Below are 55,878 nucleotides of genomic sequence, written 5' to 3'. Positions count from 1 at the left end.
CAGGGCCGGCAGCACCGGCGTGCCCAGGTCTTTCAGCATCAGATTGCCCGACGCCGGCACGGCGGCCGTCTCGGCCGAACGCATGTAGTCATAGCGGTCGGCCGCCAGGCTGCCGCTCTGTTCCTTGTTGCGCACGATGACAGGGCGCAGGAAGATCATCAGATTGGTTTTCTTGCGCTCGCGCGTCTGGTACTTGAACAGGTTGCCAATCAGGGGAATGTCGCCCAGGCCGCGCACTTTTTCCGCGTTGTCGCCCGTGCTGTCCTCGATCAGGCCACCGAGCACGATGATCTGGCCATCGTCGGCCAGCACATTGTTTTCGATCACGCGATTGTTGATGGTGATGCCGCTGACGGCCGTCGACGTGGATTTGTCCACGCTCGACGTCTCGTGATAGATGCCCAGCTTGATGGTGCCGCCTTCGGAAATCTGCGGACGCACCTTCAGGGTCAGGCCCACTTCCTTGCGGTCGATGGTCTGGAACGGATTCGTGTTGGTGCCGGCCGTGCTGGTGTACTGGCCCGTCAGGATAGGCACGTTCTGGCCCACCTTGATGGTCGCCAGCTCGTTGTCCAGGGTGATCAGGTTCGGCGTCGACAGGATGTTCGCGTTGCCGTCCGATTCCAGCGCATGCGCCACGGCACCCAGGCCCAGCGCGCCGTTGATCTGCTTGAAGATACCCAGGGTCAGGCCGCCAGTCGGCAGCACCTTGCCGCCGCCCAGCGCCAGCTTGGCGATATTGTTGTCGGTGCCGCCGGCGAACGACTGCAGCGCGCCCACGCGGTAGCTGCTGCGGCTGTCGCCGGAAAGCCCCAGCCACTGCACGCCGAACTCGGACGCCTTGGCCGACGTCACTTCGACGATCAGCGCCTCGATATAGACCTGCGCGCGGCGCACGTCGAGCTGGTCGATCACGGCGCGCAGGTTGCGGTAGACAGCTTCGTTGCACGTCAGGATCAGGGTGTTGGTGGAAGCGTCGGCCTGGATGAAGCCGGCCGCGCCACCCGAGGACAGCTGCTGCGGCCCGTTGCTCAGCGAAGCACCGCCCGAGGTGCCGCTTTGCGTATTGCCGCCCAGGCCAGTGCTGTTCATGCCGCCGCCCTGGTTATTCTGGTTATTCGTATTCAGGCTGTTATTGGTCGGCTGCTGCGCCGAGGCGGCCGTGCCGTCCGACGTTACCACCGAGCGCAGGGTTTGCGCCAGCTTGGTGGCGTCCGCATTCTTCAGGTACACCACGTGCACGTTGCCCAGCTGCGTGGTGGGCTGGTCCAGCTTCGAGATCAGCGACTTGGCCAGGTTGGCGCGCGCCGCCGACGGCGCGCGCAGCACCAGCGAATTGGTGCGCGGGTCGGCCAGCACAGACACCTTGCCCGCGTCGGCCCCTGCAGCGCCGCCCGCATTCCCGCCTTCCATCAGTTTGTTCACCATCGAGGCCAGGTCGGAAGCGATGGCATAGCGCACGGGGATCACGTCCAGGTCCGTCGAGGCGGGCACGTCGAGCGCGGCGATGATCTTCGCCAGGCGCTTGAGGTTATCCGCGTAATCGGTGATCACCAGCGAGTTGTTGCCCGGGTTGGCGTTAATCGTGTTGTTCGGCGAGATCAAAGGGCGCAGCACGGCCAGCAGGTTGGCCGACGATTCGTAGTTCAGGTAGAACACCTGCGTGGCGATCTGGTCGCCCTTCACCTGGCTGGCGCCGTTGCCCACTTGGGTCGGCACGGATTGCAGTTTGGCGTCCGCTTCCGGCACCACTTTCGCATAGCCGTCGCCGGAGACCACCGCATAGCCCTGCAGGCGCAAGGCCGAGGCCAGAAGCGCGAAGGCCTGCGTCTTGCTGATCGATTTTTCGGACACCAGGGTGATCGTGCCCTTGACGCGCGGGTCGATGACGAAATTGATGTTGGTGTAATGGCCCACCGCCTTGATCACGGACTCGATGTCGGCGCCGACGAAATTGAGCGCCGCTTCATCGCCGGGCGCGGCCCAGACGGGTGCCGGCATGCCGGCCACGGAACAGCACAGCAAGGCAGCGGCCGACAGGCGACGCAGCGAGAAGGTGGATTTATTTGGGCTCACGGATGGTTTTTTCATTGTCTGAACTCTAAGGCGATGATATTTTTTTCGCTATTGCTACGGCGCTGTCCCAGCAAATTCAACAAACTCGCCAAGGTCTCTTCATATCCTGCTGCGGCCTGGGCCTGGCCGGAAAACTGCATGCGCCCCTGTTGCAGGCTGCCGCTGCCGTCGAGCAGCAGCGGTCCCTTGATGGAGCGCAAGGTCAACGTCGCCTGCTGCCCCTGCCAATCGAAATCGAGCTCGTAACTGCCCAGCGGACGCAAGGACGACAGGCGCGAGGCCATGTCCGTCATCTGCAAGGTAGTGCGCCCGACGGCGGAAAACTGCTGTTGTTCCAGTGCCAGTTGCAGGGTGCTCCACGACAGGCGCATGCTGCCCGTCGGCGCCACAGTATTTAATGGTGCGCCCAGGCCGCCCAGGCCATCGGCCGGCAGCAGCAGGGCCGCCGGGCTGACCTGCCAGTGCGACCACGAGCCGCGCAGGTTCACCGCCTGCGACAGCGCCTGCGCATTCTGTAGTTCCACGTCGACCGATCCCCACAGCACCGAGGGCGAAATGCGCCAGCTGAAGCGCCCCGGCAGCAGCGGCGTCACGGCGCCATTCGCGCTGGCCGCCCCGCCGATAAAGGCCGAGCCGCGCCACAGGGTACCTTGCGCGTCGCCCAAGGTCAAACGTCCGCCCGTCTGCTTTTCCACGATACTGGCGACCCAGCCGGCGGGGAAAAACACCAGCAGGGTGACGCAGACGCTGACGAGGATGGCCAGCAGCCAGCCAAGCAAGCGCCTCATCGCGCCGCGCCCGGGCTCTGGTGCAGGGTCAGGCTGGCATCGACCAGTCCCGCATTGCCCTGCGCCGTGATCTTCGCTTCCTGCACCGCCACGCGGCCTTCGCGGCGCAAGCCGTCCAGCCACAGCATGACGCTGGCGAACGGCACGCCGTTCAGCTGCACGCGCGCGTACTCTCCCGTCAGCGACAGCGATTGCGGCGCCAGGCCGTGCGCCTTCAGCGAGGCGTCAATACTGTCACGGCTCATGCTTGCCACCTGCACGGGCGCCTGGCGCGCCAGGTCACCCGCTTCACGCGCCAGCGCCTGCAGCTGGGCCGCGTTCTGGCGCAGCTCGGGCAAGCTCTTTTGCAAGGCGATGCGCCCCGTCCAGGCCGGCTCGAAGAATACGGCGTAGACGAGGGCCAGCCCCGCCACCACGCCGCCGATGCTCAAGAGCTTGCGCTCCTGCTGCGTGCGCTCGGCCCAGAAGGCCTGCACGGCCTGCTGTTGCCCCGCCCACGCGGCGCGCGCCTTGTTGACTGCTGCACTCATGTTTTTGCTCCCGTGGCCGGCGTGATCTTCCACACGCCCGGCGCCGTTTCATTCAAGGCCAGCTTGCGCGCAGCCAGGCCGTCGCGCACCTGCGCCTGGGCGCTGGCGTCGACCATGTCCGGTTTCAGCCTGACGATCAGGCTGCGCTCGCGGTATTCCAGCGACGCCACCACGCCGCGCCCGGCCAGGCCGCCCAGCGCCTCGCCCAGCGCCGCGCTCATGCTCGTAAAATCATCCATGCTGGCCTGGCCGCCCTGCAGGCGGGCAGCGGCGATATTGCGCCGCATCTGCTCCGCTTCCAGCCCATACACGGGTGCTTCGTTCGGATACGCGGCCTTGAAGGTTTGCTGCATCGAGGTGCGCACGGTGGCGGCCTCGCGCTTCAGCCGCATCCATTCGATATTCATGCCCGCCAGGTTGACGATCACGGCCAGCAGCGCCAGACGGATGGGCCAGCGCCAGCGGCGCCATTCGGTGGCCGAGCCCGTCGCCGTGCCCAGCGCGGCGGCCAGGTCCAGTCCCGCACTCTTGGCGCCGGCGATCCAGTGCGCCCAATGATCCGGCTCCAGCGTCACGCCCTCCATGCCGACGGCCAGCTGTTGATATTGCGCAAGCTCGGCCTGCGCCACGTAGACCGTCAGGGGCACGTCGCCGGCAAACGCGCGCGTCGTCAGCAGCGCCTGCTGCAGCAGGAAAGGCAAGACCAGGCCCAGGCCCTCTTGCGGCGCCTGGCGCAAGGCCAGTTCCAGGCCGTCACCGGCCGCGTGCAAGGATGCCGTCACACTGCCCGGTTGCAGGGGCAGGCACAGCTGCGACGGCAGCAACGTCACCTTGCGCGCGCCCTGCGCCAGCAAAGCTTTCACGAGTACCTCGGCCCAGGCGCGCTGCGCCACGGCCACCGTGCGCATGCCGGCAGCATCGGGTGCGCCGGCGGCCAGCAGGCAATCCTGGGTGTCGCCGAGGATGTGTTCTTCCACCAGGCCCGGCAAGGCCGCGCGCAGGCGGGCGCCGGCCAGCGGCGGCGTTTTCAGGCGCAGCAGGGTCACGTCGGCCGCCGCCAGCAGCAGCACCACCTGCTTCGCGCCAGCGATCAGCTGGCCCAGGCTGCCCAGCGGCGCGCTACCCTGCTGCAGCAGGGCGCCGCCATCGCCGGCCAGCACGAAGGAGCAGGCAGGCGCGCTGTCGGTGGACGCCTTGGCCGGGTGACGGATATACAATATTGTCAAAGTGACTCGCTTTCAGCTGTTAATTTTCCCGCAACCAGACCAGACGGGTGGTGCGCTGCGGATCCGTTTTTCGATTGACGAGCGCCACGGCATCCAGGGCGGCACGGTCCAGCCGCACGCGGATGACGGTGAGGAAGTAGCGGCTCTTCACATCGAGTTCCACGCCTTCAATCAGTTCAGCATTAATATTATTCTGGAAATTTAACTTATCGACAAACTTTTTACGCGGATTGCTCAAAGTCAGGGCACTGGCCTCGGACAGCGACATCATCGTCACGGCCGCCAGCACTTCGGCCGGCGCCGTATTCACGTTGATCCCCGTGATCTCCGGCAAGATGATGACGACATCGCGCAGCTGCTCGATCATCTGCGGCGTATAGCCGGGCACGGCCAGCAAATCCTCGACCTGCGTGAAGGCCACCGGTTCGCTGCCGCCACCCGAGGCGGGCGCGGCCGCAGGCGTCTTGCCATCGGCGCCACTGTCAGCGGCGCGTGGTTTCGGCTTCGCGCGCAGCACGGCATCGGCAGTGGCTTGCGCCAGGCCGCTATCGAGCTTCATGTTGGCCAACAGGCGCTGGTAGGCCAGCACCTGTTTCGGATTGATGCTGCCCGTGGCGTCGACCAGGTTGGTAATATTAAACCGCGCCTGCGCGTCGAGTGCGCGGCCCGAGACGGTGGCGTCGAATTTTTCCGTGTCGACCTTTTCGCGGTCCACGTAATCGTCGAGCCGCGCTTCCTCGATGGGCGTGGCCCAGACGCCGTCCAGCGCCGTCAGCATGGGATTGTCCTGGCGCAGCCAGAAGCGGGCAAAGTCGACCATGCCGCGCATGGCCCACTGCGTCTGCAGGCGCAGGCGCTGGTTTTCCATCGAACGCACCTGCACCTGCTGCTGCCAGAACAGGCTGGCGACGACGGTAATGGCCAGCGCCGTCAGCAGCAAGGCCGTGATGACGGCCACGCCGCGCTGGCGCGCGGGGAACTTGACGCGCTTCATCCCGGCCCCAATAAAAAGACTTTGGACAGGCCCGCGTCCTGGCCCGGCATCTGCAGGGTCACTTCCAGGCCAGGCACTTGCGTGGAGATGGTGGCGCCCGCCGTCAGCACGTTCCAGGCGCCATTGCTCCAGCCGCGCATGACCATGCTGTCGACGCCTTGCATCAGGGCCACGTCGGCGCTGGAGGTATCCGTATCGTCACGCGCCGCCTGCCACAGGGTGTCGAGCACGGCCAGGTCGCGCGTGCCGTTCGACTCGCGCCGCGTCAGCACGCCGCCGCGCAGGCGGTAAGTGACCACTTGCAACTGCTGCGGTTCCTGTTCCGATGCGGCCAGGCGCACCAGGGTCAGGCGGTCATTTTCCGCCGACAGGTTCAGGCGGCCATTCAGCAGGGTATTGCTCTGGCCGGCGCCGGCCAGATGGTCGCAATCGCTTTGCATCTGGGCAAACGCCAGTTGCATGCCGCGCGCCTGCTCCAGCTGGCTGGTCAACACTTCGCGCGAACGCATGATGCTGTCCAGGCCGCGCCAGCCCAGCACGGCGACCATGGCCAGGATGCCGATCGCCACGAGCAGCTCGATCAGGGTGAAACCGCCAGCAGGGACAGTGCGGCGCGCCATCAGTCGTTAAAGGAAAGTAACACCAGGCGCACGATGCGCCGGGCCGGGTATTGCGCGTCGTACACGTTCACGCGCACTTGCCGGATGCGGGGATTCGGCGTGGCCACCACTTCTTCCTCGCAGATCAGTTTTAAGTCCCCCTGCGGGCAGTCGACCGTCCGCTTGCCCGTCTGCGGAAAGGTTTTTGCCAGGCGCAGCCGTACCAGGTGGTTTTCCGCCGACCAGGTGGCCATCATGGCGCTGCGCAAGCCATCGCTGTTCTGCGTCAGGCTGCCCACGGCGCGCAGCGAGGCGCCCAGGGCCGTGCCGACGATGACCAGGGCCACCAATACTTCCAGCAAAGTAAAGCCGGACTGCGAGCCGCGCTGGCGGCGGTGAGGTGAGAGCCGCATCATTGTTCGACCGTGAAGTGGCCGATGCCGTCGGCACGGATGGCCACGCTGCGCTCGCCGCTGGCCAGGGTCAGCACGAAAGGCTTGTCGACCGGTTCGCGGCCGAAGATGATGCGCAGCGGCTGGGCCACGCTGTTCGAAGGCTGCACGCTGAGCAGCATGGGCGTGTTGGCAAACGCCCGCTCGCGCAGCAAATCATCCTGCGTCACGGGTTGCCACAGCTTTTCATTGAGGACCAGGAAACGGTATTGATTTTCGTCAGCCTCGAACGCCACCTGCCGGCTGCGCACGATGGCTTCATCGCGCGCCAGTTGCAGCAGCAGCGCGATGCGCTCGGCTTCCTTCTGCAGGGCTTGCTGGCCATTCGGCATGGCGTTCAGCGAGACCAGGCCCAGGGTGACGCCGATGATGACCATCACCACCAGCAATTCGATCAGCGTGAAGCCGCTGGCGCGTGGCCGGGGCGGTGCGCGACCGGTGGTCATGGCAGGCATGCAATGAAAAACTTACAGTTCCCAGGAGCCGATATCGGCATCGTCGCCGCTACCGCCAGGCTGGCCGTCGGCGCCCAGCGAGATCAGGTCGACTTCGCCTTTCACGCCCGGCGACAGGAACTGGTACGGATTGCCCCATGGATCCTTCGGCATTTTTTCCAGGTAACCGCCCGCTTTCCAGCCATTCGCGGCCGGTCCTGTGGTCGGTTTTTCGATCAGCGCCTGCAAGCCCTGCTCGGTGGTCGGGTAGCGCTGGTTATCCAGGCGATACAGTTTCAAGGCTTGCATCACGGTAGCGATGTCGACTTTCGCCGCCGCCACTTTCGACTCGCCCGTGCGGGCAATCAGCTTGGGTACCACCAGCGAGGCGAGAATGCCCATGATCACCACCACGACCATGATTTCGATCAAAGTGAAGCCACGCGCGCGGCGCTGGCGTGTCGGATGGTTTGCTGCGTTTTGCATAAGAAAGAGAGAAGAAGGTGAGTAATGAGTGCAGAGTATAAAGCGGAAATATGACAAAGCCTGTCATATAGGGAAAAATTTCTGCGGCGGAGGTCAGGCCGGCAAGACCACTACACCACAAACGGCGCAGCCGGGGTCGCGCGCGACGCGCATGCTGCTCCATTCCATGTGCAAGCCATCAAGCAGCAACAGCCGTCCCGCCAGTGATTCCCCAACGCCCATGATGAGTTTCAGCGCCTCGGCCGCCTGCATGGCGCCCACCACGCCCACCAGCGGCGCAAACACTCCCATGGTCGAGCACGCCTCGTCCGTGAACTGCTGCTCCTGCGGAAACAGGCAGGAATAACACGGCTGGCTAGCCGTGCGTGGGTCGAAGACGCTCACTTGCCCATCGAAACGGATCACCGCGCCCGACACCAGCGGCACTCTGCCCGCCACGCAGGCGCGGTTGACGGCGTGGCGCGTGGCGAAGTTGTCGGTGCAATCGAGCACCACCGTGGCGGAGCAGACCAGTTCGGCCAGGCGCGCGCCATCGAGGCGCTCCTGCAAGGCGACGATGTCGATCTCGGGATTGATGCCGGTCAAGGTCTCGCGCGCCGACAGCACTTTCGGCTGACCCACGCGGGCCGTCGTGTGGGCGATCTGGCGCTGCAGATTGGTCAGATCGACCGTGTCGTCATCGACCAGGGTCAGCTTGCCGACGCCGCTGGCGGCCAGGTACAGGGCCGCCGGCGAGCCCAGCCCGCCCGCGCCGATCACCAGCACATGCGCATCGAGCAAGGCTTGCTGGCCTTCGATGCCGATCTCGTCTAACAGGATGTGGCGCGAATAGCGCAGCAGTTGATTGTCGTTCACGGGGTCAGACCCGCTGGGGGGATGCGCCCCAATGGGGCACATCCCGATCGCGAAGCGACCGACCCCAGCACTTGCATTGGGTTAAGCATCACGGTTTCTGCACAGGGATTTTCTTGTCATCGGCCTTGATGTCGGAAGCAATTTCCGGCTTGGCGCTGATCTTCTCGCCCTTGGCTTCGACCTTGGCCAGCTGCACCGGCAAGCCCTGGAAATGGTTCAAGGCTTGCTGCAGCTGGAAATCGTCCTTGGCGCCGTATTCGAGCGGCTTGCGCTTTTTCGCCGTGGCGATCAGGCGCTGCTCTTCTTCCAGTTGATCCTGCATGCCTTCCATGGTCGGCTTGGCCGCTTCCGGCTTGCCATCGTTGCTGCTCAGGTGTTTTTCCAGGTCCGCCTCGCGCACCCGCAGGCTGTTCCAGCCATCGCCCTCGGCCGTTTCATCGACCAACAAATCGGGCACGATGCCGCGCGCCTGGATGGCCCGGCCTTTCGGCGTGTAGTAGCGGGCCGTCGTCAGCTTGACGGCCGTGTCGGCCGTGATCTGGCGCAAGGTTTGCACGGAACCCTTGCCGAACGTCTGCGTGCCGATGATGGTGGCGCGCTGGTAATCCTGCAAGGCGCCGGCGACGATTTCCGAGGCGGACGCGGAGCCGGCATTGACCAGCACCACCAGCGGCACGGTTTTCAGCGCGGCTGGCAGCTTGGCCAGCGGGTCGGCCTTGGCGCCCGGCGGCGCATAAAATTCGCGGCGGCCGTAAAACACCTGTTTCGATTCCGGCAACTGGCCTTTGGTGGAAACGATCACGGAGTTACCCGGAAGGAAGGCTGTCGCCACGCCGATGGCGCCCGGCACGACGCCACCGGGATCGTTGCGCAAGTCCAGCACCAGGCCCTTGAGCTTGGGGTCTTGCGCATACAGCGCGTTGATCTTTTTGACCATGTCATCGACGGTCGGTTCCTGGAATTGGGCGATGCGCAGCCAGGCATAGCCGGGCGCGACCATCTTGGCCTTCACGCTTTGCACGCGGATTTCCTCGCGCACGATGGGGAAGACCAGCGGCTTGCTGTCGCCCTTGCGCGACATCGTCAGCACCAGCTTGCTGCCAGGCTGGCCGCGCATCTTCTTGATGACCTCTTCCAGCTGCAAGCCTTTCAGCGGGATATTGTCGAGACGGGTGATCAGGTCACCGGCCAGGATACCGGCCTTGGCGGCCGGGCTGTCCTCGATGGGCGAGACGACTTTCACATAGCCGTCTTCCATGCTCACTTCGATGCCGATGCCGACAAACTTGCCCTGCACGCTTTCGCGCATTTCCTTGAAGGCATTTTTGTCGAGATACACTGAATGCGGGTCCAGCGACGAGACCATGCCGGATATGGCTTCCGTCAAAAGTTTCTTGTCTTCCACCTTCTCGACATAATCGGACTTGATCAGGCCGAAGACGTCGGACAGCTGGCGCAGCTCGTCGAGCGGCAGCGGGGCATTCGTGATTTTTTGCGCCACGGCCGGGAACTGCAGCGACATGCCGATGCCGGCCAGGACGCCCAGACCGATCAGGCCGATACTTTTGACTTTGATGCCCATGTCTTCTTCACAATCTACAAATTCGCTGCCGCAGCAATGGTGGGAACTTAAAACTTCACCCAGGTGGCGGGGTCGAAGGCGCGGCCCTGATGACGCAATTCAAAGTATAGCCCTGATTCCTCGTTGCCGCCGCTGTTGCCCGCGCTGGCAATGGCGTCGCCGCCCTTGACGGCGTCGCCCACGCGTTTCAGCAAGGATTGGTTATTGCCATAAATACTCATGTACTGGCCGCCGTGGTCGACGATGATCAAATTGCCGAAACCGCGCAGCCAGTCGGAAAACACCACCCGGCCGCCGGCGATGGCGTGGATCTCGCTGCCTTCGCCCGTGCGGATGAACACGCCCTTCCAGCTGGGGCCATCGCCGCGCTTGCTGCCGAAGCGGGCGGCAATCTTGCCCGCCACGGGCGCGCGCAGCTGCCCTTTCAGGCTGGCAAAGGCCCCGGCTGGCGCAGCCGGGCCCAGGCTTGGACGTTCCGGTTCCGGCTTGGGTTCGGGCTTCGGTGCCACCTTGGCCACTTGCGGCGGCTCGTCATCGTCGATCGGTTCCAGTTTCACGGGCGGCGGTGGCGGCGTTTGCGGCTTGATCTTGCCCGATTTATTTTGTTGCTCTTTCGCAAGGCGTTCGCGTTCAGCCTGCGCCTGGGCGGCCTTGGCGCGCGCGGCCAGCAGGCGTTCGCGTTTTTCCGCCGCGATCTTGGCGTCGGCGGCCGCTTTGGCGGCAGCGCGTTGCTCGGCCAGCAATTGCTGGCGTTTCTTTTCGGCCGCGGCAGCCGCGGCCTGTTCTTCGATCAGTTTTGCCAGCTTGTCGACCAGGTTGCCCATGCGCTGTTCGTCGCGCTCGACATTGCCAACTTCCTTGCGCTGCGCCACCAGGCGCTGCGACAAGCTCGTCAGCAAGGCGGCGCGGCGCGCCTTCTCTTGCACCAGCAGGGCCTTCTGGTCGCGCTCTTCCTGCGCGATTTCTTCCAGCTCATCCTTGGCGTTCTGCACGTCCGCCTGGTTTTTCTCCACGGCCAGCAAGTTGGCCCGCAAGGCGTCCAGCAGGCGTGCCTGCGCCTGCGACACATACGCCATCAATTGCAAGTCGCGGTTGATGCGGTTGGGGTTATCGCCTGACAAGAGCAGCTTGATGCGGTCTTCGTTACCGGCGACGTATTGTTCACGCAACAACTTTGACAACTGCGTCTTTTGTTTCCCGACCGTGGCCGTCAACTGCTGGTGCTCTTGCCCCAGCGCATTGAGTTTCACGCCCGTCTCGCTTTGCTCCTGCGCCAGGTCGCGCAAGGCGCGGTTGGCGTTGGAAATGGCCTCTTCCGACTCGGCCAGGGTATCGGCCGCGTCATCCTTGGCGCTTTCCGTGCGGCTGATGTCGCGCTTGAGCGCCGTCAGCTTTTGTTGCAATCCAGCACGTTGTGCTTCCGCGGCCGCCTTCTGCTTGCTGCGTTCGGTGGGCTTGGCGCCCTGCGCGGCACCGCTGGAAAGCAGCAGCGCTGCGCACAGCATGGCACCGGCGCGCCACGCCGGCAGGGGTTGTTCAGCAGAGGGGGCGATGGCTGTGCCGCGGAAGAAAGACAACAAGTTACTTGGCCTTCCCTTGGTTCGCCACGGCCGCTTGCGCTGCCGCAATCGCTGCCGGGTCGCCCAGGTAGTAGTGACGGATCGGTTTCAGGTCGGCGTCCAGTTCATACACGAGCGGCTGGCCGTTCGGAATGTTCAGGCCGACGATGTCGCTGTCGCTGATGCCATCGAGCATCTTGATCAGCGCGCGCAGGCTGTTGCCGTGGGCCGAAATGATGATTTTCTTGCCAGCGCGAATGGCCGGGGCGATTTCCTCATCCCAGGACGGCATCACGCGCGCCACGGTGTCTTTCAGGCATTCGGTCAGCGGAATCGACGCTTTCGGCAAGCCGGCATAGCGCGGATCGTTGAACGAGGCGCGGTCATCGTCTTCCGCCAGCGGCGGCGGCGGCGTGTCGTAGCTGCGGCGCCATACCAGTACTTGCTCGTCGCCATACTTGGCGGCCGTCTCGCCCTTGTCCAGGCCTTGCAGGGCGCCGTAGTGGCGCTCGTTCAAGCGCCAGTCGTTCTTGATTGGCAAATACATCATGTCCATCTCGTCGAGGGCCAGCCACAGAGTACGGATGGCGCGCTTCAGGACGGAAGTGTAGGCCAGGTCGAACGTAAAACCTTCCTGCTTGAGGATCTGGCCGGCGGCCTTGGCTTCGTTGACGCCCTTTTCCGTCAGATCGACGTCGGTCCAGCCGGTGAAGCGGTTATCGAGGTTCCAGGTGGACTCGCCGTGACGCATGAAAACGATTTTGTACATAGTTCTATCTTCTCAAGGGGGTTCAAATCAAAAAAGCAAAACGTAAAAAGACCTCGTCCAGCTTCTATTTTATAATGCGCGGATTGACTTAAACCATTGGACCCTACGTGAAATTCATTATCGACCACATTTTTCTGTTTGCCATCGTCATTATTTCCGGCGGCGCCCTCCTCTGGCCACTGCTGTCGATGCGCGGCAAGCGCGCGACCGTGCTGGAAGTCACGCAACTGATCAACCGCGGCAAAACCATCGTCGTCGACGTGCGCAGCGCGGAAGAATTCGCCACCGGCCACTTGCCTGACGCAAAAAATATTCCGCTGCCGGAACTGGCAAAACGCCTGGGCGAGCTGGAAAAATTCAAAACGCGCCCCATTGTAGTGGTTTGTCAGAAAGGTTCGCGTTCGGCAACCGCCGTTGGCCTGCTGGGCAAAGCCGGTTTCGCTGAGGCAACGAGCCTGGAAGGCGGCCTCGACGAATGGAAAAAGCAGGGTTTACCATTGAAGACCTTGTCGCTGGCGAAGTAAGCCTGCGCCAGCACTCACATAAGGAAGCATCATGACCGTCCCAGTAATTGTGTATAGCACCGCCGTGTGCCCGTATTGCGTGCGCGCCGAGCGCCTGTTGGAAGCCAAGGGCGTGAGCGTGCAAAAGATCCGCGTCGACCTCGACCCGGAAGAGCGCATCAAGATGATGGAACGCACGGGCCGCCGCACCGTGCCACAGATCTATGTGGGCGATACCCACGTGGGCGGATTCGACGATTTGTATGCGCTCGATCAAGCCGGCAAGCTGGACCCCTTGTTAAATGGCACGGCAGCCTGATATAAAGCGGGTTCGAGAAATTGCTTGGTTTTTTGTCGTATTGTTTTGATACAATTGCCCTCGCACCTGATCTGACCGTGCCTATCCGGCACGGTTTGAATACCGCAAGTACCATATTTGAACGGTGTGCCGTTCTTGTCCTTTACAACGAAAGCGTTCCATGTCCGACGAAAATCTGCAACCAGTCTTCCAAATCCAACGCGTCTACCTGAAAGACATGTCGCTGGAACAACCAAATTCCCCAGCTATTTTCCTGGAACAAGAAGCACCAGCCATCGAAGTGGCACTGGACGTGGGCGCTGCGCCTCTGGCCGACGGCATCTTCGAAGCCACCGTGACCATCACCGTGACCGCCAAAGTCGGCGAAAAAGTCGCTTTCCTGGTTGAAGGCAAACAAGCCGGCATCTTCGAAGCACGCAACATTCCTGCCGATCAACTCGATCCGCTGCTGGGAATCGGCTGCCCGAACATCATCTACCCTTACCTGCGCGCCAACATCGCCGACGTGATCACCCGTGCCGGCTTCCCGCCAGTGCACCTGGCCGAGATCAACTTCGAAGTGTTCTACCAACAACGTCTGCAAGCTATTGCTGACGCCGCTGCCGCAGCACCAGCAGCCAGCGAAACGCACTAAGCTCTTGCAAGACCCCGCCAGCCGCCAAGGCTGGCCTGACACGGCGGCCTGGCCGCCGTGTTTCGTTAAGGTTCAAAAATATCATGTTGAAAAGTGCGCTCTTGAGCAAGTTCCGCTGGATGGCCGGCGCCGTGCTGCTGCTGGCGACCGCCGCCAGCCACGCCGTCGATTTCAAAACGGTGGGCGCAGCTCCCGTGATCCTGTACGACGCGCCATCCGCCAAGGGCGGCAAGCTGTACGTGGCGCCACGCGGCATGCCGCTGGAAGTCGTGCTCAGCTACGGCGAATGGGTCAAGGTGCGCGACGCCAGCGGCGAAATGGCCTGGACGGAAGCCAAGGGCCTGTCGGCCAAGCGCAACCTCGTGGCACGCGCTGCGAACCTCAAGGTTCGCGCCAGCCCCGATGACACCGCCTCTGCCATCATCCTCGTCGACAAGGGCGTGCTGCTGGAAATGAGCGAGCAACCGAGCTCCGGCTGGATCAAGGTGCGCCACAAGGATGGCCAGAGCGGCTACGTCAAGACCAGCGAAGTGTGGGGCCTGTAAGCACCGCGTCCGTTCCCCCTGCCCCGTTGAGGTTGCATGCAAGTTTCTCCTGAAATCACTCCCGATATGATTCCCGCCGCCCGCAAGATCACCATCCTGGGCGCTGGCGCCTGGGGCACGGCCGTGGCGATGGCCCTGGCCGGCCGCCACGACGTGCTGCTGTGGGGCCGCAATGGCGACGCCATGGCCGCCATGGCCGCCAGTGGCGAAAACAGCTATTTGCCGGGCTTCCCTTTGCCGCCGCAACTGCGCATAGTCGCCGATTTCGACGCCGCCGTCGCGCATGCCGGTGGCGAACACGGCTTGCTGATCGCCGCCTGTCCCGTGGCGGGCTTGCGGCCGATGCTGCATCAATTGAAAGACAAGGCCATCGGCAAGCTGGTGTGGCTCTGTAAAGGGTTTGAAGGCGGCACGGGCTTGCTGCCGCACCAGATCGTGCAGGAAGTGCTGGGCGACAATATCCTTGGCGGCGCCCTGTCCGGCCCCTCGTTCGCACAGGAAGTGGCACGCGGCTTGCCGTGCGCGCTGACCATCGCCTCGCACAGTGCGGCCTTGCGCGGCGCCGTCGTCTCGGCCTTGCATGGCGGCACTATCCGCGTATATGCCAGCGACGACCTGGTGGGCGTGGAAGTAGGCGGCGCCGTCAAGAACGTGCTGGCGATTGCCACGGGCGTGGCTGACGGCCTGGGCCTGGGCTTGAATGCGCGCGCCGCACTGATCACGCGTGGCCTGGCGGAAATCACGCGCCTGGGCACGGCCCTGGGTGGCCAGACGGAAACGTTCATGGGCTTGACGGGCATGGGAGACTTGATTTTGACGTGCACGGGCGACCTGTCGCGCAACCGCCGGGTCGGCCTGGGCCTGGCGCAAGGCAAGGCGCTGGACACCATCGTGGCCGAACTCGGTCATGTAGCCGAAGGCGTACCCTGCGCCAAGGCCGTGCGCGAACTGGCGCGCCGCATGGGCGTCGACATGCCGATCACCAACGCGGTGGCCGGCGTGCTGTTCGATGGGGATTTGCCGCACGTGATGGTGCAGCAACTGCTGTCGCGCGATCCGCGCGCCGAGGCGGCCTGAAGCGCCAGGGGGCTCCTAGCGCCCCGCCTTGGCCATCAATATCGTCAGCAGCACCAAACTGTCTTCGCGCGCTTCCAGCGCATGCGCCTGACCGCCGTGCAGATACAGCATCTGCCCCGACCCCAGCACTTGCTCCCCGCCATGCGCCGTCACCGCCACCTGCCCTTGCAGGCACAGCAGGGTGATTTCACCGAGCACATGATGTTCGGGCATGGTCTTGCCCTTGGGCATGCACATGCGGATCAATTCCAGTTCATCCGTCCTGGCCAGCGCGATGGCGGAAAACTGCGACAGGTCGCCACCGTCCCTGCGCTGTACCTCGATCACCTGCCCTGAACTTGCGTGCTCCAATGCCATCATGTGCTCCTTCAGCAATTACTCGGTGACTTCCTCCGGCTCTTTCGCGCCGCGCATCCACTCGACCAGCGGCCACGCATCCTGCAAGCCTTCCGCCAGGGTCGGCAGCAGTTTCTCGGGCGCATTCACGGGCAACGGCACTTCGGTCCAGACAAAAAAGCTCTTCAGCTTGATGAATTCGATATGTTCGGCGTCCGCGTCGAAACCCTTGGGCGGGCGCTGCAACTTGCCCTCGTTCTGGATGGTGCCGAAACGGGCTTTCAAGCGCTTATTTTTCAGCACTTTGGAAAAACCTGGCGCGTCGTTGACCATGTGCTCGCGCAGCGCCTTCAGCCGGCCAGGCGGCGGCATGTATTCGCCGGCGCCGAACAGTAAATTTCCCTGCCCATCGATCTGCAGATAATACGTGGGGCCGCCCGCCTTGCTGGGACGGCGCATGTCGTTCGGCGCGATGGCGGCCGAAAAACGCGTTTTATACGGGCTCTTGTCGTGCGCGAAACGCACGTCGCGGTTGATGCGGAACAAGGCCTTCTTTGGATTACAGTATTTCACGGCCGGATCGAACTTGCCGAGTTCAGCAATGAGTGACGTCACCAGCGCAAGGAACTCCTCGCGCAGGATGTCGTAGCGGGGCTTGTTCATGACAAACCAGGGACGGTTGTTGTTGTCGCTCAGTTCACGTAAAAATTGGGTCAAGTCACGCACATGCATGTGTCAAATTCCGATCAGCAACTATTTGGAAAGCTCTTTCGGGATGGGGCGCTTGCCCACCATCACGTCGAGTGCCGCTTCGCGATTCTTGCGCAGCACCGTCATTTTAGCTTTTCCGCCGGGCGGGAGTTGGGCGATCAGGTTGAGCATTTCCGTCGTGTCGCCGACGGGCTTGCCATCGACGGCCAGCAGGATGTCGCCGGGCACGATGCCCGCCTTGTCAGCCGGGCCGTTGCGCACCACGCCGGCGATGATGGCGCCGCTCGAGCGCTGCAAGTTGAAGCTTTGCGCCAGCTCGGGCGTGATGTCCTGCGTTTCCACACCGATCCAGCCGCGCACCACGTGGCCATCCTTGATGATGGCTTCCATCACCGTTTTCCCCGTCGAGACGGGAATGGCGAAGCCGATGCCGACGGAACCGCCGCTTTGCGAGTAAATCGCCGTATTGATACCGATCAAGTTGCCGCGCGTATCGACCAGGGCGCCACCCGAATTGCCGAAGTTGATGGCCGCATCCGTCTGGATGAAATTTTCAAAGCTGTTGATGTGCAAGTTGTTGCGGCCCAGGGCGGAGATGATGCCCATGGTCACCGTCTGGCCCACGCCGAACGGGTTGCCGATGGCCAGCACCACGTCGCCCACGCGCGCCAGTTCCGACTGGCCCAGCACGATGACGGGCAGCTTGTCGAGGTCGATCTTGATCACGGCCAGGTCCGTTTCCGGGTCCAGGCCCACCACCTTGGCGGGCGCCTTGCGGCCATCGGTAAGCACGACTTCGATTTCGTCGGCGCCTTCGACCACGTGGTTGTTGGTCAGCACATAACCTTCATGGCTGACGATGACGCCCGAGCCGAGGCTGTTTTTCAAGTCCTCGCCATCGTCGCCGTCCAGGTCGCGCTCACCGAAGAAACGTTTAAAGAAGGGATCGCGCGCCAGCGGATGGGCGCCGCGCTTGGGCACTTGCAGGGTCAGGATGTTGACGACGGCGGGCATGGCGCGCGCCGCCGCGTCGCGGTAGGAACCGGGCGCCAGGCTGCTCGACGCCGTTTCCACCACGGGCACCGGTTTCGCCGCAGAGCCCAGTTGCTGTACCCGGCTGGCCGGGCGCAACGCGCCGTATACAAAGTACAGCGCCAACGCGATCGTCACGGTTTGCGCAAACAATAACCAGAATCGTCGCATACAGTTCTCTACCCAGGTCAGCCGGCCGGTGCCGGAACGACTTATTTTGCCAGATTGTTACTGTTGCGTGCGTTCTGCTGCAGGGAGTCGCGGATTTCACGCAGCAGCACGATGTCTTCCGGCGTGACCGGTGCCACTGCTGGCGCGACAGGTTCGCTGCGGCGGGCCTTGTTCATCAGGCGCACCATCTGGAAGATGATGAAGGCGAGAATGACAAAGTTGAGCAAAATGGTCAGAAAATTACCATAGGCCAGCACGGCGCCCGCCTTTTTCGCTTCCACCAGGGTCATCGTCGTGGCTTGGCCATTCAGAGGCAGGTAGTAATTGGCGAAATCGAGGCCGCCGAAAATGCGGCCGATGGGCGGCATGATCACATCTTGCACCAGGGAATCGACAATCTTGCCGAAGGCGCCACCGATAATGACACCGACCGCCAGATCGACGACGTTGCCTTTCATTGCAAATTCTTTAAATTCCGTCATCATTGCCATGAATTTCTCCTTCGGATATGTATAAAAAACATGCCGATCATACTATTGATTCCCGGTGCCACCAACTTGTGGTTGCTGGCGAGACCAATTCGGGCACAGCCGGATGCATCTAGTTCGAAAGAACTAGCCACCTCCTGCAAAAGTATATAAATTATGGTACAAGCAACGTTTTTGTTCTATTCGTTGTTTGCTTCACTTATAATTTGCGGTTGCCAGAAGTGGCTTTTTCACTTCCGGATAATCAACAAGAAACTGGCACGGGCTGCGCCATAGTCCGAAGTTCCGCAGGGATGTTGCCACTTTACCGTACAAAGATGCGGGTTGCGGCAAACAGTGGGAAAGAGCTTCGGCGACGGGTTTTTCGCGGCTGCCACTCATAATAAAGATTCGCATTTTGACTGATTGGGGTTTGCATGAGTAACGAAAAGCAGGTCGATTCAGGCCGTCGCGGCTTGCTCGTCGCCACGTGCGCGGCGGGCAGTGTAGTTGGATTGGCAACCGCGGGAGCCTTGGTAAGCACCTTCCAGCCGTCGGAGCGCGCGAAAGCGGCTGGCGCGCCGGTCGAAGTAGACATCACCACCTTGCAACCGGGCGAAATGCGCACCGTCGAATGGCGTGGCAAGCCGGTCTGGATCCTGAAGCGCACGCCGGAAATGATCGCGTCGCTCAAGCAAACCGATGGCAAGGTCGCCGACGCCAAGTCCCAACGCAATCCCGCCGAATTCACGCCTGACTACTGCATGAACGAAGCGCGCTCCATCAAGCCTGAAATTCTCGTCGCCGTCGGCATCTGCACCCACCTGGGCTGCTCCCCTTCCTCGAAATTTACCCCTGGCCCGCAACCGTCGCTGCCCGATGACTGGGAAGGCGGCTTCCTGTGCCCTTGCCACGGCTCCACCTTCGACATGGCTGGCCGCGTGTTCAAGAACAAGCCGGCGCCGGACAACCTGCAAGTGCCGCGCCATATGTACCTGAGCGACACCAAATTGCTGATAGGTAAAGACGAGAAAGGCGAGGCTTGATCATGGCTGCTTTTAAAGAAACGAAGTTCCCGGCAGACACTCCCGTCGCCGAAAAAGCGCTGGGCTGGGTCGATGACCGCTTTCCCCTGACCAAACTGTGGAATGACCAATGGGGCAAGTACTACGCCCCGAAAAACTTCAATTTCTGGTACATCTTCGGCTCGCTGGCCATGCTGGTGCTGGTCTTGCAGATCGTCACCGGCATCTTCCTGACCATGCACTACAAACCGGATGCGGCCCTGGCCTTCAATTCCGTCGAGTACATCATGCGCGAAGTACCGTGGGGCTGGCTGGTGCGCTACATGCACTCGACAGGCGCCTCGGCCTTCTTCATCATCGTCTACCTGCACATGACGCGCGCCCTGCTGTACGGCTCGTACCGCAAGCCACGCGAACTGATCTGGCTGTTCGGTTTTGCCATCTTCCTGTGCCTGATGGCCGAAGCGTTCTTCGGCTACCTGCTGCCATGGGGCCAGATGTCATACTGGGGCGCACAAGTGATCGTCAACCTGTTTGGCGCCATCCCGCTGATCGGCCCTGACCTGTCGCTGTGGATCCGTGGCGACTACGTCGTCTCCGACGCGACCCTGAACCGCTTCTTCGCCTTCCACGTGATCGCCATCCCGCTGGTACTGCTGGGCTTGGTTGCAGCGCACTTGATCGCCCTGCATGAAGTCGGTTCGAGCAATCCGGACGGCATCGAAGTGAAAGAAAACCTGGGCGCCGATGGCCACCCGGTCGATTCGATTCCTTCGCATCCTTACTACACCGTGCATGACCTGTTCGGCGTGTCGATCTTCCTCGTCATTTTCAGCGCCGTCGTGTTCTTCGCGCCGGAAATGGGTGGATATTTCCTGGAATACAACAACTTCCTGCCAGGCGACTCGCTGAAAACCCCGCTGCACATCGCGCCAACCTGGTACTTCACGCCGTTCTACTCGGTGCTGCGTGCCACCACGGCCGACTTCATGTACGTGCTGATGGGTGTCGTGGCGGCCTACGTGGTGTTCATCTGGCTCAAGTCGCGCCTGTCAACGACCGTCAAGTCCATCATCGCCGGCATCGCCATCGTCGCCATCATCGGCATGCTGCCGCAGGTGCTGGATGCGAAATTCTGGGGCGTGGTGTTCTTCGGCGGTTCCGTCGTGATCCTGGCCTTCCTGCCATGGTTAGACCATTCGCCCGTGAAATCGATACGCTACCGTCCGACCTGGCACAAATACATCTATGCCATCTTCGGCCTGTCGTTCCTGATCCTCGGCTACCTCGGTACCCAGGCGCCAACGGATACGAAAACCATCGTGTCGCAAGTGTGCACCCTGATTTACTTCAGCTTCTTCCTGCTGATGCCATGGTGGAGTGCCATGGGCAAGTTCAAGACCGTGCCGTCGCGTGTGACGTTTCACCCGCACTAAGCCGCTCTCACGCCACGCTCAAAGGACATACATCATATGAAGATTGCAAAAAAACTGCTCGCCATCCTGGCACTCGTGCCCGCCATGGCTCTCGCCAGCGAAGGCACCTTTCCGCTGGACAAGGCGCCTGACCGCCAGACCAACATGGCAGCGCTACAACATGGCGCCAAATTGTTCGTCAATTATTGCTTGAATTGCCACGCTGCCGTGTCGATGCGCTACAACCGCCTGCGCGATCTGGGTTTGACGGAAGACCAGATCAAGCAGAATCTGTTGTTCTCCGGTGATAAAGTAGGCGACCTGATGACGACGGCCCTGGCACCGCAGGATGCCAAGGCCTTCTTTGGCGTCGTACCGCCGGATTTGTCAGTAATTTCGCGCGCGAAATCATCTTCCGCTGGCACAGGCGGCGACTACCTGTATACTTACCTGCGTACGTTCTATAAAGACGACACTCGGCCGACCGGCTGGAACAATATGGTCTTGCCGAATGTTGCCATGCCGCATGTATTATGGGAATTGCAAGGTGTCCAGACTGCCAAGTTCGTGGAAGAGAATGATCCACACGACGCTGGCAAGAAGATCCACAAATTTACCGGCTTCGAGCAGGTCAAGCCAGGTACGTTGAACAAGATCGAGTATGACAATGCGGTAGCCGACCTGGTCGGCTACATGGAGTGGATGGCCGAACCGGCACAGCAAACACGCAAGCGCCTGGGCGTGTGGGTGCTGCTGTTCCTGTCGGTCTTTGCTTTGCTGGCATGGCGCCTTAACGCGTCGTTCTGGAAGGAAGTCAAATAAGTGAGGCGCCGGCCATAGGCCGGTTTATGCCTGTTTCTGCGTTGTCCGCATGAGTGGACAAGCGACCTGGGGTGAGCCGTTCGCGGCTTCACCCCCTTTGTTTCTAAGGAACTATAAAAAATGATGGTTCTCTATTCGGGTACAACCTGCCCATTTTCGCAACGCTGCCGCCTGGTCCTGTTTGAAAAAGGCATGGACTTCGAAGTGCGCGACGTCGACCTGTTCAACAAACCGGAAGACATTTCGACCATGAACCCGTACGGCCAGGTGCCTATCCTGGTCGAGCGCGAACTGATCCTGTATGAATCGAACATCATCAACGAGTACATCGATGAGCGCTTCCCGCATCCGCAACTGATGCCGGCCGATCCGCTGATGCGTGCCCGCGCGCGCCTGATGCTGTTCAATTTCGAAAAAGAACTGTTCGTGCACGTGCACGTGCTGGAAAGCGAACGCGCCAAGAGCAACGACAAGGCCCACGACAAGGCACGCGCGGAAATCCGCGACCGCCTGACGACGCTGGCACCGCTGTTCCTGAAAAACAAGTACATGCTGGGCGACGAATTCTCGATGCTCGACGTGGCTGTCGCGCCGCTGCTGTGGCGCCTGGACCACTACGGCATCGAACTGTCGAAGACGGCCGCACCGCTGATGAAATACGCCGAACGCATCTTCTCGCGTCCTGCGTACATCGAAGCACTCACTCCTTCGGAAAAAGTGATGCGTCGTTAAGATATTCCCGGCAAGCCACGCTTGCCGGGGCATCTTGGGCCACGTGTTAAAGTCGTTTTTTGCGCGAGCCAAGTCTTTTGAACTACCGGTGCGCCCGCCTCATGCCTGACGGGGGGCGCTCCCGCCTCACAGTGCCTACCATGTCTGAAATCTCAACCAAACCTTATATGCTGCGCGCCATCTACGAATGGTGCACCGACAGCGGCTACACGCCTTATCTCGCGGTCAAAGTCGATTCGCGCACCACGGTACCGATGGCATACGTGAAAAAGGGCGAAATCGTGCTCAACATCAGCTTCGGCGCCACCAGCGGCCTGAAGATGGACAACGACGCCATCCGCTTCCACGCCCGCTTTGGCGGCGTCTCGCGCGAAATCTACGTACCGGTCGACAACGTGATGGCCATCTACGCCAACGAAAACGGCCAGGGCATGGCCTTCGAGCCGGTGCTGGGCAACGATGATCCCGACGCGCAACCGACGGACAGCCCGGCCTCAGCCGACGTCCCGCCACCCGTGCTCACCCCCGCCGCCAGCACCCCGACCCTGTCATCCGTGCCGACCAGCTCCCCCGAACAACGCGACAGCGCCACGCCCGGCGACGACGAGCCACCAAAAAAAGGTGGCCGCCCGACCCTGACACGCATTAAATAGCGTATAATTCGCAACGCGCAGTTTTTGCCGACTTAGCTCATTTGGTAGAGCAGTTGATTTGTAATCATCAGGTGGCCAGTTCGAAACCGGCAGTCGGCACCAATAAATTCAAGCACTTAGCCCAATCCTCAGGATTGGGCTTTTTGCTTTCTGGACGCCATGTAAGCGCTGTGTAACCCGGCTTGATCAATCAAGCCGGAAGGGCCAGCGGCCTGTCGCACCATGCATGGGCGATCAAAGAGCCAAAACGGGCCTCATCGAATAAATGGGATGCGCAGGTGCGACGCCCTACTCTCAAGCACCAAGAACGCGCCGGATACATGCGCGGTCGCTGGTTATGGAAGTGGATCACCGAACATCGGCAGCTTGGGTCATCAACTCGTCGGAGCACCCGGTATTAAGACCGATGAGTTCAGGAGTCAGCGCTTACACAAAAGACTGTTGGCATAGTTGCAGTGCCTGGCTGCCGGCCTTTTGTCTCAGTGCCAGGAGTAAGCCCGGATGAGCAATTCTCTCTGAAAGATCAGGAGAATCCTGTTGAGCGCACCTAAGAGCAATGACCGCAAAAGTAGTTCAACAATGGCCTTGAAATCTGACCAAGCTACTGTTTGCAGATTTGCGCTAATCGGAGTCTGCGCAATATGCCATTCGTAAAATCCGATGGCGTTCTTGCATGCTGCGTTTAGGACAGTCATGGCACATTTCCCCATCAGCGCGACGAAAATGTTGGCAGCAGGACTTTCTGCATAAGGCAAGGCGTGGTTCTTGCTCTCCCATTTTTACTTCTATCACTGCAGCAGCGCTGGGCAGTCGCAGCGCCTCAAGCCATTGTTGGCTCCAGTATTTTATGTCGTTATTGGGTATCGTCTTTCGATGTTGCTGGGCATGTAGCAGTGCCGACGTTACGCAATCGGCCTCCAGCATCTTGGCTAGCTTTTCTGATAGCTTGATGTGCTTGCGTAATGCGATATAAAGCGAATCGCGCAGTACAACGATGTTTGTTGCTGCAGTCTTAATCAAGCTCTCGGTTTTTGCTGTATGCAGCGTTTGCTGTGGAAGAGAAAATCCAGCAACATAGCCAGGGTGCAACGTTTGCTTCATTCCGCTCAGACTCGGTACACAGTGCGCTAAATGTGTGCTGAGCACGCAAAGATATACCGGCTGCCATATCAACAGGTTCCAGCAACGACACGACCAGTAATGCGGGCCTGCTTCCGGGTAGTTACTTTGCAAAAATTGATACAGATGTTGTACTGCCGATGCAGGCTCATGATCGACATCAATTGTTATGGGATGGGGTTGCCCAAGGTGACCGGCGATCTTACCGTCCAGGCCAGGCAGAACCTGGCTGATCATGGCGAATAATTCCTGCAGTGACATGAAGCCTCATGAAAGCATGACAGCGTTGAAAAAGCCGCAGAGCAGGGTACATAGCTTGCGTTATGCACCCTGATGTTTGCGCTGATCTGCCTGATCAGAAGCGTCTGCGCAGCGTAGCGTTGATATTGCGCGGCTTGCCAACCTGGTATTGGTCGTATTGGCCTAGTTGCGAGTAGTAAGTCTTGTCGAACACGTTTTCCACATTCACCGTGAGCGACAGCTGCTTGTCAAACTCGTAGCGCGCCATCAGATTCCATAGTGCGTAAGAGCCTTCTTCCAGCTTGACCTTGCTGCGATCAGGTCGATTGACGATGTTGCTGTTCTGACTTTGCCAGTTGGCGCCGCCGCCTAAGGTCAGCTGATTCCATGCGCCTGGGAGCTGGTAGCTGCTGAAAAGCTTGAATTGACGGCGTGGCAGGGAGGTACTGAGTGCCTGCCCTTTATCGTCATGGCTGGAAAACACCGTGTAGCCAGCAGTCAGGTTCCAGCCCTTGGCTAACTGGCCGGAAATTTCTGTTTCGAAACCGCGTGTCTTACCACTGCCGACACTTTGATAGACCTGTACGCGTCCCGGCAGATACTGTCCAGGTACAGCTTGCGCTATGTTTTGGCGATCAATATCAAACACGGCGGCAGAGACATTGACTGCATTGTCCAGCAGGGCTGCTTTGACGCCGATCTCCCGATTCTGTCCGATTTCCGGAACCAGTGCCTTTGCGTTGGCATCGAGCACGGTTTGCGGTGTGAAGATGTCCGTATAACTGGCATACACCGAGGTGGTATCGGTGACGGCATAATTGATACCACCATAGAAGGAGAACTCGTTGTAGTCAGCATCGCTACGCGTACCAAAGTTGTTAGTCTTGTTTTGGTAGTTGGTGTAGCGTCCGCCAAGAATGAGCGATAGCGGGTCGGTCAGCGACAGCTGCGTGACAGCGTAGAGTGCCTGCTGTTTGTTGCGGCCATCGGAACCGGTCGTGCTGGTCGAACTCCATGCAGGCTCGGCTATGCCGTAGCCTGGAGTGAGGAAATTACCCAGTGGTGGCAGTGCTGCGCTGGGGTAGTAATACGGGGTATTAAAGTTTTGCTCGTTGAGATTCAAGCCCACATTGAGCTTGTGCTGGCGGCCCAATAATTGGTAATTTCCACTCAAGCGCAGGTCGCTAGCGTGTTGAATGCGTGTCGCTTCAATCTTACTGAAGGCACCACTGTTTAAACCCAAATTGGTTTGCGCATTCGGTGTGCCGTAGACGTAGGCATTATTCATCTCCAGTTGGTTGTGACCATAGGCAAAGCTGGCTAGCAGTTGCCAATTTTCGTTGAGCGTATGTCTGAGGCTGGCAAATGCATTGAACGCAGTGGTGCCTGATTTAGACCAGGGCTGCGCAGTGGAGGCCGAGCGCGGATAATTGGTTCTGCTGCCATCACTATAGAACAGCGGTAAGCCACCCGATATCGTGCCGTGAGTGCGATTTTTTTGATAATCCATACCGACTGTGAGGAGCGTATCGCTGCTCAGGTCAGTTTCGATCACGCCATAGAGAACGTCGCGCTGTTGTCGGTAACGGTCGAGGAAAGACTTGTTCTCCTGATGCGCGCCGACAAGGCGCCCACGCACACTGCCGCTGGCATTGATAGGGCCGGCAACATCGACTTCGCTGCGCCAGGCATTCCACGAACCCAGCCCCAGCAAGGCACTCCCCTGGAAATCGGCAGTCGGTTTTTTACGAATCAGATTGACCGAGGCAGAGGGATTGCCGGGGCCAGTGGTCAGGCCAGTAGCGCCGCGCACGACTTCCACACGGTCGTACAGCGCGGTGTCCATCGCATTATCGCCGTAGTTAAAACGGGTATCGTAGAAGGTGGGGACGCCATCGTACAAAATGTTAGTAATGCTCATGCCGCGTGAAAACAGACTGAAACGGTCTGCCTCGTATTGTTTGGCACTCAAGCCCGTCGTGGCATTGATGACATCAATCACGCGTTCGAGCCGTTGGTCTTGCAAGCGTTGGTAAGTGATCACACTGACCGATTGCGGTGTATCTCGCAGGGACAGATCAAGACCAGTTGCACTGGAGGCTCTGGGCGCGGTGTAGGACTGCGAATCTTCAGTCGTCGTTGAGGATGCACGTTTGGCCGTGACGGTAATCTGGCTTAGCATGGCCGGATCGGACCTCGTTTCGGCGCGAGCGACAGCTAGTTCTGTCAGGCTGGTGCTAGCCAATAATAAACCGATGACTTTGCGTGTTTTAGCGTGCTTCATTAATTTGACTCTCTTTCTTGATCAGGTAGTGGATGGTTGCGATTGTTCGTATCTGCTCACTGACTCAAGCCTTATTGCGTAGGCGGAACTGGTGTAACGGGTTGTCGAGCATGCCGGCAAATTTCAGATTTTTTTCTCTGTCATCCAGATCTATCATTTGCTGGTTGTTATTGAGTTGCAGACGATTCAGGCAGGTACGCACAAAGTTGGGCTTGAACAGATCAAATTGACGATACTTAGCAGCAAACTGAGGGTGACTGCTTTGGTAGTTCATCACACAGCTTGCTACCGCTTGCCAGAATTGTGTTTCCGGTAAATTTGCTTGCCTGTCGAGCAGGGGTGCCAGGTAGCGGAAGAAGCAGTCAAAAATATCCAGAAAGATGTAATTGATCTTCATATCGTCTTCGATCTTCACTGAGATACGCTCCACGCCGGGTGGCAGTTGGCGATCACTGTTAAGCAGGCCAATCTCCTCGGCGATGTCCTTCATGAAGACAAATTGTGGAACGGCGTTTTCCAGAACCATAATCAGGTTTTCACCGTGCGGCATGAATACAAGGTCATAGGCAAAGAAGGCATGCAGAAGCGGTGTCAGATACGTATCCAGATAGCGCTGCAGCCAGTCGCGGGCATCAAGACCAGAGCGTTTGACCAGTGCCGCAGCCAGCGAGTGGCCCTCATTATCGACATGCAGTAGCGAGGCCATCGTCATCAATTGCTGTCCTGCGCGCAGTTGAGTAACAGGACTCTCGCGCCAAAGGGCTGACAGCATTTTTTTGTACGGCGTATCTTTTTCTACCGCCGCCTCAATATAGCGATTGTGATATCCAATGGAAGCGACCTCACGCAGTACTGTGAAGCGTTTTTCTTTGAAGACACTATCGGCAGCCACCAGTTCTGTGAGCCACTCATTAATTTGCGGCGTGGCGCTCATGTAGTAAGGGGACAGACCGCGCATGAAGCCCATATTCAAAATAGATAGAGAAGTTTTGACGTAGCGACGCTGCGGCTTGGATATATTGAAGAAGGTACGGATAGATTGCTGGGCAAGATATTGGTCTTCGCTACTACCCAGATAGACGATATGCGCGTTCGCGATATCGGCAGCGAAGCAGGTCGAGATTTTTTCGCGCCACTGCCAGGGATGTACTGGCATGAAGTAGTAGTCGCCGATCTGGCAGTCGGCATCAGCAAGTCTGGATTTGAAGGATGCCAGCGTGGCTTCGGACAGCTCCGAGGCCAGCAAAGTGGCATAGTCCAGTTCGCGCACGCTGGAAAATCTGGCATGTGTTTTTGCCACGGCGATCCACTCCAGTTCCAGCGGAGTAGCACTCTCTGGCGCATAGCGTAAAAAATCCTGGCTGTCGAAGCCAATGCGGCCATTGTTGGCGATAAAAACCGGATGGCCTTCACTCATGCCAGTTTCTACCTGCTGATAAGATGCCTGCACCAGCTCTGCCGAGCTCAGTGTCTGTTTTATCTGCTTGAAGGCTTTGCTGTTAAGTGTGGCGCTGATTTCATCGAGATAAATCGGCAGTTGTTGTGTACTGATACCCAGCCGGTCTTTTAACTCAATAATCAATGTGAGTGCATCGAGCGCAACTTCCGTATCGTGTTGAAATTTGCGAATGGACTGCGGCACGATATCCAAATGATCGAGCTCGTAACGCTGCGCAGTAAACATGTAACTGATCTCTTGAGTGCTGATATCTACGCGGTAGGTATTGGTCTCTTTTTGCGGTAACACCTCCAGCAGTTTTTCATGCGCAAACTCACTCAGTATTTTGCGTACCAGGTGACGATTTGCCTGTGCCCAGTTAGCACTGTTGAGATGGCTGAGTGGCTGTTGCAGAGTGGGAATGCTGATATCCATTGATGAAGTCCTCTGTGTCATGTTTGAAGGGTGATACAAGTGCAAGCAGGCGGTGGCAAAATCGGCGCGACTGCAAAAGGCTAGGCTGGCTAGTTTGTTGCCAAGCTGGATGTCTCCTTGATAGACAAAACCTGCTTTGCGATTGAGCGCATGGATTTTCTGGTTCTGCACATCGGGCTCGACCACGATGCGTTGAATAGAAGGCTGCTGAAACAGGAACTCCAGGATCAGTTCCAGCAGGGTCTGAGTGAAGCCGTGCACAGGTTTTTCTGCCGGGCCGACAAAAAAATGCATGCCCCGGTCGCCAGCTTGTACCGGATAGTGTTGTCCTAGCTCGTCCTGTGCCGGAGCGTAGCTTTCCATCAAAAAACTCAGCTCGTCTTTGACGATGCCAACGTAAGCATTGGCGTGTCCGCTCGTTTGCAACTGGCGATAAAAGCTGTGGACCTGATCCAGACTTTGCCCTTGCATACCCCAAAAACGTGCATAGTCGAGGTTGAACCAACGATGCAGCACCGGTATGTCTTGCGCTTGCAGCAGGCGTATCTGCAGAGACCCCAGGCGGGCGTGCTGCTTTTCAAAAAGAATGCTTGGTTTCATGCAGTCACCGCCTTCTTAGAGGAGACCTCACATAGCAAGGGGTAACTCAGCACAGACAGGACAAAGCCTATAGCGGCCAGCAAGAAAGGTGCAGATAGTCCCTGACTTGCCACCAGTGAGCCGGCAGTAAATGACGATCCAATCACGCCGAGGTTTTGAAACAGATTAATCAGGCTATAGTCTCTGGCGTAGTCGTCTGGCCTACTTCGCTGGAATAGCAGTACGTCCAGATGGACGGTGACCTGAAACATTGCCCAGCCGAACAGGCAGCGTCCCAGCACGATAGCGACAGGCTGCGGCCAGGCTTGTAACAGCAGCCCCAGCGCCCCCAGAATGAGGCAGGGAACCGGGCGATTGAGGAGGAAGTGGCTGCGGCTGGCAGCATGATTGCTCCACAGTGCCAGCAGTGCCATGCCAGCTGGAATGGCAAACGCCAGACCCGATACCGTTGTGTTATCAATGCCAGAGGCCAGTTGCCAGTGCTCTGCAAAGAAAGGGCGAACCAGATAGGCGCTGAAATAGAACAGCATCATCGCTATTCCCAACAGATACAGGGGACGGCGACCGCGAAAGCTCGCACCATGGCCCATCACATGCGCCTCGCCGGGTTGTTGCGTGACCTTGCCGCTGCAGAGCAGGTAGATGCAGATCAGCGTCTGGATGGCATCACCGGCTGCCATGAACAAGAACACGTCTTCAACTGACCAGCGATCCAGGACAACACCCCCGATGATGGCGCCGAAGATGCCACCAAAGTGGATCACGATGGAAAGCAGGCTAGCCATGAAGACATGTCGCTCTGGCTTTTGCAGGCGCATCATGAAGGGATAAATCAAGAGATAGCTGCCTTTGAAAGCAATCATGCACAGCGAGACCAGCCAAAACATCGCAAGTGACTCAATGTGCATGCAGTACAAACACAGCAGGCCGGCTGCGATCTGAGTGATCACCAGCAATTTAATGACCGCCAGTTTGCGTGCGACTCTTGCCCAGACGGGCAGCGCCAGGATCACGGTGGCACTCATTGCCGCCAGATATGCGCCGACATGCTCGGGGCTTTCCATCCCAAAGCGTTGCGCAAAGAACTGGGGGTAAAACGGAATGAGCATGGTGTCGCTGATGACAGCGACGACCGTCATCGATAGTAAGAAAAAGGCTGTATTCATGCAGCTTTAGCCTCTTCTGGGATGACTTCGCTACCCAGCGGCAGTACAAATTCCTGAAAAGCAATGCGCTGCTCAATGGCGTAATGTTCGACACCGGTGATTTCGCGCAGGATAGTGGCATTGCGATAACAGGCCATTCCCAGATCGGGCGTACTCAGACCATGGCTGTATAAGCCTACGTTCTGGACAAATACTTCGCTGGCGGCATCATCGACACTGTAATTACGCGCTACGTCTAATCTTTTTTTCTCATCCCAGCGCAGACGCGATCGGATAGGCGACAGAAACTCAGGTAGCTGGTAGTGATAACCGGTCGCCAGTACGAGTGCTTCGCTTTGCTGTTGGTAGTCCTGACCGGATTCAGTCTGACGCAGCACCATGTCGTAACGATCCCTTACTTCGTCGTAATGGCAAAAACGCAGGTCGGCGTTGGTGAGCAAACGTGTGGGTATATCGCCGTTCAGTCGTTTGTTGTAGAGCAGATCAAAAATGTCGTTGATCAATCTGAGATTGATGCCTTTATACAGGCCGTGCTGTTGCCGGATCAGTTTGTCACGTTTAGTGGCGGGAAGAGCGTGGAAGTAATCGATGTAATCAGGCGAGGTCATTTCCAGCGTCAGCTTGCTGTATTCCAGCGGATAGAAACGTGGCGAGCGCGTCAGCCAATCGAGCTGATAACCGCATCGGTCAATATCTTGCAGCAGGTCATAGTAAATTTCTGCTGCACTTTGACCACTGCCAATAATGGTGATGGAGCGCCTGCGTTGCAGGCTAGCTTTGTCACGCAGATAACTGGCAGCATGTCGTGCACGCACACCTAAGTGGCGGCAGCATTCTGGAATAAACGGGCTGGTGCCGGTGCCAAGCACCAGCTTGCGCGCACGGTAGGTGCAAATCTGGCCACTACGAAGGTCGCGGCTATGCACCAGGTATAGCGCTTCTGCTGCATCGTACTCCACACGTTCTACGCGGTTTCCTAAGCGGACATTAGACAGCTGTGCAAGTGCCCACTGACAGTAAGCGTTGTACTCATTACGCATCAGGAAAAAGCTTTCCTTGATATAGAAAGAGTAGAGCCGACCCTGCGTTTTAGCGTAATTGAGAAAACTGAAAGGGCTGGTGGGGTCGGCCAGCGTGACCAGGTCCGCCATGAATGGTGTTTGCAAGGTGGCGTTAGGCAGCATCATGCCCGCGTGCCATTCAAATTGCGCCACCTGATCCAGAAATAGTGCGTTGACGTCGGTTAAGGGCTCGGTGAGGCAAGCCAGACTGAGATTGAATGGGCCTAGACCAATGGCGATGAAATCATAAGTTTTCAGCTGCATGAGACTTTTTCTCCAGGATGATTGAGGCAAAAGTTCAATGAGGTAAAGCCCCAATTTTTATTGGCATAAAAAATTCATTACCTCCTTGTGCGAGGTGACTGAATTGAACGAGTCGAACGTGCTGGGCAGGTTGCAGACCGATGGCTTGAGGTCAGGCAAGTACTGCGTTATACGAGTGCGCGTGACCTGAAAATCCTGGGGGATGGTTTTGGCGGGGAAAGCAAACCGTTGCCTGTGGATCGTCGCAGGTTGTTGCCGTCTGGGTGGGGGTCGAGGACCTTCCTGGAGTAGCTCTGTTGTAGCTTTGATTGTCACAAGAAGAATGGCTGTCTATAAGACTGGCGCTATTTCTGTCTGATTTTTCATGTGACAAGCTCTACAATAATTCAAATACAAATGATAATCAATATCATTTCGCATAAAATACAATTCTGCTGCGATCAAATTCGACAGTTGCCGGTAGTTGTCAGGAGTGAGCTCTTTGCAGATACGACGACAAACCGACTTGATCAATCAGGCCGGACGGGCCAGCGGCCTGTCGCACCATGCATGGGCGATCAAAGAGCCAAAAACGGCTCTTGTCGAATACATCGCATGCACAGGTGCGACGCCCTTCTCTCAAGCACCAAGAACGCGCCGGATACCCTCTACCGGCCAGGCCAACCGGCCGTTCACCCGAACCGGTCGCAGAGGTCCATTTTCGGCGGATGCCCATATGCCTGCGGCTGTTCAAGGAGTACGGGCTGCCCACGGCAAATGCCGAGATTGCGACCTTCGGCGCGCAGCGGGTGCTCGTCGTCGAGCGTTTCGACCGCGTGCGATCAAACGATGGCAAGCAGCTGTTCCCGCTGGTTCAGGAGGATTTTTGCCAGGCAACGGGAACATCACCGCTGCTGAAATACGAAAATGACGGTGGGCCGGGGTTAAAACAGATGTTTACCCTGCTGCAGCAATCGCAGCAGAGCGCTGCCGACATGCACACGCTGATGGCCTCCCAACTTCTGTGCTGGATGCTGCGCGCCCCCGATAGCCACGCCAAGAACTTCAGTATCGAGCGACTCGCGGGCGCCGGCCGGTTCAAGCTGACGCCCATCTATGATGTGATGTCCGGCTATCCTGTGATCGGCTCAGGACCCAAGCAGTGGGCCGAACGCAAGCTCAAGATGGCGATGGCACTACTCGGTAGCAACCGGCACTACCTCGCGCATGGCATCCAGCGGCGACACTTCAACAGCACTGCAAAGGCGGTCGGCTATGGCGCGCACGCCGAACCGCTCCTGCTCGATTTCATTGCCCGCACACCCGCCATCGTGGACAAGGTCCGCAGCGAACTGCCTGTGGGTTTTTCGGAAAAGGTGGCGGACAGAATTCTGGGCGGCCTGCTTGCTTTAGCAGCCACCCTCCAATAGATGCCGCCAGCCTGAAGGGAAGGACTCTCGGCTTGCGCGACGCATTGCTGCACCGCGCAATGACGTCCAGCACATTTAAGCGCAAGATGAGCACGTGCTTGCGCAAAGCAGGCTCCCGATGTCTGGCTTGCCTACCTGGGGAAATATCATGTCCGCACACACTTACAAGCTGATCGAACTGGTTGGCACATCGACCGAGAGCAGCGATCAGGCGATACGCGATGCCGTTACCAAGGCGGCGCTGACGGTCAAGCATATGGACTGGTATGAAGTGACCGAGTCACGCGGCCATATTGTCGACGGCAAGGTGGCGCACTTCCAGGTCACGCTCAAGGTCGGCTTCCGGCTCGAGTAAAGGGTTCGAGTAAAGGGTTCGAGTAAGACGGGCGGCGCGCTCACCGCCGCCCAGGCGCTCCCCGGCTCTCCAGCCACTCCCGGCCGCCGCTGTCCAGCGCGGCTTGAATCACCTTTTCCGGCAAGCTGTAGACGGTCGCCCAGCTGGCGCGGCCATCCTGCGTGTTGGCGGGAAAGCTGTGCGTCTCGATGGGCCAGTGGTATTTGCGTTTCAGCGCCTTGACGATGGCGGCCAGCGAGACGCGGCCTTGCAGCGGTTCTGCGCCGGACTGGTCGCGGTTCGACAGCAGCACGGCCAGGACCTGGCCGCGGCCCGTGCGCGCGCCGGGGAAGGTGGGGGTTTTGTTTGCCATGGCCTATTTTACCGGGCAATTATCGGACGCGATGCGATGTGCCGCACCTTTGATCTGGCGCCAGCGCCGCAGCGGCTTTACGTCCACGATGGGTATTTCGCCAGGCGGGCCAGCGCCGCCCGCCAAGCGGCGTCGGCCTTTCTTACACTGTGCCTCCGTCAGTTCAGTTCGCTTTACGCAAGCACTTGATTTCATGTGATTTTTTTGTGTGGCACGCAAGCTGCTTATCACTGTCTGCGAGATGAATCCAGACAAGTCATTCTGGATTCTTTATCCCCCGGATTTTCCGAGACTGACCACGATACGAGGCTGCGATGAACGTCGATCACACACGAAGCAAGACCCTGGGCTGGCTGGGCGTACTGGCGGCGGCAAGCCTGCTGGTCTGCGGCCAGGCGCAGGCCGGCGCGTACGGCCTGGCCGTCAACGACTTGAGCAATTTCCGTATCACCACCAGCGCCGGTAACTTGTCGCTGGCCGGCGCCAACCGCAATGCCAGCGATAGCGCGTTTTTCGAAGGCGGCGTGGCCGTCAATCCGCGTGCCGTCAATACGGGCCCGGCCGCCAACGCGGACGTGCTGCAAGTGTGCTCGGGCGGCGGCTGCAGCGGCTTGCCGCAAAATAGCTACGCCCCCAGCCCCAGTTCCACCCTGGAGTTCGCGCGCGGCGATGCGCATGCCTTCGGCAATATGCTCAATGGCGGCGCCACCGTGCGCGCCGTGGCGGAAGCACAGCGCAACACGGTCGGCGCCGCCACGGCCACGGCCGGCGACACCCTCACCGGCTCCGTCAACCTGACCCTCTCAAGCGCCGGCTTCATCACCTTCAGCTTCATGGGACGACGCGATCTGCGCACCAGCGTGACGACCTTGGGCGACAAGTCGAACGTGTCGATCATGGATATCTTCAATATCTCCTGCAACAGCGCCAGCCCCGTCGGCTGCCTGTCGAACGCGAACGCCGATGGCGTGATCTTCCAGTTCGCCCCCGATGGCGATGCCAACAATGGCAGCGACATCAACGGCAACCATACGGTCGGCAGCCTCGACCCGTTCAGCCTGAACTTGACAGCCGGCACCAACGACCCGGCCACCGGGCGCGCCTTCACGAATGGCTTTGCGCTGTTTTCCCTGACCTCGAATTTCGCCCTGCCGGCCGGCAGCTACACCTTGAACTTTTCCAAGTCCACGCGCACCGACATCGTCGTCATCGATCCCCTGGCCGTGCCGGAACCAGGCACCCTGTTCCTGCTGGGCCTGGGACTGGCCGCCCTCGCCTACACGCGCCGCCGCCAGCCGCAATAGACACTGTCGGAGGCGTGTCAGCCGAGCCGCGCCAGCGCCTGGCGCGCCAGCTGCAATTGCTGCGAATAATAGCGGTGCAACATGGCCGGGTCGCTCAGGTCATGGCCGAGGATCAGGCGCAGCTCGCTGGCAGGGCAATCGGCGGCCTGGGTCTGCACCTGCGTTTGTACCTGCGTCCCCAGCTGGCGGACCAGCTGGCGCGCCGCCAGCTCCTGCGCGGGCCGATACTCGACGCGCGTGCGCGCCACCTGAAAGCTGGTTTCATTGCTCAGGCGCACCACCTGCACGGGAGCACCGGCCAGGCTGCGCGCCAGCGCGGCGGCCAGGCCGGGCACGCCGTTGCCGTTCACAATTTCCAGGCGCGGAGGCGGTACGCCAGCCGCCGCCACGGGCCGCTCAAGCACGCTGACGGGCGCGCTGTGCGCCGCCGGCACGCGCTGCAAGCGGGCCATGCCCTCGCTCTGCGTGATCTCCACGCGCGCCATGGCACGCGCATCCTGCGCCGGCGTCGGCGTCGGCGCGGGCGCAGGCACGCCCTGCGGTGGCGCCTCCTTGCGCAAGACGGCCAGGTCGCGCCGCAAATCGTGTTCCTGCAAGCTGGCCGCCTGGCGCCGCATGACGGCCGCGCGTTCGTGTTGCCCCAGCCGTTCGAGCACTTGCGCCAGGTGCTGCCAGGCCAGCGCATTGAGCGGGTCGAGCAAGCACGCCTGTTCCAGCGCAGTCAACGCTTGCGCATCGCGTCCGCTTAAATGATAGGCATGACCGAGATTGCTGAACAGATAGGCTTGCTGCGGCAGCGGCGTGCCCGCCTCCTGCGTCAAGGCCAGCCAATGGGCAATCGCCGCGTCGTGTTCGCCCCGCTGCGCATGCAGCACGGCCAGGCCGTTGCGCGCGTTCACGTGGCGCGGCGCATGGCGCAGTGCTTGCTCATAGGCCGCTTGCGCGGCGGGCAGGTTGCCCCGCTCGAAGTGCTGGCGCCCCGTCAGATAGGCGGCATCGGCATCAGGCCACGCCGGCCCTGGCACGTAGGCCAGTTGCGTGGCACAGGCGGCCAGGCCCAGGCAGGCACAGGCGGCTGCCTGGCGGGATATGGTCAAGCGCATGGTGACTCCTTTCAGCGGCTGGCCATGGCCGGCACGAGCACGCGATAGACTTCGATCACGGCCGGCCCCATGAGCACCAGCATGAGGGTGGGAAAGACGCAAAAGATCAGCGGGAACAGCAGTTTCAGGGCAATCTTCGCTGCCGCCTCTTCGGCCAGCAGGCTGCGCTTGCCGCGCAGGTTTTCCGAATGCACGCGCAGCGAATCGCCCATGCTGGTGCCGAAGCGTTCCGATTGAATCAGCATGGCGACCAGGGTGTCGACATCTTCCACGCCGCTGCGCAGGGCCAGGTTGCGCAGCGCCTTTTCCTTGGAAAAGCCGGCGCGCATTTCCATCAGCACCAGTTGCAATTCCTGCGCCAGCACCACGCTCTTGATGTGGATTTCGCCCGACACTTTGACCAGCGCGCGCTCCAGGCTCAGGCCCGCTTCCACGCAGACGGTCAGCAAGTCGAGCGCGTCGGGAATGTTTTCAAAGATGTCGCGCTGGCGCCGCTTGGCCGTGCTGGCCAGCACCAGATTCGGCAGGTAATAGCCGATGGTGGCGCTGACGCACAGCAGCAACAGCAGCACGCTGCGCAATTGCGCCGCCATGGCGCTGGCCGCATACAGGCCCAGCACAGTGGGAAACAGCAGGGCCAGCACGCTTTTCGCGGCGAAGTACAGGGCCGGCGCGCTGGCTTGCCGCCAGCCCGCGTTCATGAAACGCGTGCGCAGCGGCGAGCGCTCCCAGCCCTCTTCCGGCAGCGACAGCTTGCTGAACGGCTGCGCCACGCGCGCCACGCGCTCCACCCAGCCCGTGTCGGCCACCGCCTCGCTGGCGGCCGGCGTCATGGAACCGAACAGGCGCTGGCGCAAGGCGCCGGGAAAGAAGATCAGCCACGCCAGCAGGGCCAGCGCCACCACCACGGCGAAGACGATCACGAGAAACAGCAGTTGTGCACCGCTCATGCCACCTCCTGTTTTAGATACGGATGCGGATGACGTTGCGCATCCAGACGACGCCCAATGCCACCATGCCGGCCGCGTACCACAGCAACTTGATGCCGCTGGGATCGGTCCACAGCAGGCGGATGTATTGCGGGTTGACCAGCGCCATGACGCCGATCATCACCACCGGCATCAAGCCCAGCACCCAGGCCGACATGCGCCCCTCGGCCGACAGCACGCGCACCTGTCCCAGCAGCTTTAAGCGGGCGCGGATGATGCGCGCGATGCTGACCAGCACTTCCGCCAGATTGCCGCCCGATTCGCGCTGCACCAGCACGGCGATGACGAGGTAGCGCAAGTCCGTCAGCGGAATGCGCGCGGCCAGGTTTTGCAGCGCCTCGTTCATCGGCACGCCGTAATTGATTTCTTCGTGCGCCATCTTGAATTCACCGCTGATCGGCTCATTGAGTTCATCGCCCACCATCTGCAGCACATTCGAAAACGAGTGCCCGGCGCGCAAGGCGCGGGCCAGGAAATCGGCCGCTTCCGGCAATTGCGCCTCGAACTTTTTCAGCCGCGCCGCGCGCGCGCGCAGCACGACCATGCACGGCCCGCCGCCGGCCAGGCCCAGCAGCAGCAAGGCGCCCGGCAGCGGCATGGGCCAGATGGCCAGCCACAGCAGCGCCGCCAGCAACAGGGCGCCCGCGCCGCCCAGGAACTGCGCCACCGACCAGGACAAGCCCGATTGCAGCAGCAGGTGGTCGAGCCGTGCCGCCTGCGGCAGGCGCCGCAGCCAGCGCTCCAGACCGGGCGCACGCGCATAGCGGCGCTGCTTGAGGATGGAGACCCGCTCGCCGTCCGCCTCGCCGCGCGCCGCCATCAGCCGCAAGCGCCGGTTGATGCGCCGCGCCGCGCTGCCATGCGTGCCCGACCACCACAGCCAGGCGCCCTCCACCATCAGGATGCAGGCGGCGAACAGCAGCACGGCAAAGCCGTAGAAGACCAGATCCATGCTTGCCCTCCTTATTCGTAGATGCGGTCGGGATCGAAGACACTATCGGGTACCGGCGCGCCGAACATGCGCAGGCGTTCCGTAAAGCGGGGCCGCACACCCGTAGCGCAAAAGTGGCCCTGCACCTTGCCCTCGGCATCGACGCCCGTCTGCTCGAAGCGGAAGATTTCATGCATGGCGATGATGTCGCCCTCCATGCCCGTCACTTCCTGCAGGCTGACCAGCTTGCGCGCGCCATCCGTCAGGCGCGACACTTGCATCACCACCGTCACGGCAGAACAGATCTGCTGGCGCGTGGCGCGCGGCGTCAGGTTCACGCTGGCCATGCCGACCATGTTTTCCAGCCGCGCCAGCGCGTCGCGCGCCGTGTTCGAGTGGATCGTCGCCAAAGACCCCTCATGGCCCGTGTTCATCGCCTGCAGCATGTCGAGCGCCTCGGCGCCGCGCACCTCGCCCAGGATGATGCGGTCGGGCCGCATGCGCAGCGCATTGCGCACCAGCGCGCGCTGCGATACTTCCCCCTTGCCCTCGATATTCGGCGGACGCGTTTCCAGGCGCACCACGTGCGGCTGGCGCAGCGCCAGTTCGGCCGCATCCTCGATGGTGACGATGCGCTCGCTGCCGGGAATGAAGCCGGACAGCACGTTGAGCAGGGTCGTCTTGCCGCTGCCCGTGCCACCCGAAATCAGGATGTTGACTTTCGCCTGCCCCAGCGCCTGCAGCACCTGCACCATGGGCGGCGTCAGGCTTTTGTAGTCGAGCAGATTGGCGATCGTCAAAGGCTGCACGGCGAAGCGCCGGATCGACAGGATCGGGCCATCGACGGCCAGCGGCGGAATGATGGCATTGACCCGGGAGCCGTCCGGCAGGCGCGCATCGACCATCGGGCTCGATTCGTCGACGCGCCGTCCCACGCGCGAGACGATCTTTTCGATGATCTTCATCAGGTGCGCATTATCGTGGAAGGTCACGTCCGTCAGCTGCAGCCGCCCGCCCCGCTCGACATACACCTTGTCGCAGGTATTGACGAGGATATCGGACACGCTGGCATCGGCCAGCAAGGGCTCGAGCGGGCCAAAGCCCAGCATCTCGTGCTGGATGTCGAGCACCAGGCTATGTCGTTCGTGCTGGTTCAGCACGATGCGCTCTTCCTCGATCACGCGCTGCACCAGCAGCGCCAGCTCGTGCTTGAACTGCTCGGCCGTCAGGCGCTTCAAGCGCTCCAGGTCGATACGGTCGAGTATCGTCTGGTGCATGGTCTTCTTCAGCTCCTGGTAGGCGTGCAGGGCCAGCGCCCCTTGTCCATTCGTGGCGGGGCGCAGCGTTTCATTCGCCGCCAGGCGTTCGCGTAAAGTCATCTCGACTCCCATGATGGCTCCCGGCGGGAGCCTTGACATCTCTCCCGGTCCTAAGCCTCGCTGCGGCTGAACAGGCGGTCGAACAGGCCGCGGCTTTCCGTCACGCGGCGCGCCGTCACCAGTTCCACCAGTTCGGCCAGGCTGCGCGCCACGGCGCTGGTGCGCGACAGCTGCAGCAGCGGGATGCCCTGGTTGACGGAATCGGTGGCGGCGATGTAATCGTTGGGCACCGTGTGCACCACTTCCGCGCCCAGCGCCTGCTCCAGGTCGGCCAGGCGCAGCCGTCCGCCCTTTTCATAGCGGTTGACGATCAGGCGCAAGCGTTCGCCCGGATAGCCAAGCGAGCGGAAAATGTCGAGCAGGCGGCGCCCGTCGCGGATGTCGGGCAAGGCCAGCTGCAGCACCGGGTAGATGGCGTCGGCGCTGTCGAGCGCGCGCAGCGACAGCGCATCGATCTGGCGTCCCACGTCGAGCACGATGTAGTCGTAGTGCTGGCGCGCCACGGCCAGGATGCGGTCCATGTGCTCGGGCTGCATGTCGACCTTGTGCGCGGGGTCGTCGGCCGCCGCCAGCACGCCGAAGTTCGGCGTCACGTGCACCAGGCACGAAGCGAGAAAGGCGCCATCCATGCGCGCGATCTGCGCGCAGATATCGGACAGGGTCATGGCCGGCTTCTGGTCCGAGACATACAGGGTCGCATCGCCGAACTGGCCGTGCAGGTCGATCAGCAGCACCTTGCAACAGGCCAGGCTGGCCAGCGCGTAGGAAAAATTCGTCGACAAAAAGGTGGCGCCGCTGCCGCCCTTGCATGAAATGAAAGCGAGCACTTTACCGTCGCGCATCTGCGTCACGCCGGCCTGGATATCGACCCTGTCCATCGCCTCATGGAAAGCCTTGTGCACCAGCGGCAGTTGCAGCACTTCGCGCATGCCGGCGCGCATGGCGCGTATCAGGACATCCTGCTGCTGGCCGCGCGTGAGCAGCATCAGCACGGCCAGCGGATACTGGCGCGCCAGGCGCTCGAGCAGGTCGGCTTCGTCGGCATCGATGCCGCTGGCGTCGACGATCACCAGCTCGGGCGCTTCGGGCAGCATGCGCTCGACGGCGTCGCGCAGGCCGCTGCGCCGCTCCAGCAGCCGCAGCACAGGCATGCGGGCCGCGCCCTGCGCCGCGATTTCATCGTGCAAGCTGGCGTCGCGGGTAATCATCAAGGCTTTCATCGCGCCTCCTTCATTGAATGCAACACATTCGGCTGCGCCGGCGGATCGGCGCTCATGGACAAAAACCGGGATTGTCCGGATACCCCAGCGACTCGGCCACCGCCATGGTGGTCGCGCTGGGCAAACGTATGGCGCCTGCGCCGGAAGGAAACATCATCCCCAGCAGCGGCAGGACAGGACGGTAGGGCACGCTCTCGCAGCGCGCGCCATCACCCGGCTGGCACAGGCGCGCACGCACGAAGCGGATGCAGCTGGCGCCATGTGGATCGTCCAGGCAATTGATGCGGTTGCGTTGCGGACAGCCCGGCAGCACCGTCACCGTCACGGCCGCCAGCGCGGCGCCGCCAGCGCTTTCCGACAAATAATCGATGCGCACATGCGCGTCGCTGATGCCGCCGCCCAGCGGCAGCGTACCCGGCGTGGCGCGCAGCACGGCTTGCGTGCGCACCGCTTGCAAGGCGCCGGCATTGCTGAAATCGGTGACGGCGGCAGCGCGCGCCGCGCGCCGGGTAATCTCATGCACCATATTCCACACGTACACGGCGCGCGCCATTTCCAGCACGGCAAACAGGAACAAAAAGAACAGCAGCGCCAGCATGGCGAATTCGACGGCGAAGACGCCGCGCTGGCGCTGCCGCTGCCGGCGGAGGCGCAGGTTAATGGACATAGCGCAATGTCGCGTTGGCGCGCAGGGGAATCGGCGCCAGTTGCGGCAACCACTTGCGGGTCAGCGCAGGCAGGAAATCGACCGGCATGTCGGCGGTGACCTTGATGCGCACCTGCAGCGGCGCCGTCGCGTAACTGCCGCAGGCATAGGAATCGTCGGCGTACACGCAGTCCACATTGACCCATGCGGGATTGATGCTCGGCCAGCTTTCCGCCATCGCCTCGGCCACCATCTCCCGGGCCAGCGCGGCGCCCTGGCTCGCCGTGTCGAACTTGCCCATCTGCGGCAGCGGCATGGTCGCCATATAGCGCGCCGCATCGTGCGCGCTTTTTTGCAGGGCCGTGTACACCAGCAGCGCGCGGCCAAACAGCAGCACGAAGGGCAGCAGCCCCATGAAAAACAGCAGGATCAGCGCCAGCTCGATGGCGGCGACTCCGCCCTGGCGGCGCGCAGTGCGGCAGGGCGGCCTCATTGCAGCAGCTCCGCGGGACCGACCAGCGTCCCCTCGTCCACCAGCCCGGCAAATTCGGCGCTCAATACGCCATTGCTGGCCGGCGCCGTCATGAAGAAGCGGCCGATGCCGCGCACCTGCGCCAGCACGTCGCTGCCGGGAGGTACGGGACAGGCCAGCAGGGCAATGTGCAGCAGGCGCCGCAGCGCCACGCCCGTGTTGCCGGTCGGCGCCGTCTGGAATCCCAGCGTCTGGTAGGGCGGCGTGGCAGGGTAGCCAGACTTGGCGGCCGGCGCGGCCGGGCTGGCCGGATACAGCTTGGGCCAGTCGCTGGTGGCAAACGCCACATAGCCGCCGGCCGGCTTCACACTGCTGTATTTGACAGCCCTGGCAAACGACCACAGCGGTCCATAACTGCCGACGGCGGGCGGCGTCGCGTTCGATTCCGGGTCGGCCACGGACAGTAGCGGATTGCCCGTGCTCAGGGCGCTCGGCGCGTCGGGCGTGTTCGTCATCCACCAGCTCGCGGCCGTATTCGGATAGGCGCGGATATTCGTGTCGGGCGGCGCCGTGACGACATGGCAGCCGCTGCCCGCATGCTGGTTGAAGCGCGCATTGAAAGCCGTCCACAGCGTGGCGGGAAAAAGCCGGTGCACATGCACCTGGGCGTTGCCGATGCGCGGATACAGCACCGTGCCGCTGCAGACAAACGGCAGCACGCTCGCTGCGCCGACCTGCTGCGACGTTCCCACCACGCCCGCCTGGCCCAGCGGATTGAGCACGAAATGTTCGGCCGCCGGGCCGTGCGGATTGAGCTGCAACAAGTTATACGCCACGCCGCGGCGAAAGCCATATTCCAGCAACTCGACGGCCGGCAGCAGCGCCGCATTCGTGCGCGGGCTGGCCGCGCTGGCCGACAGCGCGCAGACGGCCAGCGGCATCAGGTGCAAGCTGGTGCGCCCCGCCACGGCGCGCGCCCCCGTGTCCAGGGTGCGCAACGCCGGCGACCAGGCGCCGAGAAAGGCCGTCGCCACCCGCCCCAGCGAGGGGGTATTGGCCTGCGTATCGACACGCACGAACAGCGCCGTGGCGGCGTCGGGCACGGCGCCAGCCGCATGCCACTCGCTGGCAGGCGCCTCTGGCGCGCTGGCGAAGCGGATGCTGGCGTCCGACAGGATGGCGCCCTGCATGCGGCGCCGCCATGCGCTCCTGTCGGCCGCGCTGCTCTTGGCTTTTTCCACGGCAAGAAGCAGACCCTCGGGCGTGCCCACCAGTTCCGCGGCGGCCGCCAGCGCCGCGTTGTCGGCCAGGTTTTGCAGTTCCGTCTTGCGGCCAATGACCTGGCCCACATCGAGCGCCAGGCCGATAAAACCCAGCACCACGATGAGCAGGATGGAAAAGGCGATCAGCATCGCCCCGCGCTGAGCCTGGCGTCTATTTGCCATTGCCGCCTCCCAGCATGAACTGCACCGGCTGCGGCGCCTGGGCGTTCGGTTCGGCAAACGACGCGCGGTAACGCTGCATGACGGCGTGCGCGCTGGGACCGTCAAGGCCATCGGCCGGCGTGCGCTTGCCCGCGCTGGCCGGATCGCGCACCTGCTGCGCCATGGCCAGGCGCACGGCGTCGCCGAAGCGCCGGTCCAGCTGCGGCGTGCTGCCTTGCGCGCAGGCGGCCAGCTGCAAGGCCAGGGCCAGGGCGGAAAAACGCCGCAGCGATATCAGGAGCGAGCTCGGCATGGCGTATCTCCCCGTCTCATTTCAACTCGAAACCGTTAGCCACGCGCAGTGGAGGCACGGACGGCGGCACGGACGGCGGCGGCACGGAGCTTTCCATCTTGCCGCCCAACATCAAGTCCATGCGCGAGGGCGGCGCCAGCTGCGCCGTCGGCAGCACGGCATCGGCCGGCAAGGGTTTCACCAAGTGCGCGGTAATGACGAACAGCAACTCCGTGCGGTCGTGCTGGAAATCCGTGCTGCGAAACAGCGCACCGAGGATAGGCACTTCGCTGAGCCAGGGCACGCCCGTGATGTTGCTCACCTGGTTGTTCTTGATCAAGCCGCCGATGGCATAGCTCTGGCCGTCGTACAGCTGCACCGTGGTCGAGGCGCGCCGCGTGGTGATGACGGGCAAAATTGAGCGTCCGCTGACGCCGGCGGCGGAAATGCCCACCCCCTCGCGCGACAGTTCCGACACTTCCGGCGCCACCTTCAGATTGATGCGCCCGCCCGACAGCACGGTGGGGGTGAAGCGCAGGCCGACGCCATACTCGCGCTCTTCCAGGGTGATCTTGTTGTTGTCCTGGCCGACGGGAATGAAGATCTTGCCGCCGGCCAAAAAACTGCCCTCTTGCCCGCTGATCGCCATCACCGTCGGTTCGGCCAGGATGCGCACCAGGCCATCCTGTTTCTGCGCCTCGATGGTCAGCTGCTGGCGGCCATTCGACTTGCGCACGTCGAGCAAGCCATTGGCCGTACCGCTGAGGAAATTCGACAGCAAGGTGGTGGCCCAGCTGCCGGACGCGAAGCGCAGGGTGGCGCCCACTTCCAGCCGTTCCAGCAGCGACTTCGACACTTCGGCGATCTGCACGGCCAGCATCACTTGCTGCGGCGCACTGACGTCGAGCATGTTGATGATGCGGCTGTGCGCGCCACCCGCGCCGCCAGCGGGCGCCGTGGCGGCGAGCGGCATGGCGGCACCATCGGCAGGCTTGGGCAGCGCCAGCGGCACTGTAGCGCGGCGCACATAGGCGTGCGCCAGCTCGACGGCGCGCAGCACGGCGCCCGCATCCTGTACCGTGCCCGACAGCACCAGGGTGTCGGCCACGGCCGTGACGCGGATGGCTTTCTCTTCCGGCATGAGGGCCGCCAGCGTCGTTTGCAAACCGGCCGGGTCCATGCTGACGCTGACGTTCACCACGCTGCACACGCCGCTCTTGCCCTGGATGATCATATTCGTGCTGCCCACGTCGACGCCGACCACATACAAGGTGTCGGGCGCGACCAGCATGGCTTGCAGCACGGCCGGATTGCCGACGCTGCGCTGTTGTACCGCTTCAGGCAGGCGCAGCATGCTCGACTTGCCCACCTGTAGTTGCAGATTGCCGGGCGAGGCCGCTTCACCGCCGCAGCGCAGGCCAGGATCGGCCGCCGCACCGGCAAGCGGCGACAGCAGGCAGCACAGTATCAGCAGGGCGCGGTTCATGAGCGTGTCCATGGTTGAGCAAGGCAGCTAAAAACATTCGCGCGACTGGCGCGTCCCGTCGATGACGCCGCTGCACTGGCGCGCCTGCTCCGGCGGCGCCTTCGCCATGCGTACCGGGCGCGGCGCGGCGACCGGCACGGGCGCGGCGGCAGGAGCGGGCTCGGCTTCATGCGGTCCGCCCAGCAAGGTCAGCTTGGTGGCGCCCGCCGTCACGCCCGGCTGCGGGTCGACCTGGTTGCGCAGCACCAGCGACAGGCTGCCCACGCTGCGCGCCAGATCCAGGTTTTCCGCCTGTTCCGGCGTCACTTCCAAGGTCACGGCATTGACCACGCGCGGCTTGGTCTCGTCGCGCCCCACTTCCTGCGCCACGGCCAGCACGAGGATGCGTTCGAGCACGATCTTGGAAATATTGCGGCTTTGCGGAAATGCGCGGTCGCCGGCATCCTGCTGGGTACTCACGATGATGTCGACATAGTTGCCAGGCAAGGCGAAGCCGGCCACGCCGATCACATCGTTGACGCGCACGGTGATGGCGCGCCGCCCTTGCGTGATCAGGGCCGACAGGCCGCCCAGGGTGCCGGCCGGCGCCAGCTTGGCTTCGCTCAGCGGCTCGCCGCGCAGCACGCTGGTTTTCAGCACCCGTCCCGCCAGTCTCAAAGGGTCTTGCAGCGCGCCCTGCGGCAAGCTTTCCGCCGGCCATACGGCCAGGCGCAGCATCTCTGGCGTCAGGCGCTGGCCCAGGTTGACATCGCTGGCGGCGACGACGATCTTGCCCTTGCCGGCCGGCGTCTGGCGCAACAGCCAGTGCGAGGCCAGCAGCACTGCCAGCAGGCCCAGCACCACAGCCAGGCCCATCATCAAGAGGGCGCGCCGGTTTTTCATGTGATGTGCTCGCACAGGCTGGCGGCCGGCATGTCGCAGCTGGCAAACAGGGTGCTCCAGGCCTGTTCCAGGGCGGCTACCGTCAGGTGCGCTTCGCTGCCGGCAAAGCCGGCGAAGTCGCCTATGCGCGCTAGCAATTCCTGCGGATAGCTGGCCAGCAAGGGCCGTCCCTGCGCGCCGTGCAAGTGCAGCAGATGGTTCAGGGCCAGCTCGTCGATGGCCATGCCGGCCAGCCGGCATTGCTGGCGGAACAGCGCGCGATAGGCGCTCTCGGCCAACGGCCCCACCTGTACCTTGTAAGCGATGCGGCGCAACAGGGCGGCGTCAAACAGTTCTCCCGGCGGCACATTCGTAGCCAGCACGAGGGCGTTGTCGAACGGCACGCTGATCTGCACGCCGCCTGGCAAGCCCAGCTGGTCGCTGCCGCGCGCCAGCGGCTGCATCAGCCGCGTCAGCAATTCTTGCGCGCCCAGGCGCTGGCGGCCCAGGTCGTCGATGATCAGCATGCCGTTATTTGCCCGCACATGGAGCGGCGCCTGGTAGCAGCCGCCGCTGACGTCATGGCGCAGCTCCAGCATACCGGCGTCGAGCTCGGCACCCACGTGAATCACGGGACGCTGGCACAGCACCCAGCGGATGTCCGTGCTGCGCCGCTCCAGCGCCTGGCGCGCAGGGCTGACATGCTGCGGCGCGGGCCGCAGGTGCAGGGCCGGATCGTACAGCTGGATGATGTCCTGGCCGACGACGATGGCGTACGGCACGGCCACCAGCCCGTGCAGCAATTGGCCCAGCTGCAGCGCCAGGGTCGACTTGCCGCTGCCGGGCGGACCGTACAGCAGTAGCGAGCGCCCCGAATGCAGGGCCGCGCCGACCACGTCGAGCATGCCCGGCCCCGCATGGGCGCCCCCCAGCACGGCGGCCAGGTCATCACTGCCGACGCGCTGTTCCTGCGCCAGCCACGACTGGCGCGCCACCATGGCGCGGTACGCTTCCAGCGTGACGGGGGCGGCGCCGATATATGCGCAGCGCTCGAGGAAGGCGCTGGCGCGCTGCTTGCCGGCGCTCGTCAGCTGGTACTGCACGTCGATCTCGGATTCGCCACGCCAGGCCACTTCGGCCATCTGCTCCGTCACCATGAAATCGAGCACTTCGCGCAAGACATTGATCGACAGGCGCAAGCGCGTCGTCAGTGCGGACAGATGCGTCTTGCCGCTCACAAACATCAGCTTGGCGATCAGTTCGACGACCAGCGGCCGCTCGAGTCCCGTTTCACGCAAGCTCTTCGGCTGCGGCGGCAAGGGCGGCATCCGGTTCGCGTCGGCAGGGCGCGGCGCACTCTCGCTGCTCATGGAATAGTCGACCTCGGTCATGCTGCGTCTCCAAGCCGGTTAAGAGGGCATACAACAGACTTCATTCTAGCGAGCGGGGACTGGCGCCCATTGATCAAGAGCAATGAATACTAATCAGAAATAATTGCGCCCTTGCACCAGCAGGCAGCCCAGGGCAATGGCCAATCCGTAGGGCATATTGCCCACGCTGGCGCCGCTGCCGAGTGCGTTTGGCGCCAGGGGAATGCCGGCCATGCGCGCGATCATCGGCCACAGCAGCTGGCGCAGATTGCCCAGGCAGGCGCGCCACTTGCCCTGGTACGTGATCATCAGCACGGCCATCAGGCCGCCCAGGACAAACGTGGCGAAACAGATCAGCAGCACGGGCCAGGGACCGGCAAAGGCGCCCGCCATGGCGATCAGCTTGACGTCGCCGGCGGCCATGCCGCGCAGCACGTACAAAGGCAGGAACAGAAAGAAGCCCGTCGCCATGCCGCCCAGCCACAGCGGCACCACTTGTTGCGGCCACAGCCACAGGTGCAAGGCCAGCGCGGCGAGGATGCCGGACAACACCACACCATTGGGTATCTTGCGGCGTATCAAATCACTGACGGCGGCCCCCGTCACAAAGCACAGCAACAGCAAATCGCACAAGGCAGTTGCAGGCATGGCACACCTCCCGAAAAAAACCCGCCACCGGACAGCCGATGGCGGGCACCCGCTTAGGGCGTCAACACCAGGTTCGACGAAATGTCGGTGAGGACGGCCAGCAAGTTGGTCTTGATCAGCAAGAAACCGGCCGTGATGGCGGTAGCCATCAAGGCCGCAATCAGGCCGTATTCGATTGCCGTAATGCCATCCTCATCCTTGACAAACTGCTGTACTGCCGACAGGAAGGTATGCATGACAAGCTCCCAAAAGTGAATCACAAGTCCCTGGCGCAATCGGGTGTGAAACATTGCCCATTCCTGCTAATATGTTTCCTGCCGTAAATTTCTGCGCCATTGCATTGACTATAAAGCGTCCACGTTTTGGCAAATTGACGCGCCACAAGTTTCCGCATGGAAATTATCAAACCCTGTTGACATGTCGGCTGGCGCAAACAAATGTTGCGATCCGGATTGAAAGCCTTCGTCAGGGCAAGTTTTTTGCAATGAGTGCATGAATCTCATGTATTTACATGAAATATTGCATACGTTAATTGCCTATTAGGCAAAAAGACATTATCCTGCTTAGCTCTTCTTTGGAAAGGCCTCTCGCCCGGCGGTAAAGAGCGTCATGCCACCAAATAAATCTTGGCTTCTTGTAGACGGACGCGAATTGCTTGACGCAATGTTGGTATGAAGAATCTTGTGTGACTACTTTCCAGAGATCGACAATGGATTCCCTACTGAAACACATGGTGGACATGACCGGGCACCGCGACCACACGATGCTCGACATCTCCGTGATCTCGGCGGTTCAGGAACTCGCTGCCGCATCGCAGACCCGTGTGCTGGCCCTGACCACCGTGCGTGGCCAGGTGTTCGTGCGGTCGCGGGCCATCATCGTGGCGGGCAGCGTGGCCCGCATGGAAGAACATAACGACCCGACCCTGCCCGGCGAACCGCTGTCGGACTACCCGGCGCTGGCCGCCTGCATCAAACGCCATGAAGCGAGCGCCGATACCCTGTGCGCCGACGGCCGACACCTGCTGTGGCTACCCATCTGGATCGGCGACCAGGTCACCACCTGCCTGGAAATCACCAACCCCACGCCGTACACGGGCGCCACCATCCAGGTGATCGGCGGCATCGTCAGCGTGTACCGCAATTTCCAGAACCTGCTCGACTACAGCGAACGCGATTCGCTGACCGGCTTGTTGAACCGCAAGACCTTCGACGACCAGCTGGCGAAAATCCTGCACAGCCGCGGCGAACCGGAGGCGGACAAGCCGCTACCCGTCGATGCAGAACGGCGCCACCATACGGACACGGAACGGCAATGGCTGGCCGTGATCGATGTCGATCATTTCAAACTGGTCAACGATAAATTTGGCCACCTGTATGGCGATGAAGTGCTGATCCTGATCGCCAACCAGCTGCAATCGTCGTTCCGCTCGCAAGACCGCATCTTCCGCTTCGGCGGCGAGGAATTCGTCGTGCTGCTGCGCTCGATCACCCTGGACAATGCGCAGAAAATCATCGACCGCTTCCGCACCAATGTCGAGGCGCACGACTTCCCGCAAGTGGGCAGAGTGACCGTCAGCGTGGGCTTCGTCAGCATCAACGCCTACGAAGCGCCCGTCATCATCCTCGGCCGCGCCGACCAGGCCCTGTATTACGCCAAGAGCCATGGCCGCAACCTGGCATGCCATTACGACGAGCTGGTAGAGAAAGGCTTGTTGACGACCATTGCCTCGAATGACACAGCGGAGTTTTTCTAAGCATCCGCAAGGGAGAGAAAGCGCATGGGATCGACCTGCCATTTGGCGGCCGACTCATGGCCGACGATCTTGTCGGCGCCGCCAAAACCGAAGCCGCGCGACAGGTCGACCGTTTCCGGCTTGATGTAAGTCTTGCTCTTCGTACTGAAAAACACATTCACTTTCGGCGCCAGCAGATTGCTTTCGTGCGCCTCGATGACGACGGCCAGGCGGCCCGATTCCAGCATCACCATGGTGCCGACCGGATAGATGCCCACGCAGCGCATGAAATCCTGCGCGAACACGGGGTTGAAATGAAATTTGCTCCACTCATAGATCTTGCGCAGGGCTTCGGCAGCGGGAATACCCTTGTGATAGCTGCGGTCGGACGTCAGGGCGTCATATACGTCGACGATGGCGGACATCTGCGCCAGCTCGCTGATGGCGTCGCCGGCCAGCTGGTCCGGGTAGCCGCTGCCGTCGCGCCGCTCGTGGTGGTGCAAGGCGATGTCGAGGGGAATCGCGCCCACCTCGGGCGACTGGCGCAGGATCTCGTAGCCGTCACGGGGATGGCGCTTGATCAGGGCAAATTCTTCCGGCGTCAAAGGGCCGGGCTTGTTCAGCACGCTGTCGGGCACCAGTGCCTTGCCCGTGTCATGCAGCAAACCACCGAGGCCGGCCTGGTGCGTGGTGGCCGCATCGATCCCGCGTGAGCGGCAAAACGCCACCATCAGCGCGCACACGCTGACGGAATGCAGGAAGGTGTAATCGTCCTTGCTCTTGATGCGCAACAAGCCGACGAGGGCGCCGGGATTGCGCAAGATCGATTCGGTGATATCTTGCACCGTATGCTGCACGCGGTCGAGTTCGACGGCCTTGCCCAGGCGCACATCGGCCATCACCGTGCGCACCAGGCTGGCGGCCTGCCGCCGCACCTGCGTGGCGCGGGCCAGTTCCATGCCCAGCGACACGCGCGTGACCACTTGCGGCGGCGTGGCGAGTTGCACCAGTTCGCGCTCGGTCTCGGCGCGCGCCTGTGCTACGCTGGGCGCGTCCTGCACATCGAGGCCCTTGCCGCTGTCGATCACCACGTCGTGGATGCCAGCTTGCACGATCTTGCGGATTTCATCGTCGCTGCGCAACAGGAAACGGTTGCGCACGAATGGATGCGTCATCCAGTCGCAACTGAGGTCATGGATGTACATGCCCACTTTTAATTGAGACGAATCAACTTTCTTGAGCATGCTGTCATCCCACAAATACACGGCTGGAGCACCGAAGGCGCTAGAATGAGTATAACAAAATTGTTATTCTGGTGGCCGCGTTCGGCGCTGCGGCGCAACACCGTGTTTTTTCCGCTCACCGCCCCCTCAACGCACCACTATTGGGATTCATGGAACTGCGCCAATTACGCTACTTTGTTGCCATCGTTGACCACGGCTCGCTGTCGCGCGCGGCCCTGATCCTGCACGTGGCGCAGCCGGCCCTGACGCAGCAGCTGCGCCAGCTGGAAGAGGAACTGGGCGTGCAACTACTGCACCGCTCGGCCCAGGGCGTGCTCAGCACGGACGCAGGCAAGGTGTTTTATGAACATGCGCAAGCGATCCTGAAACAGGTGGCCGACGCCCGCTCGGCCGTCACGCAAAGCGCCACGCGGCCATCCGGCAATGTCACGCTGGGCTTGCCGCACAGCATCTCCGGCGCGCTGGCCCTGCCCCTGCTGCTGGCCGCGCGCGAACGCTACCCCGAGATCACCCTGCAACTGACGGAAGAAATCACGGGCAACCTCAATGAACAGCTCAAATCGGGCCGCATCAACCTGGCCGTGCTGTTCGACGATGGCCAGCTGACGCCGTTTGCCTGCAGCCCGCTGGTGGAAGAAGAGATGCGTTTTATCTGCCGCAGCGATTCGCCGTTCGCGCCCGCCGGCCATGCCGTGTCGTTCCAGCAAGCCTTGAGCGCCACCCTGATACTGCCGGGCCTGCAGCATGGCGTGCGCCCGCGCATCGACAGCCGCGCGCGCGAACTGGGCCTGGAGACGGCGAACGTGATCGAGATCAACTCGATCGCCATCCTGAAATCGGCCATCCTGGCCGGCATGGGCGCCACCATCCTGCCGGCCGCGCCCCTGTTGGCCGAACTGGACAGCGGCACCATGCGCAGCTACGCCATCCACAGCCCCGTCCTGTCACGCACGGTAGCCCTGTGCGCCTCGAAAAACATTCCCCTCACCAATGCGGGCAACGCCGTGAAAAACCTCGTGCTGCAAGTGGCCGCCGAACTGTGCGGCAGCGGGCGTTGGGTGGGGGCGAACGTACTCTCGCCCATGGCATAAGTATTTCTTATACCCCCATCGCCAAAGCGTATTTGCCCCTTCCCCTCGGTCGTTCTACACTGAGCACATTAACTATTTTAAATTTAAAATAGTTATGTGCCGCCCACACGCGGCCATCCCGTCTGCACAGCGCACGCCTTACCCGGCGCGCCCCTTGTACAGCCGTCATCTGAAACACCCTTTTGGAGACAGCCATGTCCGTGACCACGGAAAACGGCTCCGCAGCGTTCGCTAGAAACGCCGGTACCGCGCCATCTACGCCCCCCGACACTTCCCGTTTGACCAGCGTCAGCCTCGACGACAAATACACGGCCACTTCCGGCGCCATCTTCCTGTCCGGCATCCAGGCCCTCGTGCGCCTGCCCATGATGCAGCGCCTGCGCGACCAGGCCGCCGGCCTCAACACGGCCGGCTTCATCTCCGGCTACCGTGGCTCGCCCCTGGGCGGCCTCGATGAAAACCTGTGGAAAGCCAAGAAGCAGCTGGAAGCGCACCACGTACAGTTCGTGCCCGGCGTCAACGAAGACTTGGCCGCCACGGCCGTCTGGGGTTCGCAGCAGGTCGACCTGATCGGCCCGGCCAAGTACGACGGCGTGTTCGCCATGTGGTACGGCAAGGGCCCGGGCGTGGACCGCTGCGGCGATGTCTTCAAGCACATGAACCATGCGGGCACAGCCAAATTGGGCGGCGTGCTGCTGGTAGCGGGCGACGACCATGGCGCCTACTCATCGACCCTGCCACACCAGTCCGACCACCTGTTTTCCGCCTCGATGATCCCCGTCTTGTATCCCTGCAATGTGCAGGAATACCTGGACCTGGGCATCCACGGCTGGGCCATGTCGCGCTTTTCCGGCTGCACAGTGGCCTTCAAGGCACTGGCCGACACGGTCGAATCGTCAGCATCCATCGATGCCGACCCGTTCCGCGTGGAAGTGAAGATTCCGCAAGACTTCGTCATGCCCGAAGGCGGCCTGAACGCGCGCCTGTCGAGCATCCCGCTGGGCCAGCAGGCGCGCAACCAGGAAGCGCTGATGCAGGACTACAAGATCTATGCGGCCCTGGCCTATGCGCGCGAAAACAAGCTCAACCACACCACCATCGACAGCCCGAACGCCAAGCTGGGCATCATTGCGTCCGGCAAATCCTATCTGGACGTGCTCGAGGCGCTGGAAGAGCTGGGCATCGACGAGCAGATGGCGGCCGACGTCGGCATGCGCCTGTTCAAGGTCGCCATGCCGTGGCCGCTGGAGCCGGACAGCGTGCGTGAGTTTGCGCAAGGTCTCGATGAAATCCTCGTGGTAGAAGAGAAACGGCAAATCGTCGAATACCAGCTCAAGGAGCAGTTGTACAACTGGCGCGACGACGTGCGCCCGCGTGTCATCGGCAAGTTCGACGAAAAAGGCGAATGGGTCGCGCCGCGCGGCGAATGGCTGCTCACCTCGAAGGCGGATTTTTCCGTCTCGCAAGTGGCGCGTGTCATCGCCAGCCGCATCGCGCGCCTGATTTCCGATCCCGTCACCTGCGACCTGATCAAGGCACGATTGAGTTTTCTCGACGCCAAGGATGCGGTATTGAAGAAAGCCGTGAATACGCCGTTCCGCCCCGCGTTCTACTGCTCCGGCTGTCCGCACAACACCTCGACCAAGGTGCCGGACGGCAGCCTGGCCCTGGCCGGCATCGGCTGCCACGTGATGGCCACCTCGATCTACCCGGAAATGAACAAGCTGACCACGCACATGGGCGGCGAAGGCGCGCCGTGGATCGGACAAGCCGCTTTCTCGGAGCTGCCGCACGTGTTCCAGAACCTGGGCGACGGCACGTATTTCCACTCGGGCTATCTGGCCATCCGCGCCGCGCAGGCCGCCAAGGTGAACATCACCTACAAGATTCTCTACAACGACGCCGTCGCCATGACGGGCGGCCAGCCCGTGGACGGCCTCATCACCGTGCCCATGATGGCGCAGCAAGTGGCCGCCGAAGGCATCGCCCGCATCGCGCTGGTCACGGAAGATTTGAGCCGCTACAGCGACCGCAGCAACCTGCCCGCCCACGTGACCTTGCACGACCGCAAGGACATGGATGCCGTGCAGCGCGAATTGCGCGAAGTGCAAGGCGTGTCCGTGCTGATCTACGACCAGACGTGCGCGGCCGAGAAACGCCGGCGCCGCAAGAAAGGCGAGTATCCGGACGTGGCCAAGCGCATGGTCATCAACGATGCCGTCTGCGAAGGCTGCGGCGACTGCGGCGTGCAGTCGAACTGCGTGTCGATCCTGCCGAAGGAAACGGAATTTGGCCGCAAGCGCACCATCGATCAATCTTCGTGCAACAAGGATTACTCGTGCGCCAAGGGTTTCTGCCCCAGCTTCGTCACCGTCGAAGGCGGCAGCCTGAAGAAAACGAAAACGGGCGCCGGCAAGCCGGGCGAGACGGACAACTTCGGCCCCCTGCCGGAACCCGTCCTGCCCGCCTGCGACGCGCCGTACAACATCCTGATCAACGGTATCGGCGGCACGGGCGTCATCACCGTGGGCGCGCTGATGGGCATGGCGGCCCACCTGGAAGGCAAGGGCGCGTCCGTGCTGGACATGACGGGCATGTCGCAAAAGAACGGTTCCGTCACCTCGCACGTGAAGATCGCCAGGTCGCCGGCGCACATCCGCGCCCAGCGCATCGCCACGGGTGAAGCGGACCTGATTTTAGGCTGCGACATGCTGACGGCCGGCGCGCAGGACGCCGTGTCGAAAATGCGTCCGGGCCGCAGCCTGGCCGTCGTCAACCTGCACGAGCAGCCGCCAGGCACGTTTGCGCAAAATGCCGACTGGCAATATCCAACGGCGGAAGTGCGCCAGTTGATCGAGGAATCCGTGGGCGGCGCGGATGCGGCCGACTTCATCGACGCCACAAAATTAGCCACGGCGCTGATGGGCGACTCCATCGCCGCCAACCTGTTCATGCTCGGTTACGCCTGGCAAAAGGGCCGCATCCCGCTGACGGAAGCGGCCTTGCTGCGCGCCATCGAACTCAATGGCGTGGGTATCGAATCGAACAAGAAGAGCTTCCTGTGGGGCCGCCGCGCCGCCGTCGACGTGCGCAAGGTGACACAAATCGCCACACCGGCGCAAGCGATCATCGTGCAAATGCCGCAAAGCCTCGATAGCGTCATCAAAAAACGCGTGGAGTTCCTCACTGCGTATCAAAATGCTGCGTATGCGGACGGTTACTTGACCCTGGTCAAACAGGTGCGCGACCGCGAAAATACCCTGGGGCTGGGCCAGAAGCTGTCGACGGCTGTCGCCAAGAGCTATTTCAAGTTGCTGGCCTACAAAGATGAATACGAAGTGGCGCGCCTGTACACGGATGGCCGTTTCGTGGAGCAATTGCAGCAGCAGTTTGAGGGGAATTTCTCCGTAAAATTCAACCTGGCGCCACCGCTGTTTGCCAAGAAAGATGCCAAGGGCCACCTCGTGAAAGCGGAGTTCGGTTCCTGGATGTGGCGCGCCTTCAAGCTGCTGGCGAAAGCCAAGAGCTTGCGGGGCGGCACCTTCGACATCTTCGGCTATACGGCCGAGCGCAAGATGGAACGCGCGCTGATCATCGAATACCGCGAACTGCTGGCGGGAATGCTGGTCAACCTGACGGCGGACAACCTGGCTACCTGCGTGGAACTGGCCTCCCTGCCCGAGAAAATCCGCGGCTTCGGCCACGTCAAGGAAGCGGCCGTCGATACTTACCGCAAGGACAAGGCGCGATTGCTGGCGGTGCTGGCCGATGGCAGCAAGCACGCGGCCTAGGTGACTCTGGAATACAACGCTGTCAGGTAACTTGCCTGGCAGCGTTTAATTCACTATCCTGATCCTGCTATTTATTTCACCTTCTTTATCACACCAGAAAAACGACAAACACAAATTAACCATAAAAATCAATCACTTACTATCACATGACAAAACATTGGGTCGTCCAGGCAATAGCGTTGCTTAAATCCAGTCGCGACCCAGTGCCGCATGAAATCAATGAACTGGACTGGAAACTATCGTTGTCCGGCAATAAAGAGGGCGGTTTCAAAGAGCAAGCGCAACACTGGGTTAATTAACAGTGGTTGTTGGTGCTTGTAGCAACGTGATGTGCTGAGTATAAACGACGAGTGGCGATTCATAATTGAGGCGGGCAC

At 61.4% G+C, this 55,878-nt stretch carries 53 protein-coding genes, 1 tRNA gene and 1 pseudogene (1 of these 55 only partly in view); 17 read left to right on the top strand and 38 right to left on the bottom strand.

Going from position 1 to position 55,878, the window contains the following annotated elements; translation table 11 throughout:
• From gspD to gpmA, 13 genes are all read right to left on the bottom strand, one after another.
• On the bottom strand, positions 1 to 2,091 hold the 5' portion of the coding sequence (gspD, locus tag ACQ4WS_RS15010; protein ID WP_436477470.1) for a type II secretion system secretin GspD. 138 nt of this gene lie to the left of the window's left edge; 2,091 of the gene's 2,229 nt are visible here — the first part of the coding sequence; the start codon lies at positions 2,089 to 2,091; its stop codon lies beyond the left edge, outside the window.
• Entirely contained in the window at positions 2,088 to 2,864 is a 777-nt protein-coding gene (locus tag ACQ4WS_RS15005; RefSeq protein ID WP_436477468.1) for a type II secretion system protein N, read from the bottom strand. Before ACQ4WS_RS15005 ends, gspD begins: the two co-directional genes overlap by 4 nt.
• Complete coding sequence (locus ACQ4WS_RS15000) at positions 2,861 to 3,394, bottom strand: type II secretion system protein M (protein ID WP_436477466.1); 534 nt, start codon at positions 3,392 to 3,394, stop codon at positions 2,861 to 2,863. The genes ACQ4WS_RS15005 and ACQ4WS_RS15000 overlap by 4 nt, the downstream gene beginning before the upstream one ends.
• Positions 3,391 to 4,620 (bottom strand): type II secretion system protein GspL, encoded by a 1,230-nt coding sequence (gspL, locus tag ACQ4WS_RS14995; RefSeq protein ID WP_436477464.1) that lies wholly within the window; start codon positions 4,618 to 4,620, stop codon positions 3,391 to 3,393. The genes ACQ4WS_RS15000 and gspL overlap by 4 nt, the downstream gene beginning before the upstream one ends.
• 19 nt (positions 4,621 to 4,639) lie before the next feature.
• Positions 4,640 to 5,614: a type II secretion system minor pseudopilin GspK gene (gene gspK, locus ACQ4WS_RS14990; protein ID WP_436477462.1), complete on the bottom strand. Its 975-nt coding sequence runs from the start codon at positions 5,612 to 5,614 to the stop codon at positions 4,640 to 4,642.
• Positions 5,611 to 6,234, bottom strand: coding sequence for a PulJ/GspJ family protein (locus tag ACQ4WS_RS14985; RefSeq protein ID WP_436477460.1), 624 nt, complete (start codon positions 6,232 to 6,234; stop codon positions 5,611 to 5,613). The genes gspK and ACQ4WS_RS14985 overlap by 4 nt, the downstream gene beginning before the upstream one ends.
• Entirely contained in the window at positions 6,234 to 6,626 is a 393-nt protein-coding gene (gene gspI, locus ACQ4WS_RS14980; RefSeq protein WP_436477458.1) for a type II secretion system minor pseudopilin GspI, read from the bottom strand. Before gspI ends, ACQ4WS_RS14985 begins: the two co-directional genes overlap by 1 nt.
• Positions 6,626 to 7,120 (bottom strand): GspH/FimT family pseudopilin, encoded by a 495-nt coding sequence (locus ACQ4WS_RS14975; protein WP_051959291.1) that lies wholly within the window; start codon positions 7,118 to 7,120, stop codon positions 6,626 to 6,628. The genes gspI and ACQ4WS_RS14975 overlap by 1 nt, the downstream gene beginning before the upstream one ends.
• A 12-nt stretch (positions 7,121 to 7,132) precedes the next feature.
• On the bottom strand, positions 7,133 to 7,585 hold the full coding sequence (gspG, locus tag ACQ4WS_RS14970) for a type II secretion system major pseudopilin GspG (RefSeq protein WP_102123085.1): 453 nt from the start codon (positions 7,583 to 7,585) through the stop codon (positions 7,133 to 7,135).
• Positions 7,586 to 7,678: 93 nt separating this feature from the next.
• Entirely contained in the window at positions 7,679 to 8,440 is a 762-nt protein-coding gene (locus ACQ4WS_RS14965; protein ID WP_436477455.1) for a HesA/MoeB/ThiF family protein, read from the bottom strand.
• Between the two features lie 88 nt (positions 8,441 to 8,528).
• Complete coding sequence (locus tag ACQ4WS_RS14960; protein WP_436477453.1) at positions 8,529 to 10,022, bottom strand: S41 family peptidase; 1,494 nt, start codon at positions 10,020 to 10,022, stop codon at positions 8,529 to 8,531.
• A gap of 47 nt (positions 10,023 to 10,069) precedes the next feature.
• On the bottom strand, positions 10,070 to 11,527 hold the full coding sequence (locus ACQ4WS_RS14955) for a murein hydrolase activator EnvC family protein (RefSeq protein WP_436477520.1): 1,458 nt from the start codon (positions 11,525 to 11,527) through the stop codon (positions 10,070 to 10,072).
• Between the two features lie 76 nt (positions 11,528 to 11,603).
• Positions 11,604 to 12,350, bottom strand: coding sequence for a 2,3-diphosphoglycerate-dependent phosphoglycerate mutase (gpmA, locus tag ACQ4WS_RS14950; RefSeq protein WP_436477451.1), 747 nt, complete (start codon positions 12,348 to 12,350; stop codon positions 11,604 to 11,606).
• Positions 12,351 to 12,457: 107 nt separating this feature from the next.
• Here gpmA and ACQ4WS_RS14945 point away from each other — a divergent pair, with 107 nt between their 5' ends.
• The 5 genes from ACQ4WS_RS14945 (at position 12,458) to ACQ4WS_RS14925 (ending at position 15,428) form a co-directional block, all read left to right on the top strand.
• The gene (locus ACQ4WS_RS14945) at positions 12,458 to 12,874 is read left to right on the top strand and encodes a rhodanese-like domain-containing protein (protein WP_131687945.1); all 417 of its coding nucleotides are present in this window, start codon (positions 12,458 to 12,460) and stop codon (positions 12,872 to 12,874) included.
• 31 nt (positions 12,875 to 12,905) lie between these two features.
• Positions 12,906 to 13,172 (top strand): glutaredoxin 3, encoded by a 267-nt coding sequence (gene grxC, locus ACQ4WS_RS14940; protein WP_422727220.1) that lies wholly within the window; start codon positions 12,906 to 12,908, stop codon positions 13,170 to 13,172.
• A gap of 160 nt (positions 13,173 to 13,332) precedes the next feature.
• Positions 13,333 to 13,806 carry a protein-export chaperone SecB gene (gene secB, locus ACQ4WS_RS14935; protein ID WP_034783580.1) on the top strand — a complete coding sequence of 158 codons (474 nt, stop codon included), beginning with the start codon at positions 13,333 to 13,335 and terminating at the stop codon, positions 13,804 to 13,806.
• 83 nt (positions 13,807 to 13,889) lie between these two features.
• The gene (locus tag ACQ4WS_RS14930; RefSeq protein WP_436477449.1) at positions 13,890 to 14,351 is read left to right on the top strand and encodes an SH3 domain-containing protein; all 462 of its coding nucleotides are present in this window, start codon (positions 13,890 to 13,892) and stop codon (positions 14,349 to 14,351) included.
• Between the two features lie 36 nt (positions 14,352 to 14,387).
• Entirely contained in the window at positions 14,388 to 15,428 is a 1,041-nt protein-coding gene (locus ACQ4WS_RS14925) for an NAD(P)H-dependent glycerol-3-phosphate dehydrogenase (protein WP_436477447.1), read from the top strand.
• Between the two features lie 15 nt (positions 15,429 to 15,443).
• On the opposite strand, the gene ACQ4WS_RS14920 is transcribed toward ACQ4WS_RS14925, so the two are convergent.
• The 4 genes from ACQ4WS_RS14920 to mscL are packed head-to-tail and all read right to left on the bottom strand — an operon-like array spanning position 15,444 to position 18,169.
• Positions 15,444 to 15,788, bottom strand: coding sequence for a cupin domain-containing protein (locus ACQ4WS_RS14920; RefSeq protein WP_436477445.1), 345 nt, complete (start codon positions 15,786 to 15,788; stop codon positions 15,444 to 15,446).
• A 15-nt stretch (positions 15,789 to 15,803) separates the two neighbouring features.
• Complete coding sequence (locus ACQ4WS_RS14915) at positions 15,804 to 16,496, bottom strand: DUF2461 domain-containing protein (RefSeq protein WP_436477443.1); 693 nt, start codon at positions 16,494 to 16,496, stop codon at positions 15,804 to 15,806.
• 21 nt (positions 16,497 to 16,517) lie between these two features.
• A complete protein-coding gene (locus tag ACQ4WS_RS14910) occupies positions 16,518 to 17,678 on the bottom strand; it encodes a Do family serine endopeptidase (protein ID WP_436477441.1) in 1,161 nt (386 codons plus the stop codon).
• A 41-nt stretch (positions 17,679 to 17,719) separates the two neighbouring features.
• On the bottom strand, positions 17,720 to 18,169 hold the full coding sequence (gene mscL, locus ACQ4WS_RS14905) for a large conductance mechanosensitive channel protein MscL (protein ID WP_436477439.1): 450 nt from the start codon (positions 18,167 to 18,169) through the stop codon (positions 17,720 to 17,722).
• 413 nt (positions 18,170 to 18,582) lie between these two features.
• On the opposite strand from mscL, the gene petA reads away from it, so the two are divergent.
• The 6 genes from petA to ACQ4WS_RS14875 all read left to right on the top strand — a co-directional run bounded on the left by petA (position 18,583) and on the right by ACQ4WS_RS14875 (position 22,894).
• On the top strand, positions 18,583 to 19,191 hold the full coding sequence (petA, locus tag ACQ4WS_RS14900; RefSeq protein WP_436477437.1) for a ubiquinol-cytochrome c reductase iron-sulfur subunit: 609 nt from the start codon (positions 18,583 to 18,585) through the stop codon (positions 19,189 to 19,191).
• A 2-nt stretch (positions 19,192 to 19,193) separates the two neighbouring features.
• A complete protein-coding gene (locus ACQ4WS_RS14895; protein WP_436477435.1) occupies positions 19,194 to 20,606 on the top strand; it encodes a cytochrome b in 1,413 nt (470 codons plus the stop codon).
• A gap of 36 nt (positions 20,607 to 20,642) precedes the next feature.
• A complete protein-coding gene (locus ACQ4WS_RS14890; RefSeq protein WP_436477433.1) occupies positions 20,643 to 21,407 on the top strand; it encodes a cytochrome c1 in 765 nt (254 codons plus the stop codon).
• Between the two features lie 120 nt (positions 21,408 to 21,527).
• Complete coding sequence (locus ACQ4WS_RS14885; protein WP_010394154.1) at positions 21,528 to 22,139, top strand: glutathione S-transferase N-terminal domain-containing protein; 612 nt, start codon at positions 21,528 to 21,530, stop codon at positions 22,137 to 22,139.
• Positions 22,140 to 22,279: 140 nt separating this feature from the next.
• A complete protein-coding gene (locus tag ACQ4WS_RS14880; protein WP_436477431.1) occupies positions 22,280 to 22,792 on the top strand; it encodes a ClpXP protease specificity-enhancing factor in 513 nt (170 codons plus the stop codon).
• Positions 22,793 to 22,818: 26 nt separating this feature from the next.
• Positions 22,819 to 22,894, top strand: a tRNA-Thr gene (locus ACQ4WS_RS14875).
• A 519-nt stretch (positions 22,895 to 23,413) separates the two neighbouring features.
• On the opposite strand, the gene ACQ4WS_RS14870 is transcribed toward ACQ4WS_RS14875, so the two are convergent.
• The 5 genes from ACQ4WS_RS14870 to ACQ4WS_RS14850 all read right to left on the bottom strand — a co-directional run bounded on the left by ACQ4WS_RS14870 (position 23,414) and on the right by ACQ4WS_RS14850 (position 31,399).
• Complete coding sequence (locus ACQ4WS_RS14870; RefSeq protein WP_436477429.1) at positions 23,414 to 24,172, bottom strand: siderophore ferric iron reductase; 759 nt, start codon at positions 24,170 to 24,172, stop codon at positions 23,414 to 23,416.
• A 94-nt stretch (positions 24,173 to 24,266) separates the two neighbouring features.
• Entirely contained in the window at positions 24,267 to 26,435 is a 2,169-nt protein-coding gene (locus tag ACQ4WS_RS14865) for a TonB-dependent siderophore receptor (RefSeq protein WP_436477427.1), read from the bottom strand.
• 64 nt (positions 26,436 to 26,499) lie between these two features.
• Complete coding sequence (locus tag ACQ4WS_RS14860) at positions 26,500 to 28,908, bottom strand: GNAT family N-acetyltransferase (protein WP_436477425.1); 2,409 nt, start codon at positions 28,906 to 28,908, stop codon at positions 26,500 to 26,502.
• Positions 28,905 to 30,074, bottom strand: coding sequence for an MFS transporter (locus ACQ4WS_RS14855; protein ID WP_436477423.1), 1,170 nt, complete (start codon positions 30,072 to 30,074; stop codon positions 28,905 to 28,907). The genes ACQ4WS_RS14860 and ACQ4WS_RS14855 overlap by 4 nt, the downstream gene beginning before the upstream one ends.
• Positions 30,071 to 31,399 carry a lysine N(6)-hydroxylase/L-ornithine N(5)-oxygenase family protein gene (locus tag ACQ4WS_RS14850; RefSeq protein WP_436477421.1) on the bottom strand — a complete coding sequence of 443 codons (1,329 nt, stop codon included), beginning with the start codon at positions 31,397 to 31,399 and terminating at the stop codon, positions 30,071 to 30,073. The genes ACQ4WS_RS14855 and ACQ4WS_RS14850 overlap by 4 nt, the downstream gene beginning before the upstream one ends.
• A gap of 713 nt (positions 31,400 to 32,112) precedes the next feature.
• Between ACQ4WS_RS14850 and ACQ4WS_RS14845 the strand changes: the two are divergent.
• Positions 32,113 to 32,808, top strand: a pseudogene (locus ACQ4WS_RS14845) (HipA domain-containing protein); the annotation flags it as partial.
• A gap of 148 nt (positions 32,809 to 32,956) precedes the next feature.
• On the top strand, positions 32,957 to 33,163 hold the full coding sequence (locus tag ACQ4WS_RS14840) for a dodecin (RefSeq protein ID WP_436477419.1): 207 nt from the start codon (positions 32,957 to 32,959) through the stop codon (positions 33,161 to 33,163).
• Positions 33,164 to 33,203: 40 nt separating this feature from the next.
• Here ACQ4WS_RS14840 and ACQ4WS_RS14835 read toward each other — a convergent pair whose 3' ends face one another.
• Complete coding sequence (locus ACQ4WS_RS14835) at positions 33,204 to 33,515, bottom strand: hypothetical protein (RefSeq protein ID WP_436477417.1); 312 nt, start codon at positions 33,513 to 33,515, stop codon at positions 33,204 to 33,206.
• A 314-nt stretch (positions 33,516 to 33,829) separates the two neighbouring features.
• Here ACQ4WS_RS14835 and ACQ4WS_RS14830 point away from each other — a divergent pair, with 314 nt between their 5' ends.
• A complete protein-coding gene (locus tag ACQ4WS_RS14830; protein WP_436477415.1) occupies positions 33,830 to 34,819 on the top strand; it encodes an EDSAP-1 family PEP-CTERM protein in 990 nt (329 codons plus the stop codon).
• A gap of 17 nt (positions 34,820 to 34,836) precedes the next feature.
• On the opposite strand, the gene ACQ4WS_RS14825 is transcribed toward ACQ4WS_RS14830, so the two are convergent.
• The 14 genes from ACQ4WS_RS14825 to ACQ4WS_RS14760 form a co-directional block, all read right to left on the bottom strand.
• Positions 34,837 to 35,922: a tetratricopeptide repeat protein gene (locus tag ACQ4WS_RS14825; protein ID WP_436477413.1), complete on the bottom strand. Its 1,086-nt coding sequence runs from the start codon at positions 35,920 to 35,922 to the stop codon at positions 34,837 to 34,839.
• An 11-nt stretch (positions 35,923 to 35,933) separates the two neighbouring features.
• Positions 35,934 to 36,872 carry a type II secretion system F family protein gene (locus tag ACQ4WS_RS14820; RefSeq protein ID WP_436477411.1) on the bottom strand — a complete coding sequence of 313 codons (939 nt, stop codon included), beginning with the start codon at positions 36,870 to 36,872 and terminating at the stop codon, positions 35,934 to 35,936.
• Positions 36,873 to 36,885: 13 nt separating this feature from the next.
• Positions 36,886 to 37,863, bottom strand: a complete 978-nt coding sequence (locus ACQ4WS_RS14815) for a type II secretion system F family protein (protein ID WP_436477409.1) — start codon at positions 37,861 to 37,863, stop codon at positions 36,886 to 36,888.
• Between the two features lie 11 nt (positions 37,864 to 37,874).
• The gene (locus ACQ4WS_RS14810; protein ID WP_436477407.1) at positions 37,875 to 39,221 is read right to left on the bottom strand and encodes a TadA family conjugal transfer-associated ATPase; all 1,347 of its coding nucleotides are present in this window, start codon (positions 39,219 to 39,221) and stop codon (positions 37,875 to 37,877) included.
• A 50-nt stretch (positions 39,222 to 39,271) separates the two neighbouring features.
• On the bottom strand, positions 39,272 to 40,441 hold the full coding sequence (locus ACQ4WS_RS14805; protein WP_436477405.1) for a CpaE/TadZ family protein: 1,170 nt from the start codon (positions 40,439 to 40,441) through the stop codon (positions 39,272 to 39,274).
• Positions 40,442 to 40,493: 52 nt separating this feature from the next.
• Positions 40,494 to 41,108: a TadE/TadG family type IV pilus assembly protein gene (locus tag ACQ4WS_RS14800; protein WP_436477403.1), complete on the bottom strand. Its 615-nt coding sequence runs from the start codon at positions 41,106 to 41,108 to the stop codon at positions 40,494 to 40,496.
• On the bottom strand, positions 41,098 to 41,580 hold the full coding sequence (locus ACQ4WS_RS14795; RefSeq protein ID WP_436477401.1) for a TadE/TadG family type IV pilus assembly protein: 483 nt from the start codon (positions 41,578 to 41,580) through the stop codon (positions 41,098 to 41,100). Before ACQ4WS_RS14795 ends, ACQ4WS_RS14800 begins: the two co-directional genes overlap by 11 nt.
• Positions 41,577 to 43,004: a pilus assembly protein TadG-related protein gene (locus ACQ4WS_RS14790; RefSeq protein WP_436477399.1), complete on the bottom strand. Its 1,428-nt coding sequence runs from the start codon at positions 43,002 to 43,004 to the stop codon at positions 41,577 to 41,579. The genes ACQ4WS_RS14795 and ACQ4WS_RS14790 overlap by 4 nt, the downstream gene beginning before the upstream one ends.
• Positions 42,994 to 43,296 (bottom strand): hypothetical protein, encoded by a 303-nt coding sequence (locus tag ACQ4WS_RS14785; RefSeq protein ID WP_436477398.1) that lies wholly within the window; start codon positions 43,294 to 43,296, stop codon positions 42,994 to 42,996. Before ACQ4WS_RS14785 ends, ACQ4WS_RS14790 begins: the two co-directional genes overlap by 11 nt.
• A gap of 16 nt (positions 43,297 to 43,312) precedes the next feature.
• Positions 43,313 to 44,761, bottom strand: coding sequence for a type II and III secretion system protein family protein (locus tag ACQ4WS_RS14780; protein ID WP_436477396.1), 1,449 nt, complete (start codon positions 44,759 to 44,761; stop codon positions 43,313 to 43,315).
• A gap of 27 nt (positions 44,762 to 44,788) precedes the next feature.
• Positions 44,789 to 45,643: a Flp pilus assembly protein CpaB gene (gene cpaB, locus ACQ4WS_RS14775; RefSeq protein WP_436477394.1), complete on the bottom strand. Its 855-nt coding sequence runs from the start codon at positions 45,641 to 45,643 to the stop codon at positions 44,789 to 44,791.
• Positions 45,640 to 47,013 carry an ATP-binding protein gene (locus ACQ4WS_RS14770; RefSeq protein ID WP_436477392.1) on the bottom strand — a complete coding sequence of 458 codons (1,374 nt, stop codon included), beginning with the start codon at positions 47,011 to 47,013 and terminating at the stop codon, positions 45,640 to 45,642. Before ACQ4WS_RS14770 ends, cpaB begins: the two co-directional genes overlap by 4 nt.
• Before the next feature lie 93 nt (positions 47,014 to 47,106).
• Entirely contained in the window at positions 47,107 to 47,640 is a 534-nt protein-coding gene (locus ACQ4WS_RS14765) for an A24 family peptidase (protein WP_436477390.1), read from the bottom strand.
• Between the two features lie 53 nt (positions 47,641 to 47,693).
• The gene (locus ACQ4WS_RS14760) at positions 47,694 to 47,876 is read right to left on the bottom strand and encodes a Flp family type IVb pilin (protein ID WP_034752975.1); all 183 of its coding nucleotides are present in this window, start codon (positions 47,874 to 47,876) and stop codon (positions 47,694 to 47,696) included.
• A 473-nt stretch (positions 47,877 to 48,349) separates the two neighbouring features.
• Here ACQ4WS_RS14760 and ACQ4WS_RS14755 point away from each other — a divergent pair, with 473 nt between their 5' ends.
• The gene (locus ACQ4WS_RS14755; protein WP_436477388.1) at positions 48,350 to 49,396 is read left to right on the top strand and encodes a GGDEF domain-containing protein; all 1,047 of its coding nucleotides are present in this window, start codon (positions 48,350 to 48,352) and stop codon (positions 49,394 to 49,396) included.
• Here the strand turns inward: ACQ4WS_RS14755 and ACQ4WS_RS14750 are convergent.
• Positions 49,393 to 50,619, bottom strand: coding sequence for an HD-GYP domain-containing protein (locus tag ACQ4WS_RS14750; protein ID WP_436477386.1), 1,227 nt, complete (start codon positions 50,617 to 50,619; stop codon positions 49,393 to 49,395). The genes ACQ4WS_RS14755 and ACQ4WS_RS14750 overlap by 4 nt on opposite strands.
• 149 nt (positions 50,620 to 50,768) lie before the next feature.
• On the opposite strand from ACQ4WS_RS14750, the gene ACQ4WS_RS14745 reads away from it, so the two are divergent.
• Positions 50,769 to 51,710 (top strand): LysR substrate-binding domain-containing protein, encoded by a 942-nt coding sequence (locus ACQ4WS_RS14745; protein ID WP_436477384.1) that lies wholly within the window; start codon positions 50,769 to 50,771, stop codon positions 51,708 to 51,710.
• Positions 51,711 to 51,904: 194 nt separating this feature from the next.
• Positions 51,905 to 55,501 carry an indolepyruvate ferredoxin oxidoreductase family protein gene (locus ACQ4WS_RS14740; protein WP_436477382.1) on the top strand — a complete coding sequence of 1,199 codons (3,597 nt, stop codon included), beginning with the start codon at positions 51,905 to 51,907 and terminating at the stop codon, positions 55,499 to 55,501.
• Positions 55,502 to 55,878 lie beyond the last annotated feature (377 nt).

The sequence above is a fragment of the Janthinobacterium leeuwenhoeki genome, from assembly GCF_051380795.1.
GTDB lineage: Bacteria > Pseudomonadota > Gammaproteobacteria > Burkholderiales > Burkholderiaceae_D > Janthinobacterium.
The sequence above is the reverse complement of the archived record's forward strand: the minus strand, read 5'-3'. Positions and strand labels throughout refer to the sequence as shown.

Coding starts and splice junctions, on each gene's coding strand:
- ACQ4WS_RS15005 (WP_436477468.1), bottom strand. CDS start 2,864: ATGAGGCGCTTGCTTGGCTGGCTGCTGGCCATCCTCGTCAGCGTCTGC.
- ACQ4WS_RS15000 (WP_436477466.1), bottom strand. CDS start 3,394: ATGAGTGCAGCAGTCAACAAGGCGCGCGCCGCGTGGGCGGGGCAACAG.
- gspK (WP_436477462.1), bottom strand. CDS start 5,614: ATGAAGCGCGTCAAGTTCCCCGCGCGCCAGCGCGGCGTGGCCGTCATC.
- ACQ4WS_RS14985 (WP_436477460.1), bottom strand. CDS start 6,234: ATGGCGCGCCGCACTGTCCCTGCTGGCGGTTTCACCCTGATCGAGCTG.
- gspI (WP_436477458.1), bottom strand. CDS start 6,626: ATGCGGCTCTCACCTCACCGCCGCCAGCGCGGCTCGCAGTCCGGCTTT.
- ACQ4WS_RS14975 (WP_051959291.1), bottom strand. CDS start 7,120: ATGCCTGCCATGACCACCGGTCGCGCACCGCCCCGGCCACGCGCCAGC.
- gspG (WP_102123085.1), bottom strand. CDS start 7,585: ATGCAAAACGCAGCAAACCATCCGACACGCCAGCGCCGCGCGCGTGGC.
- ACQ4WS_RS14960 (WP_436477453.1), bottom strand. CDS start 10,022: ATGGGCATCAAAGTCAAAAGTATCGGCCTGATCGGTCTGGGCGTCCTG.
- ACQ4WS_RS14955 (WP_436477520.1), bottom strand. CDS start 11,527: ATGCTGTGCGCAGCGCTGCTGCTTTCCAGCGGTGCCGCGCAGGGCGCC.
- gpmA (WP_436477451.1), bottom strand. CDS start 12,350: ATGTACAAAATCGTTTTCATGCGTCACGGCGAGTCCACCTGGAACCTC.
- grxC (WP_422727220.1), top strand. CDS start 12,906: ATGACCGTCCCAGTAATTGTGTATAGCACCGCCGTGTGCCCGTATTGC.
- secB (WP_034783580.1), top strand. CDS start 13,333: ATGTCCGACGAAAATCTGCAACCAGTCTTCCAAATCCAACGCGTCTAC.
- ACQ4WS_RS14930 (WP_436477449.1), top strand. CDS start 13,890: ATGTTGAAAAGTGCGCTCTTGAGCAAGTTCCGCTGGATGGCCGGCGCC.
- ACQ4WS_RS14925 (WP_436477447.1), top strand. CDS start 14,388: ATGCAAGTTTCTCCTGAAATCACTCCCGATATGATTCCCGCCGCCCGC.
- ACQ4WS_RS14920 (WP_436477445.1), bottom strand. CDS start 15,788: ATGATGGCATTGGAGCACGCAAGTTCAGGGCAGGTGATCGAGGTACAG.
- ACQ4WS_RS14915 (WP_436477443.1), bottom strand. CDS start 16,496: ATGCATGTGCGTGACTTGACCCAATTTTTACGTGAACTGAGCGACAAC.
- ACQ4WS_RS14910 (WP_436477441.1), bottom strand. CDS start 17,678: ATGCGACGATTCTGGTTATTGTTTGCGCAAACCGTGACGATCGCGTTG.
- mscL (WP_436477439.1), bottom strand. CDS start 18,169: ATGGCAATGATGACGGAATTTAAAGAATTTGCAATGAAAGGCAACGTC.
- petA (WP_436477437.1), top strand. CDS start 18,583: ATGAGTAACGAAAAGCAGGTCGATTCAGGCCGTCGCGGCTTGCTCGTC.
- ACQ4WS_RS14895 (WP_436477435.1), top strand. CDS start 19,194: ATGGCTGCTTTTAAAGAAACGAAGTTCCCGGCAGACACTCCCGTCGCC.
- ACQ4WS_RS14890 (WP_436477433.1), top strand. CDS start 20,643: ATGAAGATTGCAAAAAAACTGCTCGCCATCCTGGCACTCGTGCCCGCC.
- ACQ4WS_RS14885 (WP_010394154.1), top strand. CDS start 21,528: ATGATGGTTCTCTATTCGGGTACAACCTGCCCATTTTCGCAACGCTGC.
- ACQ4WS_RS14880 (WP_436477431.1), top strand. CDS start 22,280: ATGTCTGAAATCTCAACCAAACCTTATATGCTGCGCGCCATCTACGAA.
- ACQ4WS_RS14870 (WP_436477429.1), bottom strand. CDS start 24,172: ATGTCACTGCAGGAATTATTCGCCATGATCAGCCAGGTTCTGCCTGGC.
- ACQ4WS_RS14865 (WP_436477427.1), bottom strand. CDS start 26,435: ATGAAGCACGCTAAAACACGCAAAGTCATCGGTTTATTATTGGCTAGC.
- ACQ4WS_RS14860 (WP_436477425.1), bottom strand. CDS start 28,908: ATGAAACCAAGCATTCTTTTTGAAAAGCAGCACGCCCGCCTGGGGTCT.
- ACQ4WS_RS14855 (WP_436477423.1), bottom strand. CDS start 30,074: ATGAATACAGCCTTTTTCTTACTATCGATGACGGTCGTCGCTGTCATC.
- ACQ4WS_RS14850 (WP_436477421.1), bottom strand. CDS start 31,399: ATGCAGCTGAAAACTTATGATTTCATCGCCATTGGTCTAGGCCCATTC.
- ACQ4WS_RS14840 (WP_436477419.1), top strand. CDS start 32,957: ATGTCCGCACACACTTACAAGCTGATCGAACTGGTTGGCACATCGACC.
- ACQ4WS_RS14835 (WP_436477417.1), bottom strand. CDS start 33,515: ATGGCAAACAAAACCCCCACCTTCCCCGGCGCGCGCACGGGCCGCGGC.
- ACQ4WS_RS14830 (WP_436477415.1), top strand. CDS start 33,830: ATGAACGTCGATCACACACGAAGCAAGACCCTGGGCTGGCTGGGCGTA.
- ACQ4WS_RS14825 (WP_436477413.1), bottom strand. CDS start 35,922: ATGCGCTTGACCATATCCCGCCAGGCAGCCGCCTGTGCCTGCCTGGGC.
- ACQ4WS_RS14820 (WP_436477411.1), bottom strand. CDS start 36,872: ATGAGCGGTGCACAACTGCTGTTTCTCGTGATCGTCTTCGCCGTGGTG.
- ACQ4WS_RS14815 (WP_436477409.1), bottom strand. CDS start 37,863: ATGGATCTGGTCTTCTACGGCTTTGCCGTGCTGCTGTTCGCCGCCTGC.
- ACQ4WS_RS14810 (WP_436477407.1), bottom strand. CDS start 39,221: ATGACTTTACGCGAACGCCTGGCGGCGAATGAAACGCTGCGCCCCGCC.
- ACQ4WS_RS14805 (WP_436477405.1), bottom strand. CDS start 40,441: ATGAAAGCCTTGATGATTACCCGCGACGCCAGCTTGCACGATGAAATC.
- ACQ4WS_RS14800 (WP_436477403.1), bottom strand. CDS start 41,108: ATGTCCATTAACCTGCGCCTCCGCCGGCAGCGGCAGCGCCAGCGCGGC.
- ACQ4WS_RS14795 (WP_436477401.1), bottom strand. CDS start 41,580: ATGAGGCCGCCCTGCCGCACTGCGCGCCGCCAGGGCGGAGTCGCCGCC.
- ACQ4WS_RS14790 (WP_436477399.1), bottom strand. CDS start 43,004: ATGGCAAATAGACGCCAGGCTCAGCGCGGGGCGATGCTGATCGCCTTT.
- ACQ4WS_RS14785 (WP_436477398.1), bottom strand. CDS start 43,296: ATGCCGAGCTCGCTCCTGATATCGCTGCGGCGTTTTTCCGCCCTGGCC.
- ACQ4WS_RS14780 (WP_436477396.1), bottom strand. CDS start 44,761: ATGAACCGCGCCCTGCTGATACTGTGCTGCCTGCTGTCGCCGCTTGCC.
- cpaB (WP_436477394.1), bottom strand. CDS start 45,643: ATGAAAAACCGGCGCGCCCTCTTGATGATGGGCCTGGCTGTGGTGCTG.
- ACQ4WS_RS14770 (WP_436477392.1), bottom strand. CDS start 47,013: ATGACCGAGGTCGACTATTCCATGAGCAGCGAGAGTGCGCCGCGCCCT.
- ACQ4WS_RS14765 (WP_436477390.1), bottom strand. CDS start 47,640: ATGCCTGCAACTGCCTTGTGCGATTTGCTGTTGCTGTGCTTTGTGACG.
- ACQ4WS_RS14760 (WP_034752975.1), bottom strand. CDS start 47,876: ATGCATACCTTCCTGTCGGCAGTACAGCAGTTTGTCAAGGATGAGGAT.
- ACQ4WS_RS14755 (WP_436477388.1), top strand. CDS start 48,350: ATGGATTCCCTACTGAAACACATGGTGGACATGACCGGGCACCGCGAC.
- ACQ4WS_RS14750 (WP_436477386.1), bottom strand. CDS start 50,619: ATGCTCAAGAAAGTTGATTCGTCTCAATTAAAAGTGGGCATGTACATC.
- ACQ4WS_RS14745 (WP_436477384.1), top strand. CDS start 50,769: ATGGAACTGCGCCAATTACGCTACTTTGTTGCCATCGTTGACCACGGC.
- ACQ4WS_RS14740 (WP_436477382.1), top strand. CDS start 51,905: ATGTCCGTGACCACGGAAAACGGCTCCGCAGCGTTCGCTAGAAACGCC.